55 protein-coding genes, 1 tRNA gene, 2 pseudogenes and 1 riboswitch (1 of these 59 cut by a window edge) are annotated in these 55,905 nt (G+C 69.8%); of the genes and pseudogenes, 21 read left to right on the top strand and 37 right to left on the bottom strand.

Going from position 1 to position 55,905, the window contains the following annotated elements:
* Positions 1-49: 49 nt before the first annotated feature.
* The 4 genes from KDK95_RS01350 to KDK95_RS01365 all read right to left on the bottom strand — a co-directional run bounded on the left by KDK95_RS01350 (position 50) and on the right by KDK95_RS01365 (position 3,460).
* The gene (locus KDK95_RS01350) at positions 50-583 is read right to left on the bottom strand and encodes a hypothetical protein (RefSeq protein ID WP_212516087.1); all 534 of its coding nucleotides are present in this window, start codon (positions 581-583) and stop codon (positions 50-52) included.
* Between the two features lie 91 nt (positions 584-674).
* On the bottom strand, positions 675-2,048 hold the full coding sequence (locus KDK95_RS37325; RefSeq protein ID WP_212516088.1) for an AraC family ligand binding domain-containing protein: 1,374 nt from the start codon (positions 2,046-2,048) through the stop codon (positions 675-677).
* Between the two features lie 168 nt (positions 2,049-2,216).
* Positions 2,217-2,948: an ATP-binding protein gene (locus KDK95_RS01360; protein ID WP_212516089.1), complete on the bottom strand. Its 732-nt coding sequence runs from the start codon at positions 2,946-2,948 to the stop codon at positions 2,217-2,219.
* Positions 2,945-3,460, bottom strand: a complete 516-nt coding sequence (locus KDK95_RS01365; RefSeq protein WP_212516090.1) for a hypothetical protein — start codon at positions 3,458-3,460, stop codon at positions 2,945-2,947. The genes KDK95_RS01360 and KDK95_RS01365 overlap by 4 nt, the downstream gene beginning before the upstream one ends.
* A gap of 212 nt (positions 3,461-3,672) precedes the next feature.
* On the opposite strand from KDK95_RS01365, the gene KDK95_RS01370 reads away from it, so the two are divergent.
* The 3 genes from KDK95_RS01370 to KDK95_RS01380 all read left to right on the top strand — a co-directional run bounded on the left by KDK95_RS01370 (position 3,673) and on the right by KDK95_RS01380 (position 5,762).
* The gene (locus KDK95_RS01370; protein WP_212516091.1) at positions 3,673-4,509 is read left to right on the top strand and encodes a helix-turn-helix domain-containing protein; all 837 of its coding nucleotides are present in this window, start codon (positions 3,673-3,675) and stop codon (positions 4,507-4,509) included.
* Positions 4,506-4,706, top strand: a complete 201-nt coding sequence (locus tag KDK95_RS01375) for a DUF397 domain-containing protein (protein ID WP_212516092.1) — start codon at positions 4,506-4,508, stop codon at positions 4,704-4,706. Before KDK95_RS01370 ends, KDK95_RS01375 begins: the two co-directional genes overlap by 4 nt.
* 414 nt (positions 4,707-5,120) lie before the next feature.
* The gene (locus KDK95_RS01380) at positions 5,121-5,762 is read left to right on the top strand and encodes a hypothetical protein (RefSeq protein ID WP_212516093.1); all 642 of its coding nucleotides are present in this window, start codon (positions 5,121-5,123) and stop codon (positions 5,760-5,762) included.
* Positions 5,763-6,305: 543 nt separating this feature from the next.
* Here KDK95_RS01380 and KDK95_RS01385 read toward each other — a convergent pair.
* Positions 6,306-7,034: a GntR family transcriptional regulator gene (locus tag KDK95_RS01385; RefSeq protein WP_212516094.1), complete on the bottom strand. Its 729-nt coding sequence runs from the start codon at positions 7,032-7,034 to the stop codon at positions 6,306-6,308.
* A 402-nt stretch (positions 7,035-7,436) separates the two neighbouring features.
* On the opposite strand from KDK95_RS01385, the gene KDK95_RS01390 reads away from it, so the two are divergent.
* The 8 genes from KDK95_RS01390 (at position 7,437) to KDK95_RS01425 (ending at position 13,153) form a co-directional block, all read left to right on the top strand.
* Positions 7,437-8,291 (top strand): sensor domain-containing protein, encoded by an 855-nt coding sequence (locus tag KDK95_RS01390; protein WP_212516095.1) that lies wholly within the window; start codon positions 7,437-7,439, stop codon positions 8,289-8,291.
* Positions 8,288-8,695 (top strand): SCO3933 family regulatory protein, encoded by a 408-nt coding sequence (locus tag KDK95_RS01395; protein WP_212516096.1) that lies wholly within the window; start codon positions 8,288-8,290, stop codon positions 8,693-8,695. The genes KDK95_RS01390 and KDK95_RS01395 overlap by 4 nt, the downstream gene beginning before the upstream one ends.
* Positions 8,692-9,003, top strand: coding sequence for a hypothetical protein (locus KDK95_RS01400; RefSeq protein ID WP_212516097.1), 312 nt, complete (start codon positions 8,692-8,694; stop codon positions 9,001-9,003). Before KDK95_RS01395 ends, KDK95_RS01400 begins: the two co-directional genes overlap by 4 nt.
* On the top strand, positions 9,000-9,293 hold the full coding sequence (locus tag KDK95_RS01405) for a hypothetical protein (RefSeq protein ID WP_212516098.1): 294 nt from the start codon (positions 9,000-9,002) through the stop codon (positions 9,291-9,293). Before KDK95_RS01400 ends, KDK95_RS01405 begins: the two co-directional genes overlap by 4 nt.
* Positions 9,293-9,499, top strand: coding sequence for a hypothetical protein (locus KDK95_RS01410; protein WP_212516099.1), 207 nt, complete (start codon positions 9,293-9,295; stop codon positions 9,497-9,499). The genes KDK95_RS01405 and KDK95_RS01410 overlap by 1 nt, the downstream gene beginning before the upstream one ends.
* A 5-nt stretch (positions 9,500-9,504) precedes the next feature.
* A complete protein-coding gene (locus KDK95_RS01415; protein WP_212516100.1) occupies positions 9,505-10,860 on the top strand; it encodes an FtsK/SpoIIIE domain-containing protein in 1,356 nt (451 codons plus the stop codon).
* Positions 10,860-11,057 carry a hypothetical protein gene (locus KDK95_RS01420; protein ID WP_212516101.1) on the top strand — a complete coding sequence of 66 codons (198 nt, stop codon included), beginning with the start codon at positions 10,860-10,862 and terminating at the stop codon, positions 11,055-11,057. The genes KDK95_RS01415 and KDK95_RS01420 overlap by 1 nt, the downstream gene beginning before the upstream one ends.
* Positions 11,058-11,734: 677 nt before the next feature.
* Positions 11,735-13,153, top strand: coding sequence for a replication initiator (locus KDK95_RS01425; protein ID WP_306466371.1), 1,419 nt, complete (start codon positions 11,735-11,737; stop codon positions 13,151-13,153).
* Between the two features lie 287 nt (positions 13,154-13,440).
* Here KDK95_RS01425 and KDK95_RS01430 read toward each other — a convergent pair whose 3' ends face one another.
* Positions 13,441-15,249: a recombinase family protein gene (locus tag KDK95_RS01430; RefSeq protein ID WP_212516103.1), complete on the bottom strand. Its 1,809-nt coding sequence runs from the start codon at positions 15,247-15,249 to the stop codon at positions 13,441-13,443.
* A 39-nt stretch (positions 15,250-15,288) separates the two neighbouring features.
* On the opposite strand from KDK95_RS01430, the pseudogene KDK95_RS38055 reads away from it, so the two are divergent.
* Both KDK95_RS38055 and KDK95_RS01435 read left to right on the top strand, forming a co-directional pair.
* Positions 15,289-15,411 (top strand): annotated as a pseudogene (locus tag KDK95_RS38055) (DNA-binding response regulator); the annotation flags it as partial.
* Positions 15,398-16,999 carry a sensor histidine kinase gene (locus KDK95_RS01435; protein ID WP_212516104.1) on the top strand — a complete coding sequence of 534 codons (1,602 nt, stop codon included), beginning with the start codon at positions 15,398-15,400 and terminating at the stop codon, positions 16,997-16,999. The pseudogene KDK95_RS38055 and the gene KDK95_RS01435, both read left to right, overlap by 14 nt.
* Here KDK95_RS01435 and KDK95_RS01440 read toward each other — a convergent pair.
* Positions 16,962-17,585 carry a mycothiol-dependent nitroreductase Rv2466c family protein gene (locus tag KDK95_RS01440; RefSeq protein WP_212516105.1) on the bottom strand — a complete coding sequence of 208 codons (624 nt, stop codon included), beginning with the start codon at positions 17,583-17,585 and terminating at the stop codon, positions 16,962-16,964. The two genes, KDK95_RS01435 and KDK95_RS01440, sit on opposite strands and share 38 nt — an antisense overlap.
* Positions 17,586-17,709: 124 nt before the next feature.
* Here KDK95_RS01440 and pepN point away from each other — a divergent pair, with 124 nt between their 5' ends.
* Positions 17,710-20,268, top strand: a complete 2,559-nt coding sequence (pepN, locus tag KDK95_RS01445; protein WP_212516106.1) for an aminopeptidase N — start codon at positions 17,710-17,712, stop codon at positions 20,266-20,268.
* A gap of 153 nt (positions 20,269-20,421) precedes the next feature.
* On the opposite strand, the gene KDK95_RS01450 is transcribed toward pepN, so the two are convergent.
* Complete coding sequence (locus tag KDK95_RS01450) at positions 20,422-21,273, bottom strand: 3-hydroxyacyl-CoA dehydrogenase family protein (RefSeq protein ID WP_212516107.1); 852 nt, start codon at positions 21,271-21,273, stop codon at positions 20,422-20,424.
* A gap of 55 nt (positions 21,274-21,328) precedes the next feature.
* On the opposite strand from KDK95_RS01450, the gene KDK95_RS01455 reads away from it, so the two are divergent.
* Positions 21,329-21,916: a cob(I)yrinic acid a,c-diamide adenosyltransferase gene (locus tag KDK95_RS01455; protein WP_212516108.1), complete on the top strand. Its 588-nt coding sequence runs from the start codon at positions 21,329-21,331 to the stop codon at positions 21,914-21,916.
* A gap of 149 nt (positions 21,917-22,065) precedes the next feature.
* Here KDK95_RS01455 and KDK95_RS01460 read toward each other — a convergent pair whose 3' ends face one another.
* The 13 genes from KDK95_RS01460 to glyA all read right to left on the bottom strand — a co-directional run bounded on the left by KDK95_RS01460 (position 22,066) and on the right by glyA (position 33,793).
* Positions 22,066-22,611, bottom strand: a complete 546-nt coding sequence (locus tag KDK95_RS01460) for a DUF2550 domain-containing protein (protein ID WP_212516109.1) — start codon at positions 22,609-22,611, stop codon at positions 22,066-22,068.
* Between the two features lie 45 nt (positions 22,612-22,656).
* Entirely contained in the window at positions 22,657-23,055 is a 399-nt protein-coding gene (locus tag KDK95_RS01465) for a F0F1 ATP synthase subunit epsilon (protein ID WP_212516110.1), read from the bottom strand.
* A 112-nt stretch (positions 23,056-23,167) separates the two neighbouring features.
* Positions 23,168-24,595, bottom strand: coding sequence for a F0F1 ATP synthase subunit beta (gene atpD / locus KDK95_RS01470; protein ID WP_212516111.1), 1,428 nt, complete (start codon positions 24,593-24,595; stop codon positions 23,168-23,170).
* A 5-nt stretch (positions 24,596-24,600) separates the two neighbouring features.
* A complete protein-coding gene (locus tag KDK95_RS01475; RefSeq protein ID WP_212516112.1) occupies positions 24,601-25,509 on the bottom strand; it encodes a F0F1 ATP synthase subunit gamma in 909 nt (302 codons plus the stop codon).
* A gap of 48 nt (positions 25,510-25,557) precedes the next feature.
* A complete protein-coding gene (atpA, locus tag KDK95_RS01480) occupies positions 25,558-27,195 on the bottom strand; it encodes a F0F1 ATP synthase subunit alpha (RefSeq protein ID WP_212516113.1) in 1,638 nt (545 codons plus the stop codon).
* 103 nt (positions 27,196-27,298) lie between these two features.
* On the bottom strand, positions 27,299-28,111 hold the full coding sequence (locus tag KDK95_RS01485; protein ID WP_212516114.1) for a F0F1 ATP synthase subunit delta: 813 nt from the start codon (positions 28,109-28,111) through the stop codon (positions 27,299-27,301).
* A gap of 3 nt (positions 28,112-28,114) precedes the next feature.
* Positions 28,115-28,675, bottom strand: a complete 561-nt coding sequence (locus KDK95_RS01490) for a F0F1 ATP synthase subunit B (RefSeq protein ID WP_212516115.1) — start codon at positions 28,673-28,675, stop codon at positions 28,115-28,117.
* Between the two features lie 49 nt (positions 28,676-28,724).
* Positions 28,725-28,973 (bottom strand): ATP synthase F0 subunit C, encoded by a 249-nt coding sequence (gene atpE / locus KDK95_RS01495; RefSeq protein ID WP_212516116.1) that lies wholly within the window; start codon positions 28,971-28,973, stop codon positions 28,725-28,727.
* Between the two features lie 81 nt (positions 28,974-29,054).
* Positions 29,055-29,882 carry a F0F1 ATP synthase subunit A gene (atpB, locus tag KDK95_RS01500; RefSeq protein ID WP_212516117.1) on the bottom strand — a complete coding sequence of 276 codons (828 nt, stop codon included), beginning with the start codon at positions 29,880-29,882 and terminating at the stop codon, positions 29,055-29,057.
* 131 nt (positions 29,883-30,013) lie between these two features.
* A complete protein-coding gene (locus KDK95_RS01505; RefSeq protein WP_212516118.1) occupies positions 30,014-30,373 on the bottom strand; it encodes an AtpZ/AtpI family protein in 360 nt (119 codons plus the stop codon).
* 90 nt (positions 30,374-30,463) lie between these two features.
* On the bottom strand, positions 30,464-30,883 hold the full coding sequence (locus KDK95_RS01510; protein ID WP_212516119.1) for a Cg1360 family ATP-synthase-associated protein: 420 nt from the start codon (positions 30,881-30,883) through the stop codon (positions 30,464-30,466).
* Positions 30,884-31,073: 190 nt separating this feature from the next.
* A complete protein-coding gene (locus KDK95_RS01515; RefSeq protein WP_212516120.1) occupies positions 31,074-32,330 on the bottom strand; it encodes an MraY family glycosyltransferase in 1,257 nt (418 codons plus the stop codon).
* A 158-nt stretch (positions 32,331-32,488) separates the two neighbouring features.
* Positions 32,489-33,793: a serine hydroxymethyltransferase gene (gene glyA / locus KDK95_RS01520; RefSeq protein WP_212516121.1), complete on the bottom strand. Its 1,305-nt coding sequence runs from the start codon at positions 33,791-33,793 to the stop codon at positions 32,489-32,491.
* 375 nt (positions 33,794-34,168) lie between these two features.
* A riboswitch (cyclic di-AMP (ydaO/yuaA leader) is annotated at positions 34,169-34,376 on the top strand.
* Between the two features lie 7 nt (positions 34,377-34,383).
* Here glyA and KDK95_RS36630 point away from each other — a divergent pair.
* Positions 34,384-35,100, top strand: a complete 717-nt coding sequence (locus tag KDK95_RS36630; protein ID WP_282971177.1) for a LysM peptidoglycan-binding domain-containing protein — start codon at positions 34,384-34,386, stop codon at positions 35,098-35,100.
* A gap of 87 nt (positions 35,101-35,187) precedes the next feature.
* Here the strand turns inward: KDK95_RS36630 and KDK95_RS01535 are convergent, their stop codons facing one another.
* From KDK95_RS01535 to KDK95_RS01590, 12 genes are all read right to left on the bottom strand, one after another.
* On the bottom strand, positions 35,188-35,829 hold the full coding sequence (locus tag KDK95_RS01535; protein WP_212516122.1) for an L-threonylcarbamoyladenylate synthase: 642 nt from the start codon (positions 35,827-35,829) through the stop codon (positions 35,188-35,190).
* A gap of 39 nt (positions 35,830-35,868) precedes the next feature.
* The gene (gene prmC, locus KDK95_RS01540) at positions 35,869-36,720 is read right to left on the bottom strand and encodes a peptide chain release factor N(5)-glutamine methyltransferase (protein WP_372463244.1); all 852 of its coding nucleotides are present in this window, start codon (positions 36,718-36,720) and stop codon (positions 35,869-35,871) included.
* A 49-nt stretch (positions 36,721-36,769) separates the two neighbouring features.
* Positions 36,770-37,843, bottom strand: a complete 1,074-nt coding sequence (gene prfA / locus KDK95_RS01545) for a peptide chain release factor 1 (RefSeq protein WP_212516124.1) — start codon at positions 37,841-37,843, stop codon at positions 36,770-36,772.
* A gap of 136 nt (positions 37,844-37,979) precedes the next feature.
* A complete protein-coding gene (gene rpmE / locus KDK95_RS01550) occupies positions 37,980-38,189 on the bottom strand; it encodes a 50S ribosomal protein L31 (protein WP_212516125.1) in 210 nt (69 codons plus the stop codon).
* 126 nt (positions 38,190-38,315) lie between these two features.
* Positions 38,316-40,286: a transcription termination factor Rho gene (rho, locus tag KDK95_RS01555; protein ID WP_307844069.1), complete on the bottom strand. Its 1,971-nt coding sequence runs from the start codon at positions 40,284-40,286 to the stop codon at positions 38,316-38,318.
* Positions 40,287-40,693: 407 nt separating this feature from the next.
* A complete protein-coding gene (gene thrB / locus KDK95_RS01560; protein ID WP_307844071.1) occupies positions 40,694-41,665 on the bottom strand; it encodes a homoserine kinase in 972 nt (323 codons plus the stop codon).
* Entirely contained in the window at positions 41,662-42,732 is a 1,071-nt protein-coding gene (gene thrC, locus KDK95_RS01565) for a threonine synthase (RefSeq protein ID WP_212516127.1), read from the bottom strand. Before thrC ends, thrB begins: the two co-directional genes overlap by 4 nt.
* A 34-nt stretch (positions 42,733-42,766) precedes the next feature.
* On the bottom strand, positions 42,767-44,062 hold the full coding sequence (locus tag KDK95_RS01570; protein ID WP_372463245.1) for a homoserine dehydrogenase: 1,296 nt from the start codon (positions 44,060-44,062) through the stop codon (positions 42,767-42,769).
* A gap of 123 nt (positions 44,063-44,185) precedes the next feature.
* Positions 44,186-45,595 (bottom strand): diaminopimelate decarboxylase, encoded by a 1,410-nt coding sequence (gene lysA / locus KDK95_RS01575; protein WP_212516129.1) that lies wholly within the window; start codon positions 45,593-45,595, stop codon positions 44,186-44,188.
* A 34-nt stretch (positions 45,596-45,629) separates the two neighbouring features.
* Entirely contained in the window at positions 45,630-47,306 is a 1,677-nt protein-coding gene (gene argS, locus KDK95_RS01580) for an arginine--tRNA ligase (protein WP_212516130.1), read from the bottom strand.
* 268 nt (positions 47,307-47,574) lie between these two features.
* Positions 47,575-48,117 carry a MarR family winged helix-turn-helix transcriptional regulator gene (locus KDK95_RS01585; RefSeq protein WP_212516131.1) on the bottom strand — a complete coding sequence of 181 codons (543 nt, stop codon included), beginning with the start codon at positions 48,115-48,117 and terminating at the stop codon, positions 47,575-47,577.
* 11 nt (positions 48,118-48,128) lie between these two features.
* The gene (locus KDK95_RS01590; protein WP_372463246.1) at positions 48,129-48,536 is read right to left on the bottom strand and encodes a response regulator transcription factor; all 408 of its coding nucleotides are present in this window, start codon (positions 48,534-48,536) and stop codon (positions 48,129-48,131) included.
* A gap of 151 nt (positions 48,537-48,687) precedes the next feature.
* Between KDK95_RS01590 and KDK95_RS01595 the strand changes: the two genes are divergently transcribed.
* Positions 48,688-48,759: transfer RNA gene (locus KDK95_RS01595), tRNA-Arg, on the top strand.
* Between the two features lie 227 nt (positions 48,760-48,986).
* On the opposite strand, the gene KDK95_RS01600 is transcribed toward KDK95_RS01595, so the two are convergent.
* Complete coding sequence (locus KDK95_RS01600) at positions 48,987-49,505, bottom strand: Lrp/AsnC family transcriptional regulator (protein ID WP_212516133.1); 519 nt, start codon at positions 49,503-49,505, stop codon at positions 48,987-48,989.
* Positions 49,506-49,610: 105 nt separating this feature from the next.
* On the opposite strand from KDK95_RS01600, the pseudogene KDK95_RS37575 reads away from it, so the two are divergent.
* Positions 49,611-50,528: pseudogene (locus tag KDK95_RS37575) on the top strand (APC family permease); the annotation flags it as partial.
* Between the two features lie 363 nt (positions 50,529-50,891).
* Here the strand turns inward: KDK95_RS37575 and KDK95_RS37580 are convergent.
* Positions 50,892-51,881 (bottom strand): ATP-dependent DNA ligase, encoded by a 990-nt coding sequence (locus KDK95_RS37580; protein WP_307844074.1) that lies wholly within the window; start codon positions 51,879-51,881, stop codon positions 50,892-50,894.
* Positions 51,882-51,885: 4 nt separating this feature from the next.
* Complete coding sequence (gene ku / locus KDK95_RS01610; RefSeq protein ID WP_212516135.1) at positions 51,886-52,875, bottom strand: non-homologous end joining protein Ku; 990 nt, start codon at positions 52,873-52,875, stop codon at positions 51,886-51,888.
* A 31-nt stretch (positions 52,876-52,906) separates the two neighbouring features.
* Between ku and KDK95_RS01615 the strand changes: the two genes are divergently transcribed.
* The 3 genes from KDK95_RS01615 (at position 52,907) to KDK95_RS01625 (ending at position 55,622) form a co-directional block, all read left to right on the top strand.
* Positions 52,907-53,776: a DNA polymerase domain-containing protein gene (locus KDK95_RS01615; RefSeq protein ID WP_212516136.1), complete on the top strand. Its 870-nt coding sequence runs from the start codon at positions 52,907-52,909 to the stop codon at positions 53,774-53,776.
* 88 nt (positions 53,777-53,864) lie between these two features.
* Complete coding sequence (locus KDK95_RS01620; protein ID WP_212516137.1) at positions 53,865-54,305, top strand: RrF2 family transcriptional regulator; 441 nt, start codon at positions 53,865-53,867, stop codon at positions 54,303-54,305.
* 111 nt (positions 54,306-54,416) lie between these two features.
* On the top strand, positions 54,417-55,622 hold the full coding sequence (locus KDK95_RS01625) for a globin domain-containing protein (protein ID WP_212516138.1): 1,206 nt from the start codon (positions 54,417-54,419) through the stop codon (positions 55,620-55,622).
* 6 nt (positions 55,623-55,628) lie between these two features.
* On the opposite strand, the gene KDK95_RS01630 is transcribed toward KDK95_RS01625, so the two are convergent.
* Positions 55,629-55,905, bottom strand: partial view of an MDR family MFS transporter gene (locus KDK95_RS01630; RefSeq protein ID WP_212516139.1) — the 3' portion only. It continues 1,046 nt past the right edge of the window; 277 of the gene's 1,323 nt are visible here — the last part of the coding sequence; its start codon lies off the right edge, out of view; it ends in the stop codon at positions 55,629-55,631.

Here is a 55,905-nt window from a genome sequence, read left to right on the forward strand (position 1 = left end):
CTTGACTCCCTGGTGTTGGGTGGCCGCGACACCGGGCGGTGGCGCGGGGCTAGAGGGGCATCGACAGGGCTTTAAGCGCGTTCCGGCCGCGTTCGGTGCGGGGCTGGTAGACGGCTAAGAGCGCTGCGGCATCCGAAAGGGCTTTGATCCGCTCGTCGGGGCTGACGCGGCTGAGAACGTGTTGCGCTGCGGGAACGCCGTTGCCTGCGCATGTGGCGGGGCACGCGTCGAACGCGGCGGTAGCCGCTGCCACGAATGCCGGGCCGGGAATCGGGGCGCCGGGCTTGGTGGGCTCGGTCCCGAGTCCTTCGGGTAGGAACGGCTCACGTCCGCTCGTTGGAACGGGCGTGGTCATCGCGTGAGTGACTGCGAGGATTTCGGCCGTGTAGGCGACCAGGGCTGAGCACACGAACACGTCATCGCTCGCGTCATCGATCGCCGCATCGAGGCAGGCGGCGCAGCCGTCTGCGATCGAGTAACAGATCTCTGCGGCGGCGGGCAGGGCGGGATAGCCCGGGAACCCGGGAAACCCCAGGTTGAACGCGGGCTGTGTCCGGTGTACGTGGTCGGCTGTCCTGGTCATCGGCTGATTGCTCCTTTGGCGAGTCTCGGGCGCGCTGGACCGCACTTGGTGTCAGTATCGCGCGCCCGAGTCCCGCCCCGGTGGCGAACCCTCAGGCGGCCGTCGCGATGGCTACCGGCTCGGAGGGCGCGGCGGTGGTGTAGATCGTGTGCCTGCACAGGGTGAATTGGATGTGCCTGCTGTGTCCGGGCTCGCCCGGTGTGGCGGTGGCGTGCACGACGCCTTCGGGGATCAGCAGCACGTCACCGGCCTGGGTGGTGTACTGCTGCTGATCGGCGCCGGGGTTGATGGTCCACGTCTTGGCTCCGTCCATCTGGACGATGACCGAATACCACTCGTCGGTGTGCGCGCCGGGGGTCTCGTCCTGGGGACGGGAGTCGAAGACGGCGGCGAGCACTTCGAGCTTGCTTCCGGATAGGCGGGCGAGGTAGGCGGCGGCGTGGTTGAGCCACGCCATGGTGTGGTGTGCGCGTTCGAAGACCCACGTGCGCGGTTGGGCGTTGTAGGCCTCGATCAGTTCGGCGCGGTCGGTGTACCGGGCGGCGGTGCTGAAGCTGAGCGTGACCATCTGGCCGTCCGGAATCTCACTCCGCGTGGGCAAGGGGAGGTCGGCGAGGTATTCCGGCTTGAAGACGCGCCGGTAGATCGCGGCCCGCTGATGGTCGGGGCGCGGACCGCCCGCCCGCCTGATGTACTCCCACAGGCTCGCGGTGAACGTGGCCGCGCGCGACTGTTCCTCGTCGGTGGCTTCAAGCGTCACCGGCTGCACGAAAGCGGCCGTGGGGTCGGGAACGGTCGGCACGAAGTCGTCTTCGCCGTCTCCGACGTAGATCGGCAAGTCGCTGCCGGGCAGCGTGACGCACTTGTGCCTCTGCGCCGGGGCGAGCGCGGGCTCTGCCGTCGCGTCGGCGTCGAGGTTTTCGCGGTAGAGGTCGCGGCCCTGGTAGGTGCCGACCTTGCGGATTCGGGCCGTGTCGGCGGCGAGCGGCGGGACGTTGAAGGTCGCGCGGTCACCGGTGTACCAGCTGCCGCCGCTGTCGTCGGGCAGGCAGTGATGGCTCGTGACGGCCGCGACGCTGGAGTGCACGATGTAGCTGGTTATGTCGTTGACGGTCTCGGTCCAGTGGGCCACGGCGTTTGGCGCGTCCTTGGGGTCGGCCGACGTGTGCAGCGGTTCGGGGCCGGGAACGCGAACGTAGGAGTCCGTACCGTCGTCCCCGGTGACGACCTGGTGAACGTCGGCGTCTGCGGCAGGCGGGCTGCCCGCGCTCGCGCTCATGGCGGCGACTCCCTGAATCGCCTGGTAGACGTACCCTCCCGCGGCCGTGGTGTCTACGGGCTGGGCGTTGATCCAGCGGTAGTCGCCGTTTTCGAGGTTGATGTGACCCCGGATCGCGGTCGGCTCGTGGGGCGGCTCGTCTACGGGCGATGGCGGGGTGAACGGCTCGGTTTCGGCTATGGTCACAGTAATCCGTTTCTCTGGCGGATGTGGGTTGGTGGCCCCCGGTCCGCTGTGGGTGCGCGCCTACGGCGGACCGGGGGTGTCTAAGGGGCCTGGCATTCGGCATACCGTGGCGGTGTCCCGCGCTGCGGGATGCCTTCAACTACGCCGCGCCGGGCCGGGTGGCGGCGGTCAGGAGACCTCGACCTTGATGCGCCGGATCGAGTCTTCGAGCTGTTCGCGGGCGGCGAGGCTGGCGACGCACGCGGATGGCGCGGGTAGCCTGCTCGGGATGGCCGGTCGTGCCTGCGGGCGCGCTCCCGGCTTGCACTGGGCGCGGCGCGGCAGAGGTACGTACATCTCAGGCTCCTGAGTAGCAAGGTCGGGGCGCGGGCTCGGGCGGACGGCGGTGACAGGGGTAGCGGGGGTCACCTCGTCCGGGTCCAGCGGCTCATGCGCGGGCTCCGCGCTTCTGGGGCGTGGAGGCTGGCGGAGCTTGAGCGCGAACCACACCGCTTTGCCGTCGTGGGCGAGGTATCGCGCAGGCTCGGGACGGCATCCCCACTCGTCGGCAAGCTCGCTGACCAGGATCAGGCCGCGTCCGCTCTCGCTGTCCGCGTCGGACTGCTGGACCACAGGCATATCCGGGCTGTGGTCCAGCACTTCGACGCGAAGTTCCGAAGCGGTGACGCTGGCGCGTACGACGATGAACCGGCCCCAGTGCCGTCCGAGCAGACGCGACGTGGCTAGGACGGCGTTGGTCACCAGCTCCGAGCCGAGCAGTAGCGCGCGCTCTGCCGCGTCGTCCTCGACTCCCCACAGGTCGCAAAGCTGGGTGATGAACCGGCGACCGAGGCCGGGGGCGTCGGTGTAGGCGCCGAGATTGACGCCGTAGGTGGTGCCGTCGATCGCGAGAACGCTCATTGCTCCCGCTCCTCAGGATTCGAGATATTCGAGACGTTGGTGTCGGCGTAGAGCCGGGTGGTGCGGTTGCCGTCATCGTCGGCGTCGCAGCGCCACTCGATGACGTAGTGGCCGAGCATCCTGAAGCACATCGCGAGATCGTTGCGGGACCGGTGGAGGTCGGGGGTTGCCGTGCCGTGGTCGGTCAGTTCAACCAGCACGCGCGGGCTCTCCCAACCAACGGTGACCGTCGCAGGGCCTTTACTGTCGTGGACCGCGAGCCACAGGGCGAAGTCATCGGCTGCCTGGCTGATGAACATGGTTGCAACGTCGTCGTTGAGGCGCGGACGCAGCCAATTGCCGACGATGCTCTCGGTGCGGTCGCCTTCGTCCTCCAGCGACAGCAACGGCTCTGAGTACACGTCAGCAGCGGGAGACAGGTACGCGGTGGACTGCACCTGTTCGGCGCCCGAGGTCGCATCGATTTCACGCGTCGAATCCACGGTGTCGCTCGGAGTGGTCGAGCTGTTCACAGAGCTCCCCAACGTAGTCAGATGTTCGGATGCATTTGCAGGCGCAACGGCGCTACGATGAAACCGCCCCTGACTGACGGAGCGTCACGCCGACACTCTCAGAGTGCTACCGCTCCACGGAGCACTTCAAGAAGCGCTCCGCGATTTTGCCGATTCTTTACGCTGCCGCTTGCACGCGGCATGCCAGACTGGCCGCGAAGGGAGTGATCGGAATGGCCTTCACGGCTAGCTCGGCGCAGAGGGCACTCGGGGAGCGGCTGACCCAGTTACGCAAAGACAGCGGTTGGACACATCGGGACGTCAGGCGCGAGACGGGGATTCCAAGCGCGAACCTCAGCCGCATGGAGAATGCCAAGGGGCCGGTGAATACAGGTGAGCTTCGGCGGCTTCTTGAGGCATACGGACAGGACGAGAGCGAGATTACGCGGCTCCTGGAACTGGCGCGTGATGGCGTCACCGATGCGTGGTGGGAGCGCTGGAGTCGGTTCCTGCATCAGAGCTTCGTGGAATTTCTCGCGTACGAGAACGACGCGCGCGAAGCATGGGCCGTACAAACGATGTTCGTGCCCGGCCTGCTGCAAACGGAAGACTACATCAGGGCACTGCACGCGGTCGGCCATGTGCGTGATCGGCGCCGCAACGATGTTGACCTTCAAGTGCGGCTACGGCGTCAGCGCAGGCTGACGGAGCCAGATCCGCTTGTGCTGCACGCTCTTATGGCCGAATCGGTGTTGCACTGGCAAATCGGGGGCAACAGCGTATTGGCTGGGCAGTTCCGTCACCTCATCGAACTGAACCAGCGGGACCATATCCACATTCGAATCATCCCGTTCAGCAAGCCCATCGACATCTACCCGATCGACTACATGATTCCCGCGATCGGTGATCCGGTGGCCTTCCCTGAGACTCAATGGGGCACGCCAATGAACGATGACCCCATTGATACCGAAGACACGCGCTACCACATCGAGCGTTACGAAGACGTAGCGCTGTCTGAGGAGGAAACATCGCAACTGCTTGAGCAGCGGATCAGAGAGCTGGAGAAATGATCAAGAACCAGTGGCACAAGGCCGAGGCGTCTAACGGCGCTTCGAACTGCGTCGAAGTCATGGAGACCGACCACGGTGGTTTCCTCGTCCGGGACACTAAGGACAAGGGCACTGGCCCGGTCCTGAGCTTCACGCGCGGCGAGTGGGCCGCGTTCCTGAAGGGCGTCAAGCTGGACGAGTTCGAGCCGTCGAAGTGAGGTAGATCGACACGACTGAATCTGAGAGTGCTGCTGAATCCCTGCGCATCGACCCCGGGCCGTGAGGTGCCGGGGTCGTTTGCTGTCCGGGGTTGGTGGCGGCTGTGCGTGATCGCAAAGGACTGTTCAAGTTCTGTGCACGGTCGCTGACGTGGGACGCACGGTAGTAAGGCGGTGGGGGCTTGTCGTTACGCTCGGGTAGAGTGGTCAGCTCTCCCTGTGACTGGAGGGTGAGGACGGCGCGTCCCCTGTCGCTACCGTCCGCTTTCGCCCGATAGTTGCGCTGCACAACGGCTTTAACCCGTGTCGCCCGGTGCTTTGGGGGCTTTGGGCGACACGGGGGGAGTAATCCTGCCGATGATCATAATGGCCGTGTATGAGGAAGCGGCTGATGAGAGGGGAGGCGGTATAGGCGTGTCGGACGACGATTCCGAGGGTCCGGATGGTGATTCTGCGGATGGGCGGTACGTGTCGGGCCATTGGGGCTCGGCGCCTGAGCTGATGTACCTTGCGGCGGTCACGGGCGGGCTGTCGGTCAGCGTGGCCAGGGTGACGGGTTCTCCGGCGCTGGGCGTGCGGCGGATTCCGCATCGCGGGTTGGGTTTCGTGCGCTTCGAACTGCTGGCGCCGGTCGCGCTGGGCGTGGCGGAAGCGCTGAAGTCGGCGGACATGGCGGAAATCGCGAGGCTCGGGCCGTGGGTCTCTGAGTGGCCGTCGTACTGCTCGTCGTTGGAGGAGGACGGTGTGGAGGTCGATCTCGGGGAGGCCAATCCGGTGTGGCGCGGCGTAGAGGTGGGCGGGGGCGCGGACTACGTGACGGGCAAGGCTGAGGCAGATGCGGCGGTGGAGGTGTTCTCGGACGTGCTCGGTTCGTGCCTGGAGGGCGGGCCGATGGAGGTTTCGGCGCTGGTGCGCTCGGATGGGCGCGGGGCGGTGCGGGTGGATCTGGCGCCGTGGGACGGCGAGTGGATGTGGCTGGTGCTGGCCTATCTCGGTTCGTGCGAGCGGTCGGGCAGTTCGCCGGGTTGTGAGCGTGCGCACGAGCAGGAGTTCTAGAGGGCGGTTGGAGTCGTCGGCGCGGTGAAAGTGGCCGTGCGGCCGGCGCCACCGCGGCGCCCCGAGCCGGGAATTGGTGAGGTCAGAGCGCCGCGGTGGGGCCGGCGGGGCGGCCTGGCGAGTGCGCGGGGTTTTTCGTGGCGTCGGTCTGCGGCATCTCAGCCGAGCCGACTGCGCAGAGTGCGCCCACTGGATCGTGTCCCCGGGATGGATCGATGCGGTGGGCGCTCCTCTGCGCAAGGAGCGGCCCCGGCCACGCGGGGTATTCTCGCGCCGTGTGCCGCAGGGTGGCCACGCGCGGCCGAGCATGCGAACGCTCCGAGCTAAGGGGGTTGATGCCGAACCGGGACGGCGCCGCGCGTTGGGAAGAGCAGAGGGCCGGGCGGGTGCCCGCGCGCTTGCGCGCGAACGGCGCGCCAGCGCCGCAGCGCAAGCGCGAGGGCGCGCGGGTGCGCGCCCGGCCGCGCGGCGCGCGAAGCGCGCCGCGCCTTGATGAGGTAAAGCAACGTTAGGCCGCAGGCTCAGAAGCGGCGCGGCGGCGGGTTAGCTCACGGGCACAGGAGCGGTGATGTGCCGGATGCCGGGGCCGGTGGTGATTTCGGTCTCGGTCATGAGCAACCGGCCTTCGGCGCTGCGGGTGTAGCGGGTGATCTCGATGAGCGGCGCGCCTTTGGGAACGCCGAGTTCTAGCGCCTGGTTCGGGTCGGCGCCGATGGCTTGGAAGCCGTATTCCTCGGTGAGCGGGCCGAAGTGCTTGTTGAACAGGGTCACCAGCTCGGCGCGGGTCATCTCGAACGGCATGGGGCTGGGCTCGATGCCGAAGAACACTGACGCGGGCATGACGCGGGCGGTCAAGACCTTCTGCCCGGTGTCCTCGCGGGTGGCGGGACGTTCGGTGATGAACATCATCATGCGCTTGGGGACGTCGAAGAGTTCTGCGGTCTCGGCGTCGGCATAGTCGCGGCGCGCAAACGGGTCCTTGGTCGGGATCAGGGTGTCCCATGGGTCGCCGGGGATGCGCGGGATGTTGCGCACGGTCTCGCTCGGGAAGGACCCGATTCCTCGGACGGTGTAGATCAGGCCTTGGCCGCGCAGGGCGCTGATAGCAGCGCGCACGACGTTGCGTGAGACGCCGTAACGCTCCATCAGCTCGTGTTCGCTGGGGAGCGGCTGGCCGAGTGGGAATGATCCGTCGCTTAGGGAAGTGCGCAGACGGGAGACGATCTGCTCGGTGAGGGTGCTTCGCACGATGGGGCCGTCGTCGTCGGCCATGGTGCACGCTCCTCGCTTCTATGTAGGGCTCGGGCTCGTGTGTGTTCTGGGTCACATTCGCGGGCGGGGCTCTGGCTTGCGATTTTTCGTGTGGCGGGATTCTGATTTTCGCCCTGAGAAAAATTGGGCTTCCTGCAACCTATACCAAAGCTTGTCCCGCGACGGAATAGGGCTTGCGTCAGTGCGCCGCTTGTACCTAAGCTTGTTCCTCGTTAGGACAACCGAGCGGCGGTTGTCCGACACTTCACGCAAAGTGACTGGCTGTAGCTGATCATCACCAAGACAATCAAGATCACGGCGGGCGCGGCTTCGGCCGTCCTGCTCGCCTCCACCCTCGCGGCCTGCGGCAACTCGGGCGGCGGCAACAGCAACAACGGCGGGTCGGGTTCGTCCTCGGGCGTCGTGACCCAAGCCGGGGCCGGTGCCCGGCTGTCCGGGACGCACACGGCGGACCAGTTCTATTCGTGGGTGCCGGCCGCGATGTACCCGTCCGATGTCAGCCCGATTCCGGAGGGCTTCTACGACACGGGCAACAAGATCGCGGTCAACAGCAAGTACGCCGATGTGGCGTCGGCGTCGTGCTCGATGATCCTGGACTACGCCTCGGGGCCGGGCTTCGGGGAAGAGGCGTATTTCATCGACCAGGGCGAGGATTCGGCGGCTAAGAATTCGTACGCGTACGGGATGTACGAGTTCAGCACTCCCGCGCAGGCTTCGGCGCTCGTCAACGAGTTGGCGGCGAAGTTCGCTTCCTGCGGCTCGTTCACCTACAGCAACAGCTCGGGGGCCTCGGCCCCGGTGACGCTGACGGTCGGCCCGCGCTCTGAGGCGGCGGAGGTCACTTCGGCGAACACGGCCGTGGACCTGCGGCTCACGCTCACGTACAAGGGCAAGACGGACGTGGGTGACCTGGTGTTTGCCGCTGACGGCAATGTCGTGGTCTTCGCGACCTCGGCATCGACCACCGGGACGCTGTCCACAGCTGTGGATAACGCGAAGGTGGTTCAGGAGACGCTGAGCGCGTTCACCTCCGCTGAAGCGGGCGGGGCCTCGCCTTCGGCTGGCGCGTCGAGTGCTGCGGCGTCGTGGACTCCGTGTGTGGTCGGCGGCCAGACCGTTCCCCCGTCGATCGAGTACAGCTCTCCGGAGTGGGAGAAGAAGTGCGGGGTGACCGCTCCGGCTGATGCCGTGCGGGTCTACTCCACGGACGCGGCCCCGGCGCGGGTGCTGGCTGCGGTCGGGGGTGGTACGCGATGACGATGCGCGTGATCCCCGTGGACTGGGGCCGGTTGACCAACGTGCTGTGCACGGCGGTTCCTGAGGTCCGGTCCGACTTCAATACCGGTGAGGTGCGCACGGATCGGGATACGGGCAAGCCGCTGTACCTGGTCGGCGTGCTGGTCAAGGTCGTGGGCGACCGGCGTGCGGCGGTGCTGGACGTGGAGGTTCCTGGCGAGCCGTCCGGGCTGGTCGAGGGCGAGCCGGTGGTGTTGGCCGGTTTGGAGGCGCGGCCGTGGGAGCGCGAAGGGCGTTCCGGGGTCACCTACCGGGCCGAGTCGATCACCCCGGCCCGGCCGACGACACCCCCCGCGACCACTGCGGACACGTCCGCTAGCTCGCCCAGCTCGGGCCGCACGCCCGCGAAGGGCGGTGCCTCGTGATCGATGTAGACGACATCGAATCGGAACTGTACCGCGTCGGCGGATACATCGCGGGCCTTGCCGGGATGGAGAAGGACCGGGAGAAGCCGGGACTTGATCCGGCCGTCTGGTTCCTGTGCGTGGCGACGCTGGCGGAGATCGTGCGCGGCGCTGCCCTGGAGGCCTACTGGGAGTGGGACGAGTGGTGCGCGGAGTGCGACGCGGACAGGTCCGCGCACCGGATCGTGAATGAGGTCAAGAGCGCGGTCCTCGACGCGATCAGCTCGGCCGACGCGGACCGTGTGTCCGGGACGGGCGGCGGCTCGTGAGCACTGCGCTAGCGGCACTGCTGGAAAACCTGGAACTCGTGCACGGTGACCTCGCGAAGGTCATCGGCTTGATCGAGGCCGAACAGGTCCCGGTCTACAACCTGGAAACCGTGCTGCTGGCCGTGAGTTCGCTCGCGGCGCAGGTGCGTGACAGGGCTCTGGAGGCCTGCGCGGAAGCCGTGCGGGTGTGCGATGGCGCACGCCCGGAGGGCGCCACCTCGCAGGAAGCCGCGCGCCGGTACATCAACACCCTGATCACAAGCCAGCTTCTCGCGGGAGGGGCGGGCTGATGGAACTGAGCGAGGAGACCCGCGAGGTTCTGCGGGAGATCAGGGCGAAGGGCGAGGTCCTGACGGCGCTGGTCGCCGAGATGGCCGAGATGACGGACCAGGACGCGGCGCTTCGCCAGTACTGGGCGGTTGTCAATCCGCTGTTCGAGATGCGGGACCAGCTCACGGCGCTCTACATGACGCTCGTGTACGGAGAGGAGGGGTAGCAGATATGCACACGTTGACTAGTCCGGGGCTGTACTTCCTGGGCGTGGTCGCGGTGTGGCTGCTGGCGGGCGCGGTGCTTCGGCACCGCTCCCCCGTCTGGCACTGGTACATCGTCGGCTATCCCCTGACGTGGTTCCGGATCACGCGCACGTGGCGCCCGCTGTGCATTGAGCGGGGCCTGTCGGTCTCGCGCCGGGCGTCTCAGGCGGTGATCGGTGACCTGATCGTGCGCGGTCAGGAGGTGCGGCCGGTTGTCCCTCGGCTGTGGATCGGGCGCCCGACGCGTACCGGTCTGGTGGTGCGGGTCCGGCTGATGCCGGGTCAGACCCCTGAGGAGTACGCGCAGTCCGCTGAGGCGCTGATGCACGCGTGGCGTGTATACGCGGTGCGGATCACCTCGCCGGAGCGGGGCCTAATCCACATTGAGGCGCTGTTGTCGGACCCTCTGGCGGGGGTGGTGGTACGCAACCCTGACGCGCGGCGCGCGGGTACCACTGCCCCGGCTGGGCCTCCGGTGATGGTGCTGGTGGTCGGGGTCACCGAGCGGGCGAAGTCGTGGCTGATGAATTTCCGGCTCGTGCCGCACTGGCTGATTGTGGGTGCGACGCGGTCCGGTAAAAGCACGCTGATTCATGCGATCGTCACGCGGTTCGCGCCGCAAGGGGTCGCCATCGTCGGCATCGATCTGAAAGGCGGGCTCGAACTCAGCGTGTACCGGCCGCGCCTGTCGGGCCTTGCCACGACACGGCAAGAGGCCGTGGAGATCCTGGAAGCGTTGGTCGAGTTGAAGGACGAGCGCACGCACGCCTGCAACATGGCGGGTGTTCGTCAGGCGTGGGAGTTGCCGGAACCGCCCCCGCCCGTGGTGCTGGTGATCGACGAGGTAGCGGAACTGTTCCTCGTGACCAGCAACCGGGACCGGGAAGAGGTGGCGCTGCGCGACAAGACGGTGGCGCTGCTGGTCAAGCTCGCGCAACTGGGCGCGGCGCTGGATATCCATGTGATTGCGGGCGGCCAGCGGTTCGGCAGTGACCTCGGGTCCGGGGCGACGCTGCTGCGCTCTCAGCTCTCGGGCCGGGTGTGCATGCACGTCTCCGACGGCGAGACGGCGGTGATGACGCTCGGCGATATCTGGCCTGAGGCGGTGGTCACTGCCCAGATGATCCGAGCGGATGAGCAGGGCACGGCTGTTACCGGCGACGGTGAGGGCTCGTGGGTCCGCGCTCGGGCCATGTTCACGGGCGTGGACGAGGCGGCGGATGCCGCACGCATCTACTCCCGGATCACGCCGGTTCTGCCCGGGATCAAGCGGCCGTACTTCGTGGATCTCCCCCCGGACTCGGAAGGGGGTGAGGGCTGATGGGTGCTCACCTTCTCGGGATTCCGCTGGCGTTCTTCTTCTGCGCCCTGGCATGGATGCTGGAGCGCTCGCGGCGGGTGTCGCCGCTGGACGCGTGGATTCTGTTCCTGGCCGGGTTCTACCTGAACGGCACGGGACTGGGGAACTTTCTGTCGGAAACCGTGAATGCGGTCATGACCGCGATCGGGGGCAAGTGATGGTGACGGGTTACGACCCCAACTGGGCGGGCTTCCTGCGCCGGTTGGAAGAGGCCGAGTTGAACGCGCCGCGACTGTGCGGGCGCTGCGGCGGGTTCGGTAAGCGGCGCGGACTGATCCGGAGGGCCTGGCGCGAATGCGGGGCCTGCCACGGGACGGGCGGCGCTGTGGATGACGAGCGGGCGTGGTGGAGGGGGACGCGATGAGTAGGAAGTACCCGAGTCGGGAATGGCAGGGGATTCCGCGTCCGCTGCGGCCGTGTCCGAAGTGCAAGGGCCGTAAGAAGGTGTGGTCGAAGAAGGGCAACGGGATGCACGACACGCGCAAGGCGTGCCGGGTGTGCCGGGGCCGGGGCCAGCGGTAGCCCAGCCCGAGGTATGTAGGAACCGGTAGAACGTGGGTGGCGCGTTGTCCGCAAGCGAGCGGGTAGCGCGCCACTTGCTTAGACGAGAGTGACGGTTGTCGCTGCATAACAGGAATCAGAGCATTGCTCTCGGCGGTCTGGAGCCGGACGGGGTTGGTATTGGGATCGGTCCGCAGCCTTCGAGCGGGCCGCGCGCCGGCCGAACCGCGGCGCCCCGAGCCCAGGTCAAGCCGGGTGGGGCGCGCCGCGGTTCGGCCGGTCCAGCTGGCCCCCGGACCACGCGGGGGTTAACGGCGAGCCGCGCGGTGTGGCGATGGTCGCGGTGATGCCGGATCGAAGTGACCGGCCGGTGCTGCGCATCTCGCACCTGGCGCGGATGGTGGGTCCGGAGTTCCGGGCCTGGTATCAGGCGCTCGAACGTCTCGGCGGGTGCGCTGGCCCGGTGATGCTGGTCGGGCACACGCTCACCCGCGATGCGGCCACGAGTGAGCTGCTGCACGTGTTCCGCTCGGCCGACTTGCCGTTCGGGACGCTGATGGTCGCGTGCCGCAACCGGCGCGAGTCGGTGTGCGTGCCGTGCAGTCTGCTGCACAACGGCGACACCTTCCAGATCATCAGGTCGGGCCTGTCGGGCGGCAAGGGCGTTCCGGCGTCGGTCAGTCGCCATCCGCGCGTGTTCGCGACGGTGACGGCGCCAAGCTTCGGGCCGGTGCATCGGGTCACGGACAACCATCGGGCCTCGGATCGATGCCGGGTCCGGCGCGGTGAGTTGACGTGCCCGCACGGGAATCGGCTGTGGTGCGCCGCGCAGCACAGCGCGTCCGATCCTCGGGTCGGGACGCCGCTCTGCGCCGAGTGCTACGACTACGCGGGCGCGGTGCTGTGGAACGCGTCGTTTGGCGTGCTGTGGAATCAGTTCGTCAAGCAGATCGGCCGTGAGACGGCGGAGAGGGTCGGGGTCAGGCGCGGTGAACTGCCGAACCTGGTCCGTCTATCCTTCGCAAAGGTGGTGGAGTTTCAGCGGCGCGGCAGCATTCACGCTCATGCGGCTTTCCGGTTCGACGGCCCGGACGGTCCGGGCGATGATCCCCCGGTCTGGGCCACGGTCGGACTGCTGCGTGAGGCGATCACGGCGGCGGGACCGGCGACGCGCCGCTACCTTGCGGGTCCGGGCGGAGAGCGGCGGGCGCTGGCGCTCGGGCGGCAACTAGACGTGCGCGAGATCACCGGGGCGGGCACGGATGACCGCGTGTTGTCGGAGACGGCGGTGGGCTCGTACATCGCGAAGTACGTCACGAAGGGCGACCCTGCGGGCATGGTCCTACCGCGACGGCTGCGGCACATCGGGCAGATCGAGGCGGCGCCGTTGAGCGAGCACGCGCGGAGGCTGATGCGTACCGCGTGGGAACTCGGAGACGTGCCGGAGTACGAGGGCTTACATCTCCAGATGTGGGCGAATCAGCTCGGGTTCCGGGGCAACATCGCCACGAAATCTCGGGTGTACTCGACGACGTACGGGGAGCTGCGCGAGGTGCGGGCGGCGTATCGGCGCGAGCTTGCCGGGGTGGTGGAGCCGAAAACCGGGGTCGTGCGCGAGAGCTCGTGGGAATTCGTCGGTAAGGGCCTGGCGCCTGACCTCGCGGAGATCGCGGAAGGGATCGCGGAGGAAACGGTGATCCGAAAAGGTCCACGGCCCGACTGGATCGAGTTCGACCGCAGCGAGGAAACCTGACATGCGCGCAGCGGGCGAGCACCCTGCCGAGCTTGCCGCGCGCTGTGAGCGAGTGGGCTGGAGGCCGGGCGGCATAGAGGGGCAGCCGCGAAGCGACCTTATCCGGGACCCAAGATCAACTAGACGTCAGTTGCCCACGCGGCGTAAAGGGGCAGGCGGCTGACCGGTGTGCTTGACAGCCGCGAAGCGACCTTACCCGGCTTAAACGATCATGGTCGGTGTGGGTGCAAGCCAACAGGGCCGGTCGGGCGTGTGCCCTTCCGGCCCTGCGGCGTGCGGTCATCGGGTTACGCGGTTAGCTCCTGCTCGTCCGGGTCGGGGCGGCCGGTCCAAGTGCCTAGGGCTTGGTCCTGGTCGCTGGGGGCGGGGTTCTGGTCGGCGGCCTGGTCGGCGTCGGCGCGCTCGGCGTGCTGCTCTGCTTCCCGGTCCTCGTCGCCGGGGGCGTTCTCGTCGGCGGCCTGGTCCTCGCGTGCGCGTTCGGCGTGCTGCTCGGCTTCGACCTGGGCGCGCAAGTCGGCTTCCTCGGCGATGCTGAGTTGGTGGGCCTCCCAGCTCGCGCGGCGGGCGTCGTCCTCGGCGGACGGGTCGAGGTTGTGAATCCATACCCGCGTCTCGCTTCCTCGCGGGTGGAGCACGACGCGGAAGTCGTAGGCGGCCAGCAGTTCCCGGCGCGCAACATCGTCGGGCGCGTCGCGCCACTGGTCGGCCACGGTCTTGCCGAGCGGCTGCCAATACATCTTGGCCGGGCGGTCGGGCAAAGCCTTGAGCTGGCGAATCTCGTCCGTCATGGCGCGGTAGCGGCGCCGGTACCAATCGGCTTCGTCAGCGTCGTCGTAGAGGCCTGCGTTACGGTCGTCCTTGAGGCGCTTGCGGTCTGTTTCCAGTTCGGAGATGCGGGCGGCGTGCCCCGTGCCAGGGTCGTAGACGCGCTTGTAGAGCGGGATGTCTCCGATTTCCTTGAGGAAATGGGTCTCGACCAGCGCGTCAAGGTTCGCAACCGACATGGTTGGCGCGGGCTTGCACGTAGCGGCGGCCGGAAGTCCCTGGACGCGCGCTCGGCAGGTGTAGGACGCGGGGCCGTTGCTGTTGCGGCTGACGGCGTTCAAGTACAAGCGGTGCCCGCACGTTCCGCAGAACGCGATGCCGAGCAACAGCGCGGTTCCCTTCGGGGCGCGGCCTGCATCGTTACGCTTCGGCGCGGTCTTCTTGATCAGGGCTGACCGTGTGGCAGCGTCCCATAGAGGCTCGGCAAGCCGCTTCGGATGTCCTTCGTCGTCGAGTTCGGGCCGTCCATCGTGCATGAGGTAGCCGAGCGCTGCCTCACTGGTCAAGATCCCCTTAAGAACCTTGCCCCGCCACGGAAGTCCCTTCATGGGGCGGCCGTAGAGGCGTGCCCGGTGATCGGTCGGGTTCGGGATTCCGGCCTTGGTCAGACGCACAGCTTCCGTGTTCACCGTGATCTTGCCGGTTTCATCGGACAGGATCCGCTCTGCCACGTCGCGAATGATCTCGGCGGCAACCTCGTCCAGGGCGACATGATCCACGGCACCGAGCGGGGTGAGTCGAACGTACTTATAGCCGTAAGAGTTCTTGTTCTTCGGCCGTCCGGATTCGCGCATCTTCTTGGTAGCGTTCCTGTTCCGCCGCACGATCGCCCGGTGCTCCATCTGTGCGCCGAGTGCGTCCATCGAAAATCGGGTCTCGTCAACCTCGTCGTAGAGGTCCCACGGTCCGGTGTGTCCGCTGGTGATGATCGCGCGGCCGGAGTCACGCATCATGTAACCCGTGGTCAAAACGTCCACCTGGTTGCGGCCGATACGGTCAACGGCTGAGCCTACGATGCCGTCGTAGGGTCCCATCTCGCCGCGAAGCCACGGGCCGAACTGCGGCCGGTCGAGCGGGTTGGTTGCGCCGGAAACCTCCCAGTCGTCGGCCCAAGCGATGATGTGCCCGCCGTTGTCGGTCGCTGCCTCAAGAATCATGTCCTTCTGATCCTCGGGCGAGTTGGTCCGCTCGGTCGTCCGCGAGAGTCGCCGGACTCCAACCCAGCACTTACCGCACCCGTCGTAGTCCGTTGTAAGCATGAGATCGATCATCGCAAGTACCTCGTCCCTGGTCTATGTGTTTTAGCGGGGTACCTGCGCAAGAAGGTGGACCGGGACCGCGTGCCGCTGATCCACACCGTGCGCGGGGTCGGCTATTCGCTGCGCCTGCCGCGGGATCCGAACGCGTCCCAGGGGTCCGATGGCGAGCGTTAGGCGGCCCCACCGGTGGTTCTGCGCCCGGCACCGCGGCCGCGGCTCGCTGCGGGCGCGGCTGCTGCGCACGCTGCTGATCCGGCTCGTCTTCGCGCTGATCCTGATCGACGCGGCGACGTCGTGGGCCGTCTACAACGTGCTGTCGCGGAACCTCGACGCCCAGCTGTCGGCGACCTCGGTGCTGATGAACCAGTACGTCTCCACGCAGTACGCCGCGCACAACGCCCCCGACCTCAGCGATTCCTCGGGGTCGCAGTGGGCCGACGCCGCGAAATCCGGGATGCTGCCCGCGCTCGTGCGGATGCGGCTGACGAACGGGACGATCGTGCAGATCGGATCCGTGCCGACCATCACCTCCGCGATGGTGCCGGGCGCGAAGGGCAGCGGACCGAACAAGGACGGCGCCGCGTTCTACACGACGAAGCAGGATTCGATCACGTACCGGGTGAGGGCGAGCTACCTGCCCGACGACCAGGGCGAGCTGGTCCTGGCGACCTCCGAGAAGAGCGTGACCGACACGATGTGGCACCTCGGCGTGTTCGAGGCGATCACCGCGGCCCTGGCGTTCTGCTTCGTCGGCTGGATGGCGAGCTGGAAGATCAAGCGGCAGCTGCGGCCCTTCGAGCAGATGGGCGACCAGATCGTGCTGATCGGCAGCGGCGACCTGAATCAGCGCGTCTCCCCCGCGGATCCGGACACCGAGCTGGGCCGCGTGGGGCACTCGGTAAACCTGATGCTCACTCGTCTGGAGCACGCCTTCAACGAGCAGCGGGCTTCGGAGAACCGGCTGCGCCGCTTCATCGCGGACGCCTCGCACGAACTGCGCACCCCGCTGGCCTCGATCCGCGGCTACTCCGAGCTCTTCCGCCGCGGCGCCTCGTCCCGGCCCGAGGACCTGGCCCTGGCGATGCGCCGGATCGAGTCCGAGGCCAGCCGGATGGGCGTACTGGTGGACGAATTGCTGCTGCTCGCACGGCTGGATTCCGGGCGTCCGCTGGACCGCGCCATCGTGGACCTCGGCGCGCTGGTGCATGACGCCGCGCGCGACTCGCAGGCGGCGGATCCGCGCTGGCCGATCGAGACGGCCGTCGACGGTGCGGAGAATGCGGACGGGTACCACTCCCCGGTCCGCGTGCTCGGCGACGCCGACCGGCTGCGCCAGGTGCTCGCGAACCTGCTGTCCAACGTGCGGGCGCACACCCCGCCGGGCACGAGCGCGACGATCAGCGCCCGCCGCGAGAACGACGAGGTGGTGCTGGAGGTGGCCGACGAGGGTCCCGGTCTGACCGAGCGTCAGCAGCGGCTCGTGTTCGAGCGCTTCTACCGCGCGGACAGCTCGCGCGGGCGCGGCGACGGCACCGGCGGCAGCGGGCTCGGGCTCTCGATCGTGAGCTCGGTCGCGCAGGCGCACGGCGGCACGGCCTCGGTGCGGTCCCGGCCGGGCGGGGGCGCCGTGTTCACGGTGCGCCTGCCGTTGGCCGGGACCGGCACCGGGGTCGGCGGATCAGCGCAGGACGCCTCCGCCGAACCGGTCGGTCAGGTCGGTCCGATCAGTCAAAGATCGGCTCGCGGGTCCGGGTCCGCTTGAGCTCGAAGAAGCCGTCCGTCCCGGCGACGAGCAGCACCCCGTCCCACAGCTTGGCCGCGGCCTCGCCCTTGGGCGCCGGAGAGACCACCGGGCCGAAGAACGCCACGCCCTCGGTGGAGATCACCGGGGTGCCGACGTCCATGCCGACCTGGTCCATGCCCGCGTGGTGCGACTTCTTGAGCGCCTCGTCGTAGGCGTCGGTGTCCGCGGCGTCGGCCAGCGAGGCGGGCAGCCCGACCTCGGCCAGCGCGGCCTCGATCGTCTCCCGGTTGAACTCCTGCTTTCCGATGTGCCGACGCGTGCCGAGCGCGTCGTACAGCGGCCGGACGACCTGATCGCCCTCCTGCTGCTGAGCGGCGATCAGCACCCGGACCGGGCCCCAGCCGCGGCTGAGCATCTCCTTGTAGTTTTCCGGCAGCTCGTCCCGGCCCGAGTTGAGCACGGAGAGCGACATCACATGGAAGCGCACGTCGATCGGACGCAGCTTCTCCACCTCGAGCAGCCAGCGGCTCGTCATCCAGGCCCACGGGCACAGCGGGTCGACCCAGAGGTCGGCCACCACCCGGTCCTGCGCAGATTCCGTCATGACATCGCCAACACCGGGCACGGCCCTGCCCATTCCCGCCACCCACGGCCGTAGGATCCATGCAAGTATCTTCAGCACGCAAGAGACCAGACCAACCCGTCCGAGTAAGGAGCCGTGCAGCAAAGTGCCCGGTACCAATCTGACCCGTGAAGAGGCGGCGGACCGCGCGCGCCTTATTTCGGTTTCGTCCTACGAGGTCGAGCTCGATCTCACGGTCGGCCCCGAGAGCTTCGGCTCCAGCAGCACCGTCCGCTTCACCGCGGAGCCGGGCTCGGCCACCTTCGCCGACCTGGTCACCGACGGGCCGATCCACGAGATCACGCTCAACGGCCGCTCCCTCGACCCGGCCGCCGTCTTCGCCGACTCGCGCATCGCGCTCGACGGGCTCGAGGCGGAGAACGTGCTGCACGTGCGCGCCGACTGCCAGTACAGCCACACCGGCGAGGGCCTGCACCGGATGGTCGACCCGGTCGACGGCGGCGTGTTCCTGTACACCCAGTTCGAGGTGCCGGACGCGCGCCGGGTGTTCGCCGACTTCGAGCAGCCGGATCTGAAGGCCGCCTTCCGGTTCACCGTCACCGCGCCGGAGACCTGGGAGCTGTTCTCCAACTCCCCCACGCCGAAGCCGGAGGCGCTCGGCGAGGGCCGGGCCGTGTGGCGCTTCGAGCCGACCGAGCGGATCTCCACGTACATCACCGCCCTGGTCGCCGGCGACTACGGCGTCGTGCGCAAGGACTACACCTCGGCGAACGGCACGGTGATCCCGATGGCCGTGGCCGCGCGCAGGTCCCTGATGGAGTACCTGGACGCCGACGAGATCTTCGACGTCACCTTCAAGGGCTTCGACTACTTCGAGGCGAAGTTCGACCAGCCGTACCCGTTCCCCAAGTACGACCAGCTGTTCGTGCCCGAGTACAACGCGGGCGCCATGGAGAACGCGGGCTGCGTGACCTTCCGGGAGAGCTACGTCTTCCGCTCCAAGGTCACCGACGCCTCCTACGAGCGCCGGGCCGAGACGATCCTGCACGAGCTCGCGCACATGTGGTTCGGCGACCTGGTCACCATGGAGTGGTGGAACGACCTCTGGCTCAACGAGTCGTTCGCCACCTACGCCTCGGTGCGCTGCCAGGCCGACGCGACGCGCTGGTCCGGCGCCTGGACCACCTTCGCGAACGCCGAGAAGACCTGGGCCTACGCGCAGGACCAGCTCCCGTCCACGCACCCGATCGTGGCCGAGATCCCCGACCTCGAAGCCGTGTACGTGAACTTCGACGGCATCACCTACGCCAAGGGCGCCTCGGTGCTCAAGCAGCTGGTGGCGTACGTCGGCGACGAGGCGTTCTTCCAGGGCCTGCGCACCTACTTCCGGCGGCACGCCTGGGGCAACACCCGGCTCTCCGACCTGCTCGGCGCCCTCGAGGAGGCGAGTGGACGGGACCTCGCGGCGTGGTCGAAGGCGTGGCTGGAGACGGCCGGCCCGAACACGCTGCGCGCCGAGTTCACCCTCGCCGAGGACGGCACCTACGCCACGTTCGCCGTGCTGCAGGAGGCGCCGAAGGACTACCCGACGCTGCGTCCGCACCGCATCGCCATCGGCCTGTACGAGAGGGGCGAGACCGGCCTCGCCCGCGTACGCCGAGTCGAGCTGGACGTGGACGGCGCGCGCACCGAGGTGCCCGAGCTGGTCGGCGAGCGGCAGCCGGACGTGCTCGTGCTCAACGACGACGACCTGTCCTACGCGAAGATCCGCTTCGACGAGCGCTCGATCGCGACGCTGATCGAGTCGATCGGCGAGTTCACCGAGTCGCTGCCGCGCGCGCTGGCCTGGGTCTCGACCTGGGACATGATGCGCAACGGCGAGCTCGCGGCGAGCGCGTACGTGCCGCTGGTGCTCTCCGGCGCGGCCAAGGAGACCCAGATCGGCGTCCTGCAGTCGCTGCAGGGCCAGGCGAAGAGCGCGATCGAGCTCTACGCGGCGCCGCAGCACCGCGAGGCGCTGGCCGAGCGCTGGGCCGCCTTCGCGCACGAGCAGCTGCTCGCCGCGGCCCCCGGCAGCGACATCCAGCTGTCCTGGGCCAAGGCGCTGGCCTCCTCGGCGCTGACGGAGGCCCAGCTGAGCCTGCTCGGCGGACTGCTGGACGGCAGCGAGCAGATCGACGGCCTGACCGTGGACACCGACCTGCGCTGGGCGCTGCTGGCCCGGCTGGCGGCCATGGGCCGTGCGGACGCGGCCCAGATCGACGCCGAGCTCGCCCAGGACCCGACCGCGGCGGGCAAGCGGCACGCGCTCACCTGCCGGGCGGCGATCCCGACGGCCGAGGCCAAGGAAGAGGCCTGGGCGTCGGCGGTGGAGAGCGACAAGCTCACCAACGAGGAGTTGCTCGCGGTCATCGCCGGCTTCAAGCAGAACGAGCAGCGCGAACTGCTGCAGCCGTACGTGGCGCGGTACTTCGAGGTCGTGACCCGGCTGTGGGCCGAGCGGACGCCGCACATGGCGCAGATGCTCGTCGCGGGCCTCTACCCGCTCCTGACGGTCGACCAGGCCGTCGTGGACGCCGTGGACGTGGTGCTCGCGGAGACGGACGAGAAGGTCGTCCCGCCGGCGCTGCGCCGCATGCTGCTCGAGCAGCGCGACGGCACCCTGCGGCTCCTTCGCGGCCAGGCGGTCGACGCGAACGCGTAGTGCCGCGGCGCACCACGTCTCGAACGTGATGCGCACCGTTGGCTGAACGACGATCAGGCGGTGCCCCTCATCCAGGGGCCCCGCCTGACTGCTTGTCAGCCTTCATCGCGCCGTCAGCTGGTGAGCTCGTCAGCTTGCCAGCCAGTCAGCAGGTCAGCTGTAGTCGTAGAACCCGTGGCCGCTCTTGCGGCCCAGGTCCCCCGCCGCGACCATCCGGTTCAGCAATTCCGGCACCGCGAACTGGTCCGCGTGGGTCTCGTTGTAGATGTTGCGGGTGGCGTTGCGCATGATGTCCACGCCGGTCAGGTCGAGCGTGGCCAGCGGGCCCATCGCATGCCCGAAGCCGAGCCGGCACGCGGTGTCGATGTCCTCGGCGGTCGCCACGCCCGACTCGAGCAGCCGCACCGCCTCGTTGCCCAGCGCGGCGATCAGCCGAGTGGTGACGAAGCCCGCCACGTCGCGGTTGACCACGATGCAGGTCTTACCGACCTTCTCGGCGAACTCGCGCGCCCGGGCCAGCGTCTCGTCGGACGTCTTGTAGCCGCGCACCAGCTCGCACAGCGCCATCAGCGGCACCGGCGAGAAGAAGTGGGTGCCGACGACCGACTCGGGCCGCTCGGTCACCGCCGCGATCTGGGTGATCGGCAGCGCGGACGTGTTGGTGGCCAGCACGGCGCCGGGCTTGGCGATCTTGTCGAGCTCGCGGAAGAGCCCCTGCTTCACGTCGAGGTCCTCGAAGACGGCCTCCACGATCACGTCCGCCTCGCCGAGGCCCGCCAGATCGGTGGTGGGCGTGATCCGCGCCAGGGCGGCCTCGGCGTCCGCCGCGTCCATCCTGCCCTTGCTCACGAACTTCTCGTAGGAGGCGGTGATACCGGCCAGACCGCGCGCGGTGGCGGCGTCCGACACGTCCCTCAGGACCACCTCGTATCCGGCGGCCGCCGAAACCTGGGCGATGCCAGAGCCCATAAGTCCGGCACCGATCACGGCGATTGTGTTAGTCATGCCCCGCAGCCTACTAGCCGGTAGCAAAGCCCGGCTCAATGGCTAAGCTCGGGACATGGCAGTCAACCTCACCAGGATCTACACGCGCACCGGGGACGACGGGACCACCCGGCTCGGCGACATGAGCAAGACCTCCAAGACCGACCCGCGGCTCGTCGCGTACGCGGACACGGACGAGGCGAACTCGAACATCGGGGTCGCGATCGCGCTCGGCGCGCTGGACGCCGAGGTCGTCGCCACGCTGACCCGGATCCAGAACGAGCTGTTCGACGTGGGCGCGGACCTGAGCAACCCGATCGTGGCCGAGCCGGAGTTCCCGCCGCTGCGGATCGAGCAGGCCGACGTCGACCGCCTCGAGCGGGACTGCGACCGCTACAACGAGGCGCTGGAGAACCTGCGCTCGTTCATCCTCCCCGGCGGCACGCCCGGGAGCGCCCTGCTGCACGTGGCACGGACGGTGGTCCGGCGGGCCGAGCGCTCGGCGTGGACGGCGATCGACGCCAACCCCGAAACCGTGAACGTGCTGACGGCGAAATACCTCAACCGGCTCTCCGACCTGCTGTTCATCCTGGCCAGGTACGCCAACAAGGACGCGGGCGGCGACGTGCTGTGGGTGCCGGGAGGAACCCGCGAGCAGGCGTAGCAGCCGGGGCCGTAGGTACGGGGCCGTAGGTAGCGGTCGGCGGTCGGCGGTCGGCGGTCGGCGGTCGGCCCGAGCTTAGGCGCGATGCGAAGCGCCGAAGGCAGGGCCGAACGTCAACCGGGACTTGACCCCGACCCCGGAAACCCGGCTCAGGAGACCCGGGAGACATCCTGCCCGGGCGGCGCCGCCTCGAGCCAGGAGAGAAATCCGGTGAGCGCGTCCTCGGACAGGGCCAGCTCGGCGTAGCCGGCGCCGAAGCGGCAGTCGAGGATCGTCCAGCCCGGGAAGAGCGCGAGCTCCTCGGTGCCCTCGGGGGCGCGGCGGCCGATGACCTCGAGGTCGCGGCGGGTCAGCACGGCAGCGGGGCGGAAGGCGTAGGAGAAGATGCGGTACCAGTCGACGCGGTCGGCGCCGTACTGGGCGATCCCGTAGGACCAGCCGCGGCCGTCGCGTACGGCGGCGGCGGTGAAGGGGGTGCCGGTGCCGCGCACCGGCTCGGGCTCGCCGGGCTGGACGGAGCCCGCTATGTGCGCCGCAGCCCGCGTCGCCCCCGGCAGACCGGGGGTCAGACGCAGGCTGCAGTCGAAAGTGCCGCCCCTGCGCCGGATCATCACCCGGCGCAGGAACAGTGCGCCTATCGCGCACAGGACGATCAGGCACAGCACGGCCAGAATCTCGAGGAGGTCGGTCAGCATCGCCAACCCGCCACGCCCGCTCCGGCCAACGCCCGCCTCCGCCGACTATTCGCCGCGGCCGACGGCGCGCAGCCGCAGCTCGGCTCGGGCGGCGGCGGCCTCGGAGTCCGCGCCGAACTCGCCGGCCCGGGCCCGGGTCAGCGCCTCCTGGGCGCGGCTCGCGTCGATCTCCGTGGTCAGCTCGGCCTGCTCGCCGAGCAGCGAGACCCGGTTGTCGGCCACCGAGATGAACCCGCCGTGCAGCGCGGCCTTCAGGGTCTCCCCCGCGGCCCCGTCCACGACGGTCTTGATGGTGATCACCGAGGGCTTGAGCAGCGAGAGGATCGGCTGGTGCCCGGGCATGACGCCGACGTCGCCGTCCGCGGTCTTCGCGATCACCAGCGACGCCCGGCCCGACCAGACCTCGCGGTCGGCCGCGACCAGCGCCACGTCGAGTTCAGCCATGGTGCGGCTCCCTTGGGTACTAGTATTGCGAGTCTATCCGAACCGCCGGGCGCCCCCGGCCACGGTCTCGAGGACCGTGGCGGAAGCGCCCGGACGGACGCGGAACCGAGGACTACTTGGTCAGTTCCTTGTACTTGCGCTCGAGGTCCTCGAGGCCGCCGCACATGAAGAACGCCTGCTCCGGCACGTGGTCGTACTTGCCGTCGGCGATCGCGGTGAAGGCCGCGATGGTCTCGTCCAGCGGCACGAACGAACCGTCGAGGCCGGTGAAGACCTTCGCCACGAAGGTGTTCTGCGACAGGAAGCGCTCGATGCGGCGGGCGCGCTGCACCGTGAGCTTGTCCTCTTCGGAGAGCTCGTCGATACCCAGGATCGCGATGATGTCCTGCAGGTCCTTGTACTTCTGCAGGATCGCCTTGACCCGGGTCGCGCACTCGTAGTGGTCCTTCGCGATGTAGCGCGGGTCCAGGATGCGCGAGGTCGAGTCCAGGGGGTCCACCGCGGGGTAGATGCCCTTCTGGGTGATCGGCCGGGAGAGCACCGTGGTCGCGTCGAGGTGCGCGAAGGTGGTGTGCGGCGCCGGGTCGGTGATGTCGTCCGCGGGGACGTAGATCGCCTGGACCGAGGTGATCGAGTGACCACGGGTCGAGGTGATCCGCTCCTGCAGCTCGCCCATCTCGTCCGCCAGGGTCGGCTGGTAGCCCACCGCGGAGGGCATGCGGCCCAGCAGCGTGGAGACCTCGGAGCCGGCCTGGGTGAAGCGGAAGATGTTGTCGATGAACAGCAGCACGTCCTGGTTCTGCACATCGCGGAAGTACTCCGCCATGGTCAGCGCGGACAACGCGACCCGCAGACGGGTGCCCGGGGGCTCGTCCATCTGGCCGTAGACCAGCGCGGTCTTCTCGATGACGCCGGTCTCGGTCATCTCCGCGATCAGGTCGTTGCCCTCACGGGTGCGCTCGCCGACGCCGGCGAACACCGAGACACCGCCGAAGTTCTCGGCGACGCGGTAGATGAGCTCCTGGATCAGCACGGTCTTGCCGACGCCGGCGCCGCCGAACAGGCCGATCTTCCCGCCGGAGACGTACGGCGTCAGCAGGTCGATGACCTTGATGCCCGTGGTGAACATCTCGGTCTTCGAGTCGAGCTTGTCGAAGCTCGGCGCCTTGCGGTGGATCGGCCAGCGCTCGGTCACCTCGAAGCGCTCGCCCTCCTTGAGGTTGAGCACGTTGCCGGTCACGTCGAAGACGTGGCCCTTGGTGATGTCGCCGACGGGCACCGAGATCGGCGCGCCGCTGTCGGTCACCTCGGAGCCGCGCACGAGGCCGTCGGTCGGCTTCATCGCGATCGCGCGGATCATGTTGTCGCCGATGTGCTGGGCGACCTCGAGGGTGAGGGTACGGGCCTCGCCCATGAAGTCGTAGTCGATCGTCAGAGCGTTGAAGATCTCCGGCATCGCGTCGACGGGGAACTCCACGTCGACAACGGGACCGATGATCCGCGAAACGCGGCCGACGCCGGTCGTGGTCGTGGTCGTCATGGGTTCTATTCACTCCCTGCGTTCGCGTCGGCGAGGGCGTTCGCGCCACCGACGATCTCGCTGATTTCCTGGGTGATCTCGGCCTGGCGGGCCGAGTTCGCCAAACGGGTGAGCTGCTTGATCAGGTCGGAGGCGTTGTCCGTCGCCGACTTCATCGCGCGCCTGCGCGCCGCGTGCTCCGAGGCCGCCGACTGCAACAGGGCGTTGTACAGCCGCGCCTTGATGTAGGTCGGCAGCAGCGCGTCGAGCACCGCGGCCGGGGACGGCTCGAACTCGTAGAGCGGGAAGACGCCGCCCGCCGGGGGCTCGGTCGACTCCTCGATCTCCAGCGGCAGGAACCGCGCCGCCTGCGCGTTCTGCGTCAGCATCGAGACGAACTCGGTGGACACGACGTGCAGTTCGTCGACGCCGCCGTCCTCGCCGCCCTTCTCGAAGTCGGCGATGACGGCGTCCGCGATCTCCGCGGCGTCACCGTACTGCGGGTTGTCCGAGAAGCCGGACCACGTCCCTGCGAGTTCGATACCCCGGAAGTTGTAGTACGACGCGCCCTTGCGGCCGACGACGTACCGGACGACTTCCTTGCCCTCGTCCCGCAGCAGGGCGGCGAGCTGCTCGCCCTGCTTGATCGCGGCGCTGTTGTAGGCGCCGGCGAAGCCGCGGTCCGCGGTGATCAGCACGATCGCCGCGCGCAGCAGCCGGGGCCGCTCACCGACCAGCGGGTGCTTGGCGTTGGAGTGCGAGGCGACCGCCGACACGGCCCGGGTGATCTCCCGGGCGTACGGGGTCGAGGCGGCGACGCGCTGCTGCGCCTTGACGATGCGCGCGGTCGCGATCAGCTCCTGCGCACGGGTGATCTTCTTCGTGGCGGAGACGGACGCGATGCGCCGCCGGTAGACACGGAGTTGGGCTCCCACTGCCTCAGCCCTCCTTTCGCATACTCAGGATCTCTCGAGACATGAAGGTCAGCCCTTCGCGTGCCGGGTGATCGTCTCCTGGCCGACCTGGTCCCGGTTCAGCGGGGCCACCGCGACGTCGCCGCGCAGCAGCTGGCCGTCGGCCTTCTCGAAGCTGTTCTTGAACTCGTCGATCGCGCCCTTGAGCAGCTCGACCGTGTCGTCGCCGACCTTCTGGCTGGTGGCGATCGAGGTCAGGATCTCCGACTTGGAGCTCTTGAGCCAGGCCAGGAACTCGGCCTCGAAGCGGCGCACGTCCTCGACCGGGACCTCGTCGAGCTCGCCGGAGGTGCCGGCCCAGATCGAGACGACCTGGTCCTCGACCGGGTACGGCGAGTACTGGCCCTGCTTGAGCAGCTCGACCATGCGCTGACCGCGGGCCAGCTGCGCCTTCGAGGCGTCGTCCAGGTCCGAGGCGAACGCGGCGAAGGCCTCGAGGTCGCGGAACTGGGCCAGGTCGACGCGGAGCGAGCCGGAGACCGTCTTCATCGCCTTGATCTGCGCCGAACCGCCGACCCGGGAGACGGAGGTACCGACGTTGACCGCGGGGCGCACGCCGGAGAGGAACAGGTCCGTCTCCAGGAAGCACTGGCCGTCGGTGATCGAGATGACGTTGGTCGGGATGAACGCGGAGATGTCGTTCGCCTTCGTCTCCACGATCGGCAGGCCGGTCATCGAGCCCGCGCCCATGTCGTCCGAGAGCTTCGCGCAGCGCTCGAGCAGACGGGAGTGCAGGTAGAAGACGTCGCCCGGGTAGGCCTCGCGGCCCGGCGGGCGGCGCAGCAGCAGGGACATGGCGCGGTAGGCCTCGGCCTGCTTGGACAGGTCGTCGAAGATGATCAGCACGTGCTTGCCGGCGTACATCCAGTGCTGGCCGATGGCCGAGCCGGTGTACGGGGCGAGGTACTTGAAGCCGGCCGGGTCGGAGGCCGGGGCGGCGACGATGGTGGTGTACTCCAGCGCGCCGTTGTCCTCGAGCGCCTGGCGGACCGCGGCGATCGTCGAGCCCTTCTGGCCGACGGCGACGTAGATGCAGCGGACCTGCTTCTTCGGGTCGCCCGACTCCCAGTTGGCCTTCTGGTTCAGGATGGTGTCGATGCAGACCGCGGTCTTGCCGGTCTGCCGGTCGCCGATGATCAGCTGGCGCTGGCCGCGGCCGATCGGGGTCATCGAGTCGATGGCCTTGATGCCGGTCTGCAGCGGCTCGTGCACCGACTGCCGCTGCATGACGCCGGGCGCCTGCAGCTCGAGGATGCGGCGGCCCTCGGCCTCGATCGGGCCGAGGCCGTCGATCGGGGCGCCGAGCGGGTCGACCACGCGGCCGAGGAAGTTGTCGCCGATCGGGGTCGAGAGGATCTCGCCGGTGCGGCGGACCGTCTGGCCCTCCTCGATCTTGCTGTAGTCGCCCATGACCACGACGCCGATCTCGCGCACGTCGAGGTTGAGCGCGATGCCGAGGGTGCCGTCCTCGAACTTCAGCAGCTCGTTGGTCATCGCCGAGGGAAGGCCCTCGACCTTCGCGATGCCGTCACCGATCTCGATGACCGTGCCGACCTCGTCTACGTTGGCGGCCGAAGGCTCGTACGAGGCGACGAAGCGCTCCAGCGCGTCCCGGATCTCCTCCGGACGGATCGTAAGCTCCGCCATCAGTGTTCCTGTCTCCTAAGTCTTCTCGGACGCCTGCGGTACTTCGCCGTCGCCCGCGAACTTGTCGTGGGGTACTGCTCGATGTCTAAAACGTGAAACCGCGTCAGGCCGCGAAGCCGCGGGCCGCCTCGGCCAGCTTGGTCGCGAGCGAGCCGTCGATGATGTCGTCGCCGATGCGGATGGTCATGCCGCCGATCAGCGCCGGGTCGAGCTCGACGTTCAGCCGGATCTGCTTGCCGTAGCCGCGCGCGAGGATGGCCGTGAGCCGCTCGCGCTGCGCCTCGGTCAGCGGGACGACCGCCGTCACCAGCGCGGTGATCCGCTCCCGGTGCGAAGCGGCGATCGCGCTGAGGCGCTCGACGCCGTCCAGCACCGAGCCGGTGCGCGGGTTGGCCACGACGCGCTGGATCAGCCGCACCGCGGACGGGTTGGCCTTGCCGGCGAGCAGCGAGTCGACCAGCCCGGAACGCTGGCGCAGCGGGATCCGCTGGCTCAGGCCCTGGGCGAGCTCGGGCTCGGCGGCCAGGATCCGGCCGAAGCGGAACAGGTCGTCCTCGACCGCGTCGAGGGCTCCCGCCCGCTCGGCGAGGGCCAGCTCGGCCTCCACCGAAAGCTCGTCCAGCGCGTCGGCCAGGTCGCGGGGCTGCGACCAGCGGCTGCGGACCACGCCCGCGACCAGCTCGACCGCGTTCTCGCCGACCTTGCCGCGCAGCAGCCCGGCCGCGAGCTGCGAGCGCTGCTCGCCGGACCGCGCCGGGTCGGTGAGCAGCCGGCGCAGCGACACCTCGCCGTCCAGCAGCGCCGCGATCGCGGCCAGGTCGTCCGAGAGCGCGGTGACGTCGGTCGTCGGGACCGCAGTCAGGGCAGCCAGCGACTCGCGCGCCGCTTTGAGGGACTCGCGGGATGCGCCACGCATCTCTCAGCCCACCTTCTGCGAAGCGCCCAGCTTGGCGTCGAGCTCGTCCAGGAAGCGGTCGACGATCCGCTCCTGCAGCGCGGCGTCCTGCGCGCGCTCTCCGACGATCTTGTCGGCGAGTTCGGTCGCCAGCTTGCCGAGATCGGCCTTGAGCACGTTGACCGCGCTGTTCCGGTCGGCCTCGAGCTGGGTGTGGGCGGAGGCGATGATGGCCTCCTTCTGCGCGTTGGCCTCGGTGCGCGCCGCCTCCACGAGCGCCGCGCCGTCGGCCTGCGCCTTGGCCCGGATGTCCGCGGTGGAGTGCCGCAGCTCGGCGAGCTGCGCCTGGGCGTCGGCCTTGACCTGCGCGGCCTCGGCCTGCGCGGCCTCCGCCTGCTGCAGGCCGCCTTCGATCGCCTCGGTGCGCTCGTCCAGCGTCTTGCGGATGTTCGGCAGCAGCTTCGTGTACAGGAAGTAGAACACGATGGCGAACGCGATGACGCCGATGATGAGCTCGGGCCATTCGGGCAGGATCGGGTTGCCGAGGTTCACCGAGCTGTCGGCCAGGATCGTGACGTGTGCCACGGTGGTGCCTCCTTACTTCGACTCGTCGTCGACTCGTCGGTTGCGAGGACTACTTGCCGAACACGAACGGCATGACGATGCCGAGCAGCGCCAGCGCCTCGGTCAGCGCGAAGCCGATGTACATGTTGGTGCGGATCATGCCGGCGGCCTCGGGCTGGCGGGCCATGGCCTCGACGCCGTGACCGAAGATCAGGCCGATGCCGACGCCCGGGCCGATGGCGGCGAGGCCGTAGGCGACCGCACCCAGCGAGCCGGAGACGCCGGCGGCCTCGACGACCTGGTTGGCAATAGCAGACATTTTTCGTGGATTCCTTCTGGTCGAACCGGCAGACGGACCTACCGGTTGGGCTAGGGGTTCGGGTGGTTCGGTCGGCCGCTCTTAGTGGGCGGCCTGGACGCCCTCGCCCACGTACTGGGCGGTGAGCATCGTGAAGATGTAGGCCTGCAGCGCCTGGATCAGCATCTCGAACGCGGTCAGCACGACCACCATGACGGCGGAGCCGGCGGCGAAGATGAGGCTGAAGGTGGCGCTGGCGAGGTACCAGGTGGCGATGGTGAAGGTGGCGAGCAGCAGGTGGCCGGCGAACATGTTCGCGAACAGCCGGACCATCAGGGTGAAGGGCTGGATCACCAGCACCCGCAGCCACTCCACCGGCACCAGGATGATCAGCACCGGCCACGGCACGCCCGTGGGCACCACGTTCTTCAGGAAGCCGAAGAAGCCCTGGTTCTTGATGGCCTGGTACCAGTAGGTGATGTAGACCATCAGCATCAGCGAGGCCGGGAACGCGATGAACGCGGTCACCGGGACCTGCGCGACCGGGATGATCTCCATCAGGTTCATCACCCAGATGAAGAAGAACAGGCCCAGCAGGAACGGCACGAACCTGTCGCCGGTCTTGCCGATCATCGGCCGGGCGATCTGGTCGCGGATGAACAGGTAGCCCATCTCGCCCAGGTTCTGGATGCCGCGCGGCACCAGCTTCGGCTTGCTGAACGCGGCCCAGAAGAACCAGACCACCAGGCCGGCGCTGATCAGGGCGAGCAGTTCCGGCTTGTAGAAGCCGATGCTCCCGATGTGGAAGATGGCCTTGAGGTTGAAGTCCGTCACGGACGGGGCCTCGAAGCCGCAGTTCGTTCCCGCGTGAGAGTTGGTCGCGGAACAATCGCTGCTTGCGAGCAGCACGGTGCTCGCGATCGTACTCACCGGTTCACTCCTTCGGCCTTGCGCATGGGGGTCACCATCCGTGGTGGCTGACGCTTGGGTTCTGCTGGGTATTCTTCATCCGCCGCGGGGGCGGGTACGCATGGGGGTCTCGGGCACGGCGAGGCCTGGGCTCAGCGCTGCTTGCCGCCGCCGGCCCGGTTGGCCACCCAGATCGTGTACGCCAGCGATACGACCATGCCGAAGAGCACGCCGAACAGCAGCAGGATCGGGTGGCCGAGCCAACGGCCTAGCAGGTAGCCGACGCCTCCGTAGACCAGCAGCGAGGCGGCCATGTGCCCGACGACGGTCCACATCATGGATTCCATCGCCCGGGCCTCGCGGCGCTCGCGCTCGTCCTTCGACTCGTCCGTCTCGTGCGGGTCCACAGGACTCAGCCCGATGCGGGTCTCGTCGTCACGGTCGGCCGACCCTTCGGGGGTTCGGGTCGTCGGGCTCATCACCCGCACCGATTCGTGCTCCGGCGTGCTCACGGCACAGCTGCGCGCCACGGCGGCGGCGCAGCTGGTGTCCCGGACGGGCGCGGTGGCTCGTGCGGGCTACGGCATGGCGGGAGCGGGCACTCATGGCCGCGGCTCCACGTAGAGGACCTTGCTCTTGACCATCGTGCGCACCTGGGTGGCGCTCCAGGTCAGGATCAGGGCGACGGCGGAGAAGCCGAACACCTGCCCGTTGAACAGGGTGGTCCCCTGGAAGGCGTTGAGGATGGCGGCCAGCGCGATGATCTTGACCATGTAGCTGCCCAGCGCGGCGATCATCATCGCCTGCGGGCTCACCTTGGCGGCGCGGCCGACGACGTACACCGAGATCATGAAGAAGACGGTCACCACGGCGAGCGCGAGCACGGCTCCGAGCGCTCCCTTGCCGCCGGCGACCAGGGCCCCCACGCCGACGCAGACAAGGCCGACGGCTGCCGTGGGCACGGCGGACTGCCGTAGCGCGCGGACGTCTTCGGCCTGCATGTCGGTCTCCGGGGCGGTCATCGTGTGGCTGCCGGGGATTCGGCTTGACTCACTTGTGGATCTTCGAACTCTCAAGGTCCGCAACCGGGGCGCACGGGTCGTACGACTGCTCCGATCGGGTTTCCTCTTCTGCTCGTGAAACCTATCACAAGTGCCGCTACCCGTCTCGCACGGGGGCACGTGGTATGGATCACTCCACCGTACGACCTGGTCAGGAGCGGGGCTGCCGAGTGTTTTCGAGTCCTGATCCGGTGTGCGCCAACTGGCGTTCCGCCGCCGTTTCCCCGGCCGCGGCGTGCCGGCCGCGCGCCTTCTCCGGGCGCACCCGGCCGGCCCGGTCGTCGAGGTGCCTGCGCACCCGCGGCAGCAGCAGGCCGATCAGGCCGAGGGCGGCGAAGCCCATCGCGCCGAGCACGATCGGCCGGGACTGCGAGGAGACCGAGAACATCACGACCGTGAACGAGATCAGCGCCGACCAGAAGTACATGATCAGCACCGCGCGGCGCTTGGAGTGGCCGATCTGCAGCAGCCGGTGGTGCATGTGCTCGGCGTCCGCGGAGAACGGCGAGCGCCCGGCCCTGGTCCGCCGGACCACGGCCATCACCGTGTCGGCGACCGGCAGGGCCACCGCGCAGAACGGCAGCACCAGCGGCAGGAAGGCGGGGACCGCCTTATAGGTGGCGGTGCTCTGGGATCCGGCGACGAACTTGAGCTGGTCCGGGTCGATCAGGCCGAAGGCGAAGATCGTGATGACCGCCAGCAGCATCCCGATCATCATCGAGCCGGAGTCGCCCATGAAGATGCGCGCCGGAGACCAGTTGTGGCACAGGAAGCCCACGCACATCCCGATCAGGATCACCGAGACCGTGGCGGCCGGGACGATCGAGCTGATGTCGTAGCCGTGCTGCAGCCGGTAGGCGTAGACGAAGTAGCAGCTGGCCGCGATCGCCACCATGCCGGCGGCGAGGCCGTCGAGGCCGTCGACGAAGTTCACCGCGTTGATCATGCCGACGATCAGGAACACCGAGAGGGTGACCGCGAGGTTGGGCTCGAGGCTGATGATGCCCACGCCCGGGATGGAGATCCAGGTCAGCTGAACGCCCATCAGCACCATGATCGAGGCCGCGAGCGTCTGCCCGGCGAGCTTGATCAGCGCGTCCACGCCCCAGCGGTCGTCCACGATGCCGATCACGATCAGCATCGTGCAGCCGATCAGCAGCGCCGGGACCGCCTGGGAGGACTGGAAGAAGCGGATCTGCATCATCGGCAGCTTCGAGGCCGCGAGCATGGCGGCCAGGAAGCCGAGGTACATGCCCACCCCGCCGAGCCGGGGCGTCGGGGTGGTGTGCACGTCCCGGTCCCGCGGCGGGGTCCACGCGCCGAACCGGAATGCGGCGTCGCGCACCGGCCCGGTCGCGAGGTAGGTCACGACCCACGCGATCATCAGGACGGCCAGGTACTCGCGCATCGCGGCTTGATCGCCACCTTCCGACGGCCCTCGACTGTCTACTGGAGTGGAGCTTCAGGGTAGCCGTATCGGCGCACCCTCGCAGACAGACGCTCACCCGCCCGGCCCGGTTTCCGGCGTTGGGCCAGGCGGGTCAGCCGGCGTTGCGCGAGTGCTCGTCAGCCGTACAGAGGGAAGCGTGAGACCAGCTCGGCGACCTCGTCGGCGATCGCGGGCTCGGGGTTGCGCACCGCCCGGGCGACGAGGTTCCCGACGACCTTCATCTCCGGCTCGCGCATGCCCTGCGTCGTGACGGCGGCGGTGCCGACCCGGATGCCCGAGGAGAGCATCGGCTTGGCGGTGTCGTACGGGATGGCGTTGCGGTTGAGGATGATGCCCGCCCGCTCGCAGCGCTGCTCGGCCTCGCGGCCGCTGACGCCGCGTCCGGCGGCAATGTGGATGCCGCGGATGTCGAGCAGGGCCAGGTGGGTGTCGGTGCCCCCGCTGACCGGGCGCATGCCCTCCTCGGCGAGCGCCGCCGTCAGCGCCCGGCAGTTGGCCACGACCTGCTGGCTGTACGCGGCGAACTCGGGCGTGGCCGCCTCGCCGAAGGCCACCGCCTTGGCCGCGACCGCGTGCATCAGCGGGCCGCCCTGGGCGAACGGGAACACCGCGCGGTCGATCGCGTCGGCCAGCGCGGCCCTGCACAGGATCGCGCCGCCGCGCGGGCCGCGCAGCGTCTTGTGCGTCGCGATGGTCACCACGTCGGCGTACGGCACCGGGGAGGGCACCGCTCCGCCGGCCACGAGGCCGGCGATGTGCGCCGCGTCCACCAGGAGGTAGGCGCCCACCTCGTCGGCGATCTGCCGGAAGGCGGCGAAGTCGATCAGCCGCGGGTACGCGGTGGCCCCGCAGATGATCAGCCGCGGCCGGTGCGCCCGAGCGAGCTCGCGCATGCGGTCGTAGTCGATCAGCTCGTTGTCCTCGCGCACCGGGTAGCCGATGGCCTGGAACCAGGTGCCGGAGAAGTTGCCGGGCGAGCCGTGCGTCAGGTGGCCGCCGTGCGGCAGCGCCATCGCCAGCACGCGATCGCCGGGGTGCAGCAGCGCCGCGTAGACCGCGAGGTTGGCCGAGGCGCCGGAGTGCGGCTGGACGTTGGCGTGCTCGGCGCCGAACAGCTCCTTGGCGCGGTCCACGGCGAGCCGCTCGGCCCGGTCCACCTCGGCGCAGCCCCCGTAGTAGCGGCGGCCTGGGTAGCCCTCGGCGTACTTGTTGGACAGGACGGAGCCGAGCGCGGCGAGCACCGCCGGGGAGGTCGGGTTCTCGCTGGCGATCAGCTGCAGGCTTGCGCGCTGGCGTTCCAGCTCGTCCAGGACGATTCCGGCCACCTGAGGATCCGTGCGGACCAGGGCGGCGAAATCCGGGCCGTAGAAGGGGGCTGCGGCATGCGGCGTCGGGTGGGCCGGAGCGGCGACGGCGGCCATCGTGACCACGCTCCTCGAGAGAGGGAAATCCGGGGATCCGTGCGGTTACCAGTCCACAGTAGGTGCGGATCCGGGTTCTGGCACCAGGACTCGTCCGGGGGTCTCGTGCGGCCTCGTGCGGTCCCGTTCACGCGGGGCTCACGCTCGCCGGCGCCGACCCCGTGAGCGCGCGACCACGCTCCGGACACAGGGAAAGAGTCACACTACTTTTCGGCCATTACGGTTACACTCTCGGTGATAAATGATGATGAAATGTATACCGAGCGTCATATCCTTATCACTGGCAGTTGATGTGATCCTGCCCACGTACGCTTTAATTTGAAATCGAGCTGAAGGTCTGTTTACCGTCGAAGACGCCTGGCAATCCGGGCACCGTGATCGCGAACGCCTAATCCAGCCCTTCGATCACGGCAACCAAACCCAGTGGGGCTGGAGCGGAGGAACCAACTTCCGCCCGGTGACGGGATTATCCCCCGTCCCGCGGCTAGGGGTGAATCCTTCTGGGGACCGTGGTCTTCCGGGGTAGGGCTACTTTCCGGCCCGAATCCGACAGCTCACTTCGCAGGCGTGGGAGAGGAAAAGACTTCAGCATGCCCAAGCACGCCCTGACCTCCAAGTTCACCCGCCGCGCCATCGCCACCGCCGCCATCGCCGGTGCCGCCATCGCCGTTCCGGTCGCCATGGCCGGGACCGCCTCCGCCTCGTCGGTGAACTGGAGCGCCATCGCGAACTGCGAGTCGAGCGGCAACTGGTCGATCGACACCGGCAACGGCTTCTACGGCGGTCTGCAGATCACCAAGTCCACCTGGGACGCCTACGGCGGCGACCAGTACGCCGCGTACCCGAACCAGGCCTCCGAGGCCGACCAGATCGCCGTCGCCGAGAACATTCTCGCCGGCCAGGGCATCGGCGCCTGGCCCGTCTGCGGCGCCAACGCCGGCAGCTCGACCAGCTACAGCGGCACCAACACCTCCGGCTCGGGCTCGTCCTCCTCGGACACCTCCTCGAGCAGCTCCTCGTCCTCGTCCTCCGACACCAGCTCGAGCTCGTCCTCCTCGGACAACAGCTCCAGCTCCTCGTCGAGCTCGAACAACAGCTCGTCCTCCACGAGCTCGGACAACTCCTCGTCCTCCACGAGCACCAGCTCGTCGAGCGGCAGCTACACCGTCCAGTCCGGCGACACGCTCTCGAGCATCGCCGCCAAGGAGGGCGTCTCCGACTGGCACACGCTGTACACCAACAACGAGTCGACCATCGGCTCGAACCCGAACCTGATCTACCCGGGCCAGGTTCTCAACCTCGGCTGAGGTTAGCCGTTTCAAAAAGAATTCCCGGACGCGCTCTTGAGTGCGTCCGGGAATTCTGCATTCCCGGAAAAGACGGGAATACGAAGGTCAGCGGGTCAGATTCGTCGCGACCTTGGCGATCTCCTCGAAAGTCAGACCGCCCTCGCGCAGCAGTTTCGGCGTCTCTCCGGTGAGGTCCACAATGGAGGACGGCGTGTTGTCCACGGTCTGTCCGCCGTCCAGGTAGACGTCGACGGCGGTGCCGAACTGGTCCTGCGCCTCGGAGGCGGTGACCGCCGCCGCGCGGCCGGCCTTGTTCGCCGAGGAGACGCCGAGCGGGCCGGTCTGGGTCAGCAGCTCGATCGCCACCGGGTGCAGCGGCATCCGCAGCGCGACGGTGCCGCGCGCGTCGCCGAGGTCCCACTGCAGCGAAGGCTGGTGCCTGGCCACGATGGTCAGCGCGCCCGGCCAGAAGGCGTCGACCAGGTCCCAGCCGTTCTCCGGGAACTTCGAGACCAGCCCGTGCAGCGTGCTCGGCGAGCCGACCAGCACCGGGACCGGCATGTCCCGGCCGCGGCCCTTGGCCGCGAGCAGTGCGGCGATCCCGCTGCTGGAGAAGGCGTCGGCGCCGATGCCGTAGACGGTGTCGGTCGGCAGCACGATCAGATCGCCCCGGCGGACGGTCGCGGCGGCCTCGCGCAGGCCGATCGCCCGCTGGTCCGGCTCGGCGCAGTCGTAGCGACGGCTCACGGTACTCTCAGCCTCCTGATGAATCGACCTGACCCGCGGTCAGGGGCGTTGCCCGTCCTTCCGGGCGGTGAAGAATCGCGGTCGGCCGGTGAGGTCGCGATGGTCGCCGGCCTCCACCCAGCCATACTCTTCCAGGAAGATCCGCTGCACGGAACCGCCCTGCTGGTCCGAGTGCTCCACGGCCAGCCAGCGGCCCGGCCGCAGCAGCCGGTGCGCGGTGCGCTCGAGCGCGCGGATCATGTCCAGGCCGTCCTCGCCGGAGAAGAGCGCGAGCTCGGGATCGTACTCGCGGGCCTCGGGCGCGACGTGCTCCCACTCGGTCAGCGGGATGTACGGCGGGTTGGAGATGACCAGGTCCACCTGGCCGTCGAGCTCGGGCAGCGCGGTGCGCGCGTCCGCCTGGTGCAGGATCACCCGGCTGCCCTCGACGTTGCGCCTGGTCCACACCAGGGCCTCGTCGGACAGCTCCACGGCGTGCACCTGCGCGCGCGGCACCTCCTGCGCTATGGCCAGCGCGATCGCGCCGGAACCTGAGCACAGGTCCACGATCAGCGGCTCGGCGATGTCCAGCTCGCGCAGCCGGTCGATCGCCCAGCCGACCATGACCTCGGTCTCCGGCCGGGGCACGAACACCCCGGGGCCGACCTCGAGCTCCAGGTAGCGGAAGTAGGCGCGGCCGGTGATGTGCTGCAGCGGCTCGCGGTTCTCCCGCCGGGCCACCGCCTCCCAGTAGCGCGCGTCGAAGTCGCCGTCGCGCACGGTGTGCAGCCGGCCGCGGGTCACCCCGTGCGTCCAGGCGGCGAGCTCCTCGGCGTCCGCGCGCGGCGAGTCCACCCCGGCCTCGGCCAGCCGCGCGGCGGCGAGCGCCACCTCCGACAGCAGCAGGTTCAGGCTCGGCGTCGTCGCGCGGGTCGTCTCGGAGGGGGTGGTCATCGCCCGCTCAGTCCCCGTTCCCGGCGAGCTTGGCCGCGAGGTCGGCGTCCACGCAGGACTGGATCACCGCGTCCAGGTCGCCGTCCAGCACCTGGTCGAGGTTGTACGACTTGTAGCCGGTGCGGTGGTCGGAGAGCCGGTTCTCCGGGAAGTTGTAGGTGCGGATGCGCTCCGAGCGGTCCACCGTGCGGATCTGGCTCTTGCGCTGGTCCGAGGCCTCCTTCTCGGCCTCCTCCTGGGCGAAGGCGAGCAGCCGGGCGCGCAGGATCCGCATCGCGGACTCCTTGTTCTGCAGCTGCGACTTCTCGTTCTGGCAGGAGACCACGACGCCGGTCGGCAGGTGGGTGATGCGCACCGCGGAGTCGGTGGTGTTGACCGACTGGCCGCCGGGGCCGGAGGAGCGGAACACGTCGATGCGCAGGTCGTTCGCGTTGATCTCGACGTCGACCTCCTCGGCCTCGGGCAGCACCAGCACGCCCGCCGCGGAGGTGTGGATCCGGCCCTGCGACTCGGTCACCGGCACGCGCTGCACCCGGTGCACGCCGCCCTCGTACTTGAGCCTGGCCCAGATCCCCTCGCCCGGCTGCGGCGTGCCGCGCCACTTGACGGCGAGTGAGACGTCCTTGTAGCCGCCGAGATCCGAGTCGGTGGACTCGATCAGCTCGGTCTTCCAGCCCTGGCGCTCGGCGTAGCGCAGGTACATCCGCAGCAGGTCGCCGGCGAACAGCATCGACTCCTGGCCGCCCTCGCCCGCCTTGATCTCGAGGATGACGTCCTTCTCGTCGCTCGGGTCGCGCGGGATCAGCAGCTCCTGCAGCCGGTGCTCGAGCTCGCCGCGGCGCTCCTGCAGTTCGGTGACCTCGTCGGCGAAGGACGGGTCCTCCGCCGCGAGCTCGCGGGCGGCCTCGACGTCCTCGCCGTTGGCCTGGTACGCCCGGTACGTCTCGGCGATCGGCCCGAGCTCCGCGTAGCGCTTGCCCAGCTTGCGGGCCAGGGCCTGGTCGGCGTGCACGTTCGGATCGGCCAGCCTCGCCTCGAGCTCCGCGTACTCGACGAGAAGCTCCTCGATCGCTTCGAACACCCGGGTCCACTGCCTTTCGGAAACTGCGCTTGTGTCGCTGTCGGATGAGCGGGTCACCGGCACGGGGCCGGATACGCGAGACGGCGCCAGCGGAGCGGGGTCGAACACACCCGCAACGCCGGCGCCGTCGTGGGCGCTACTTCTTCTTGCCGAAGCGCGCCTCGAACTTCGCGACCCGGCCGCCGGTGTCGAGGATGCGCTGCTTGCCCGTGTAGAACGGGTGGCACTGCGAGCAGGTGTCCGAGCTGATCTTGCCGCTGGTGACGGTCGACCGCGTCTCGAAGGTGTTGCCGCAGGCACAGGTCACCGTGGTGACCACGTACTCGGGGTGGATACCGGGCTTCATGGATGCTCCTAGGGGTTCTCAGGCCGCCGGGTCGCCTCCGCGAGGATCGCGGGGCGTGAACCGGACCGACGTACCATCCTACAACGACGGGAGGCCGGGTATTCCCGGCCTCCCGAACGTGCAAACTTACTCGCCGCCGCCGGGCGTCGACTTCTGGATCGTCATCAGGAACTCGGCGTTGGACTTGGTCTTCTTCATCCGGTCGAGCAGCAGCTCCATCGCCTGCTGCTGGTCGAGCGCGTGCAGCACCCGGCGCAGCTTCCAGATGATGGCCAGCTCCTCGGCGCCCAGCAGGATCTCCTCCTTGCGGGTGCCGGACTGGTCGACGTCCACGGCCGGGAAGATGCGCTTGTCCGCGAGCCGCCGGTCGAGCTTGAGCTCGAGGTTGCCGGTGCCCTTGAACTCCTCGAAGATGACCTCGTCGGCCTTCGAGCCGGTCTCCACCAGCGCGGTGGCCAGGATGGTCAGCGAGCCGCCGTGCTCGATGTTGCGCGCCGCGCCGAAGAAGCGCTTCGGCGGGTAGAGCGCGGTCGAGTCCACACCGCCGGACATGATGCGGCCGGAGGCGGGGGCGGAGAGGTTGTAGGCGCGGCCGAGCCGGGTCATCGAGTCCAGCAGGACGACGACGTCCTGGCCCAGCTCGACCAGGCGCTTGGCCCGCTCGATGGCGAGCTCCGCGACGATCGTGTGGTCCTCGGCGGGGCGGTCGAAGGTGGAGGCGATGACCTCGCCCTTGACCGAGCGCTGCATGTCGGTGACCTCTTCGGGGCGCTCGTCCACGAGCACGACCATGAGGTGCACTTCCGGGTTGTTCGTGGTGATCGCGTTGGCGATCGCCTGCAGCACCATCGTCTTGCCGGCCTTCGGCGGCGAGACGATCAGGCCGCGCTGGCCCTTGCCGATCGGGGCCACCAGGTCGATGATCCGGGTGGTCAGCTTGCCGGGCTCGGACTCCAGGCGCAGCCGCTCCTGCGGGTAGAGCGGGGTCAGCTTGTTGAAGTCCGGGCGCTGCGCCACCTGGTCGGGGGCCAGGCCGTTGATCGAGTCCAGGCGCACCAGCGCGTTGAACTTCTCGCGGCGCTCGCCCTCGCGCGGCTGGCGCACGGCGCCGACGATCGCGTCGCCCTTGCGCAGGCCGTAGCGGCGCACCTGGGCGAGCGAGACGTAGACGTCGTTGGAGCCGGGCATGTAGCCGGTGGTGCGCACGAAGGCGTAGCTGTCGAGCACGTCCAGGATGCCCGCGATCGGGATCAGGACGTCGTCCTCGGCGAACTGCGGCTCGGCGCTCTGGTTCTCGAAGTCGCGCCCGCGGGTGCGGCCGCGGCCCCGCTCGCGGAAGCGGCGGTTGCCGTCCTCGCCGCCGCCCTGCTGCTCGTTGCGCCCGCCCTGGCCCTGCTGCCGGCTGTCCCGGCCGCCGCCCTGGCTCTCGCGGCCGCCGCCCTGGCCGTCCCGGCCGCGGCGGCGCTCGCGCTCGCGCTCCCGGCGCGAGGGACGCTGCTGCTGGTCGGGCTGCTGGTCGGACTGCGCGGTGCCCTGGGCCTGCTGCGGCTGCGCGGTGGCGGCCGGGGCGTCGACCACCGCGGTGGCGGTCTGGGCGGCGACGGTCTCGCCCGACGCGGCGGCCTGAGCCTGCTGCCGGCCGCGGCGGCTCGGCCGCTCGGCCGGCGCGTCGCCCTGGGTCTGCACCGGGGTCTCGGCGCGCTGCTGCTCGGGGATCCGCTGCTGCGGGCTCGCCTGCGGCGCGGAGGCGGCGCGGCGGCCGCGGGTGCGCTCGCGCGCCGGCGCGGCGGTCTCGGCGGCCGGCTCGGCCGCGGCCGGAGCCTCCGACGGCGCGTCCTTCGACGCGCGCGCCGCGGCGCCCTTGCCGCGCGAGGAGGCCTCCCGCGGCGAGGCTGCGACCGCGTCGCCCGACTGCACACCGCCGCCCTGGCGCTGCTCGATCGCCTCGATCAGCGCGCTCTTGGGCATGCGCGTCACGCCCTTGACGCCGAGCTCCGCGGCCTTGAGCCGGAGCTCGGGCAGCAGCAGGGCCGCGAGACCCGAGCCGCCGCCGGTGGATCGGCGACGTGCGGTGGTCAGTTCGGTGGTATCGCTCACGAAGGGTCCTTCCCTGGAGCGGGCGCCGCGCGGCGTGATGCCGGAGCGGCGACCGGTCGTGCCCCCGGGGACCGTGCGAGAAGCAGGTCCGACCGGTAGGGCCATGGGTTCAAAGGCCTGGCCGTCGAGGGGCCGTCCGGGTGGCGGCGCGCATACGGCCGCGCGCACGGGACGTCCGTGGCGGGACAACCAGGAGGAGGGGGCAACAGTGCTCGAACGCCCGGCGGGAACGGTGGCCTGCGAAGGTTCCATCGAGGGAACCTACCCAGCCCACATACCGCCGCGAACACCGGTTGCGGTTACCAGACTAACACTTTCTCGCCGAAGTGGCATTCCCCACCTTCTGTGTACACGGCGTTTCGCCGCCCTTGCCGCGCGGCGCCGGGCGCGAGGGCCGCGCGCGCCGCTCAGCGCGCCTTCTCGTCGTCGACGACCACCCCGACGGCCGCGACGGGCAGTTCCGCGGCGCCCCAGTTCGAGTCGCCCACCCGCGGATCCACGCCGCGAGCATACTCCGCCGCGCGCAGCGCGGGTGCGCCGGAAACGCCGAAGGCGAGCACCGAGGGGCCGGCGCCGGAGACCACCGCGGGGTGCCCGTCGGCCCGCAGCCGGGCGATGAGCTGGGCGCTCTGCTCCATCGCCGGGGCGCGGTAATCCTGGTGGAGACGGTCCTCGGTGCCCGCGAAAAGCAGTTCCCTGCGTCGTTCCGCGGCGAGCCCGGGCGTGGTCAGCGCGAGCGCGAGCAGCCCGGAGCGGCCCGCGTTGAACGACGCGTCGGCGTGCGGCACGTCCTTGGGCAGCAGACCGCGCGCGACGTGCGTGGAAAGGGGCTGCGACGGCACGAAGAGGAAGGCTGAGATCTCCTCGGCCGGGTCGAGCCTGAGCACGTCCACGCCGTCCGGCTGCCGCCACGCGGTGGTGAATCCGCCGACGAGGCAGGGCGCGACGTTGTCCGGGTGCCCTTCCAGCTCCGTGGCGAGGTCCAGGGCGCCGTACGCGTCGAGTTCCAGCTCCCCGTCCGCGACCAGGGCCCGCGCGGCCATGACGCCCGCGCAGATGGCCGCCGAGGATGAGCCGAGGCCGCGCCCGTGCGGGATCCGGTTGACGCAGCGCACCCGCAGCCCGGGCGGCGCCACGCCGAGCCGGCCGAACGCCGCCCTCAGGGACCTGACGATCAGATGATTTTCATCAACGGGCAGGGATTCGGCGCCTTCTCCGCTGATCTCGATCTCGAGACCGGAGTCGGCCACCTCGACGGTCACCTCGTCGCGCAGCTCCAGCGCGAGCCCGAAGGCGTCGAAGCCGGGGCCCAGGTTGGCGCTCGTCGCCGGGGGGCGGACGGTCACCGGACCCCGGCGCAGTCGTGCGTCGAGCGTCACGCGAGCCCCAGGACCCCGGCGGCGCTGACGGTGTCGCAGGCGACCTTCGGCGGGCGCGGCGCGCCGTTGATGGCCCAGTCCGCGTCCTTGAGCCCGTTGCCGGTCACGGTGACCGTGATGCGCTGCCCCTTGTCGAGGCGGCCCTCCTCGGCCAGCTTGAGCAGCCCCGCCACGCCCGCGGCGCTGGCCGGCTCGACGAACACGCCCTCCTGCGAGGACAGCAGCCGGTAGGCCGAGAGGATCTGACGGTCGGTCACCGACTCGATCAGGCCCTCGGACTCCTCGCGAGCGGCGATGGCCAGGTCCCAGGACGCCGGGTTGCCGATCCGGATCGCCGTGGCGATGGTCTGCGGGTTGGCGACCGGGGCGCCGGAGACGAACGGGGCTGCGCCGGCCGCCTGGAAGCCGAACATCCGCGGCCGGCGGGTGGCCACGCCGTCCTTCGCGTACTCGGTGTAGCCCTTCCAGTAGGCGGAGATGTTGCCCGCGTTGCCCACCGGCAGCACGTGCACGTCCGGCGCGTCGCCGAGCGCGTCCACGATCTCGAAGGCGGCGGTCTTCTGCCCCTCGAGCCGGTCCGGGTTGACGGAGTTGACCACGGCCACCGGGTACTTCTCGCCGAGCTCGCGGACCATGGTGAGGCAGTCGTCGAAGTTGCCCGCGACCTGCAGGATCTTCGCGCCGTGCGCGAGGGCCTGGCTGAGCTTGCCCATGGCGATCTTGCCGTCCGGGATCAGCACCGCGCACAGCATGCCGGCGCGCACCGCGTAGGCCGCGGCGGACGCGCTGGTGTTGCCGGTGGACCCGCAGATCACCGCCTTGGCGCCGTCCTCGGCGGCCTTGGAGATGGCCATCGTCATCCCGCGGTCCTTGAAGGAGCCGGTCGGGTTCATCCCCTCGACCTTGAGGTAGACCTCGCAGCCGGTGAGCTCGGAGACGGCCTGGGCGGGCACGAGCGGCGTGCCGCCCTCGCCGAGCGTCACCACCGGGGTATCGGCCGTCACCGGCAGCCGGTCCCGGTACTCCTCGATCAGCCCGCGCCACTGGCGCCCGACCTGGATGCTCATGATGGTCTCTCCTCCTGCTGCCCAGCCATCATCGTCAATCGCCTTCCACGCGCATCACCGAGGCGACGGCGCGCACCGTGGGCATCGCCCGCAGCTTCTCCACGGTGCCGCTCAGGGCGGCGTCGCTGGCCGCGTGGGTGGAGACCACGAGCCGCGCGTCGTCCCCGCGGCCCTCCTGGCGCACCGTCTGGATCGACACGTCCTGCTGCGCGAAGATCTGCGCGACCTGCGCGAGCACGCCGGCCTTGTCGTCCACGTCGAGCGAGATGTGGTAGCGGGTGCGCGCCTCGCCCATCGGGCTCACCCGCAGGTCGGCGTAGGCGGACACGCCGGGGGCCCGGCCGCCGTTCACCCGGTTGCGGCACACGGCCACCAGGTCGCCGAGCACGGCGCTCGCGGTCGGCGTGCCGCCGGCGCCGGGGCCGTAGAACATCAGCTGGCCGGCGGCCTCGGACTCGACGAAGACCGCGTTGTAGGCCTCGCGCACCCCGGCCAGCGGGTGCGAGCGCGGGATCATCGCCGGGTGGACCCGCGCGGTGACCGATTCGCGCTCCTTGTCCACCTCGCAGATGGCCAGCAGCTTCACGACCGAGCCCATCTCCCGGGCCGAGGCCACGTCGGAGGCGGTGACCCGGGTGATGCCCTCGCGGTAGACGTCCGCGGCGGTCACCTTGGTGTGGAAGGCGAGCGAGGCGAGGATCGCGGCCTTGGCGGCGGCGTCGAATCCCTCGACGTCGGCGGTCGGGTCGGCCTCCGCGTAACCCAGCTCGGTGGCCTCCTCGAGCGCCTCGTCGAAGCCGGCGCCGGTGGAGTCCATCCGGTCCAGGATGAAGTTGGTGGTGCCGTTGACGATGCCGAGCACCCGCTCGACCTTGTCGCCGACGATCGACTCGCGCAGCGGCCGCAGCAGCGGGATGGCCCCGGCAACGGCGGCCTCGTAGTAGAGGTCCACGCCGAACTTGTCGGCCGCGGCGTGCAGTTCGGCCCCGCGCTCGGCCAGCAGCGCCTTGTTCGCGGTGACCACGCTCGCGCCTGCCTCCATGGCGCTCAGGATCAGGCTGCGGGCCGGCTCGATGCCGCCGATGACCTCGATGACCACGTCGTTGTCCGGCCGGGCCGCGAGCTCGCGGGCGTCGGTGGTGAACAGCTCAGGGTCGACCGGCAGGTTGCGCGCGCGGGCCGGACGGCGGACCGCGATGCCGGACAGCTCGACCGGCGAACCGATCCGGGCCGCGAGGTCCGCGCCCGTCGTCGTCATGAGCCGGGCCACCTCGGAGCCGACGACCCCGCAGCCCAACAACGCCACCTTGAGTGGGCGCTCGCTCATGATCTCGAACCTCTCGTATCCGGCGTGTGTCCGACCAGTCTCACCTTTCGGTCGCGGGAAGTCCCACGACGTCCACTGGGTGAGACCGGAAGTCTTGCGGTTCGCGGCCCGCGCGACAAGCGCGTTTCAGCCGAGATCGAGTGCCAGCAGGTCCTCTTCCGTCTCCCGGCGCACCAGCACCCGCTCGGCGCCGTCGAGCACGGCGAGCACCGGCGGACGCAGGGCGTGGTTGTAGTTCGAGGCCATCGAGCGGCAGTAGGCGCCGGTCGCGGCGACCGCGAGCAGGTCGCCGGGGCCCACGTCGGCGGGCAGCCAGGTGTCCTTCACCACGATGTCACCGGACTCGCAGTGCTTGCCGACCACGCGGGCGAGCATCGGCTCGGCCTCGGAGGTGCGGGACGCGAGCGCGCACGTGTACTCGGCGTCGTAGAGGGCGGTGCGGATGTTGTCGCTCATCCCGCCGTCCACCGACACGTACGTGCGCAGGCCCTCGAGCGGCTTGACCGTGCCGACCTCGTAAAGGGTGATCCCGGGCGGGCCGGAGATGGCGCGGCCCGGCTCGACCGTGATCCGCGGCGTCGGCAGGCTGTAGCCGAAGCACTCGCGCGCCACGATCGCCTTGAGCGAGGCCACGATCGTGAACGCGTCCTCCGGGTCGTCCTCGCTGGTGTACGCGATGCCCAGGCCGCCGCCGAGGTCGAGCTCGGGCAGCGCGACGCCGTGCTCCTCGCGGATGGCGGCGAGCAGCCCGACGGCGCGGTGCGCGGCGGTCTCGAAGCCGGCGGTGTCGAAGATCTGCGAGCCGATGTGCGAGTGCAGGCCGACCAGTTCGAGCGAGCCGCGGTGCTTGAACACCCGGCGCACGGCCTCTGCGGCCTCGCCGCCGGCCAGCGAGAAGCCGAACTTCTGGTCCTCGTGCGCCGTGGCGATGAACTCGTGAGTGTGCGCCTCGACGCCGACGGTCACCCGGACCATCACCCGCGCCACGGCGCCGCGGTCGGCGGCCAGCTGCGCGAGCCGCTCGATCTCCTGTTGCGAGTCCACGACGAAGCGGCCGACCCCGGCGTCCAGCGCCCGGGTCAGCTCCTCGACGGTCTTGTTGTTGCCGTGGAAGGTGATCCGGTGCGCCGGGAACCCGGCCGCCAGCGCTATCGCCAGCTCGCCGCCCGAGCACACGTCCAGGCCGAGGCCCTCCTCGGCGGCCCAGCGGGCGACCGCCTTGGACAGGAAGGACTTGCCCGCGTAGTGCACCGGCGGCTCGTCCCGGCTGTAGTCGCCGAAGGCGGCGAGCCAGGTCTGCGCGCGGCGCCGCCAGTCGGCCTCGTCCAGCACGTAGGCCGGGGTGCCCTGACGCCGCGCCAGCTCGCGCACGCCGAGGCCGCCGAGCGTGAGCTGCCCGGTCTCCTCGTCCCGCGCGGCGGTGATCGGCCAGACCTTCGGGTCGAGCGCGTTCAGATCGGCCGGCGGCGCGCCGACCCCGCCCGCGGGCAGCACGTCGGCGTACCGCGGTCCCGCCGGGTGTGCGGCTCGGCTCATCGCCCGCTCCCTTCCGAGTTCGCCGGCACCGTGCTCACATCCGCTCCGGCGCCGAGACGCCGAGCAGCCCGAGCCCGTTCGCCATCACCGTCTGAGTCGCCTCGGCCAGCCACAGCCGCGCCCGGGTCAGCTCGACCGGAAGTTCCAGATCCCCCTTCGGCAGGATCCGGCACTCCTCATAGAAGCGGTGGTAAACGCCCGCCAGCTTCTCCAGGTACATCGCCACCCGGTTCGCCTCCCGGAACTGGCCAGCCTCCGCGACGACCCGCGGGAACTCGCCGAGCGTGCCGAGCAGGTCGTTCTCCTTCTCGTGGGTGAGCAGCGCCGGGTCGAAGTCCGCGGCGGCGCCCTTGTCGATCCCCATCTCGGCGGCGTTGCGCTTGAGCGAGCACATCCGCGCGTGCGCGTACTGGATGTAGTAGACCGGGTTGTCGGTGGACTGCCGGGTCAGCAGGTCGATGTCGAGCGTGATGTTGGAGTTCGTGGACTGCCGCACCAGCGCGTACCGGGCCGCGTCCACGCCGATCCACTCGACGACGTCGTCGATCGTGATGATGTTGCCCGCCCGCTTGGACATGCGGACCTCTTCGCCGTCCTTGAGCATCTTCACGAACTGGCCGATCAGGACCTCGAGGTCCTTCTCCGGGTCCGCGCCCGCGCAGGCGACGACGGCCTTGAGCCGGCCGACGTACCCGTGGTGGTCCGCGCCGAGCAGGTAGATCGCGGGCGAGAAGCCGCGGTCCCGCTTGTTCAGGAAGTAGGCGGCGTCCGAGGCGAAGTAGGTCTTCTCCCCGTTCGACCGGACCAGCACCCGGTCCCGGTCGTCGCCGAAGTCGGTGGTGCGCAGCCAGACCGCGCCGTCCTTGTCGAAGACGTGCCCCTGCTCGCGCAGCCGGTCCAGCGCCTTCTCGACGGCGCCCGAGTCGTGCAGCGACTTCTCGGAGAACCAGACGTCGAAGTGCGTGCCGAAGTCCTCGGTGGACTTCTGGATCTGAGCGGTCATCAGCCGCAGGCCCTCTTCGCGGAAGACCCGCAGCTGCTCCTGCTCAGGCAGCTCCTTCACGCCCGGGTTCGCGGCGACGATCTCGGCCGCGATGTCCAGGATGTACTCGCCGACGTAGCCGTCCTCCGGCACCGGCCGGCCGTGCGCCGCGGCGTGCAGCGAGGCGGCGAACTTGTCGATCTGGGTGCCGGCGTCGTTGATGTAGTACTCGGAGACGACCTCCGCGCCTCCGGCGCGCAGGATCCGCGCCAGCGAGTCGCCCACGGCCGCCCAGCGCACGCCGCCGATGTGGATCGGCCCGGTCGGGTTCGCCGAGATGAACTCGAGGTTGATCTTCTGCCCGGCGAAGGTGCCGGTGCGCCCGTAGGAGTCGCCGGCCGTCACGATCGTGCGCGCGAGCTCGCCCTGCACGGCGGCGTCCAGCGTCACGTTGATGAACCCGGGCCCGGCCACCTCGGCCGACTTGATCCCAGCGACCTCCGCCAGCCGCGGCGCCAGCAGCTCGGCCACCTCCCGCGGCGGCCGCCCGGCGCGCTTCGCCAGCTGCAGCGCCACGTTCGTGGCGTAGTCGCCGTGGTCGCGGTTCTTCGGTCGCTCGACGGTGACCTCCAGCGAAGCCAGGACGTCGGCGGGCAGGGCAAGCTCCCCGGCGTCCGCGGTGGAGCGGATCGCGGCGAGCACGGTGGCGGAGAGTTCGGCTGGGGTCACGGGTCAAGGCTACGGGACCGGGGCGGCCGCGCCCCAATCCTGACCGGCACTCGGACGCTCCCACCCCCGGCCTTGGGGCTAGCTCCGGCTATCCCGGCCTTGGGGCTCGCTCCGGCCGTGGGGCTCGCTCCGGCTAGCTCCGGCCTTGGGGCTCGCTCCGGCTACTCCCGGCCTTGAAGCTACCTCCGGCCTTAAGGGCTACCTCCAGCCTTGCCTCCGGCCTTGGGACCACCCCCGGCCGTGGGGCTCCGGCCTTGCCTCCTTGGCGCTACCTCCGGCCTTGGGGCCTTCCCGAGCCCGCGCGGCGGGGCGGCAGCGGCTCCTCCCCCGCGTCCAGGATCTCCAGGATCCGGCGCAGTTCGCTCTGCTCCGCGTTGCCCAGCTTGCCGAACAGCTGCTCCGCGGCCTCCGCGCGCATCCGCCCGACCCGGCTGAGCACGTCGTGCCCCGCGTCGGTCAGCACCACGATCGTCGCGCGCCGGTCCGTCGGGTCGTTCTGCCGGGCGACGAAGCCGGCCGCCTCCAGCGTGTCGACCATGGACGTGATGGAGCGCGGCACCACCTCGAGCGCCTGCGCCAGGTCGGCCATCCGCGGCCGCTCGTAGCGCGAGATCACCCGCAGCGCCCGGGCCTGCGCCTCGGTCAGCCCGAACTGGTCGTACGAGGGCGCCGATCGCCGGCGGATGCGGTGCGCCGTCCGCAGGTAGAGCTCGGCCAGGCTCGGCTCGCCAGTGGCCGCGGCCGAAGGGGCCGACGCGACGCCGCCTTCGGGCGGCGGGCCTGCGGATTCGTGGTCGGACACTAGGGTCATGGTCACACAGTCTATTTGTAAGAGTCGTCTGGGCGAGAGGTCGAAGCAGAAAAAGCTGAAGCTCGACTTAAGACGGCCGACCTTACCGTACGGACCAACTCTGCGGGGTCGAAGGGCTTCGTCAGATACGCCTGCACCCCGAGCTCCCGCCCCCGCGCCAGATCGCTCTCCTGCGCGCACGCCGTGACCATGACCACCGGCAGCCCCTTCGTGGCCGCCGCCCCCCGCAGCCGCGCCAGGGTCGCGAACCCGTCGAGCTGCGGCATCACCACGTCCAGCGTGATCACGTCCGGCAGCACCGTCTCGAGCCGGGCGAGGCAGTCCATCCCGTCCTCCGCGAGGTGCACCTCGAAGCCCTCGAGCTCCAGGTTGACGGCGATCAGCTGCCGGATGACGTCGTTGTCGTCCACGACCAACACCCGCGGCCGCCGCCCGGGCTCGGCGGAACTGCGCAGGTCAACGGTGTCGTCGGACGGGGATGAGGGTGTGGTGGTCACAGGCCCCAAGGTACCCCCGGCCAAACCCGCGCGCGGTCCGTTCCCCGGAACTGGTACAGTTCTCTCCGTTGCCGCCCCCGTAGCTCAGGGGATAGAGCACCGCCCTCCGGAGGCGGGTGCGTAGGTTCGAATCCTACCGGGGGCACTCAGCTTGACCAGGACCGCAGCTCATGGAGCTGCGGTTTTCGTTTCTCTGGGAGTCCTCGGTCAGATGCGTGTTCGACGCCGCTCCCACTCGGAGACGAGCTTCTCGTACGAAGCCCCTTGATACGCCTCCGACATCGCCTGGAGCTGACTCGTCGCGTCCGACGCACCTCACCGCGATGAGCGGTATCGGGCGAGTCCAGGGCAGAGTACGACTTCAGCCGTCCTTTACGAGCCCGGATGCGCTTTCCGCGCGCCGCCGGGTCGGGTCGGCGGCTGGAGGTGTTCGAGTGGGAGGGGGCCGCGGGTGAGGGCGCTGCGCAGGACGAAGATGCTGCGGGCGGCGCTGACGGGTTCGATCGCGAGGACGCGGTCGAGGAGGACTTCCTCGTAGACGGCGAGGCTGGGGACCACCGCCTCGACGAGGAAGTCGGCGTCGCCGGAGACGAGGTGGACTGCTACCACGTAGGGGATCGCGGTCAGGCCCTCTTCGAGTTCGCGGGCGCTCTGGCGGGAGTGGCCGGAGACGGTCAGCTCGATGAATACCGTCAGTTCCAGGCCCAGCTGCTCGCGGTCCAGCTCGGCGCGGTAGCCGCTGATCAGGCCCTGCGCCTCCATCGCTTTCGTGCGGCGGAGGGTGGCGGACGGCGAGAGCGAGACCTCCTCCGCCAGGTCGACGTTCGCGATGCGGCCGTCGCGCTGCAGGCGGGCGAGGATGGCGAGGTCGCTGGCGTCCAGCTCTGGCATCGGATTCTCCGATCAAGGGATTTGGCGACGGAATATTGTGCGATACGCGCTCAGGCAGGTCTAGTTTGCCAGCGGGTGCCGCGGTTTGTGCGCGAAAATTGCAGCATGAGGGGCAATCGGATAGGGGTTCGCACGGCCGCCGGCGCCGCGGGGTCTTCGGATTCATGGGCGCTGTCCGTCCCGCGGGGGTTGTCGCTCTACGTCGGCGCGCTGCTCGGGCCGGGGCTGCTGCTGCTTCCGGGGATCGCGTACGGCCTGGCCGGGCCGGCTTCGATCGTGGCTTGGGGCGGGCTGCTGGCGGTGTCGGGGCTGTTCGCGTTGGTGTTCACGGCGCTCGGGATCGCGCTGCCGGGTGGCGGCGGGGTCGTCGCGTATACGACTGCGGGGCTCGGGCGGCGGGCCGGGCGCGCGGTGGGCTGGTGCTTCGTGACGGCCGTGGTACTCGGGGCGCCGGTGGTGTGCCTGATCGGCGCGGGGTACATCACGGCGCTCACCGGTGGCGGCCGGTTGAGCACGGCGGTGGTGGCCGCGGGGTTGTTGGCGCTCGTCACGACACTGACGCTGGCGGGAGCGCGCATCGGGACGAGCGTGCAGATGGGCATGATTGCGTTGCTGCTGGCGGTGATCGCGGCCGCGGTCGTCGGCTCGCTGCATGCGGCGCGGGCCACGCATTGGACGCCGTTCGCGCCGCATGGGTGGGGTGCGACGGGATCGGCGGCGTCGGTGCTGATGATGTCGTTCGTCGGTTGGGAGGCGATCGCACCGCTGACGCGTCGGCTGGCGGATCCGGGGCGGACTCTGCCGCGGATCACGGCGATGTCGTTCGGGGTCACGGCAGCCATCTACCTCGCGCTGGCCGCGACCGTTATCTCCGTGCTGGGGCCACGCGCGGTGACCAGTGCGCCGATTGCCGAGTTGCTGCGCGTCGCGCTGGGATCGACGGGACCGTACCTTGCCGCGGGCGCTGCCGCGCTGCTCACGCTCGCGACGGTCAACGCCTACCTGACGGGCGCTGCCGCGCTCGCCGCGCACCTGCGCCACGAAGGCGAAGGTGTGGAAGCGGCCGGGAAAGAGCGGCCGAAGGGATTCTTCGTCTTCGTGGGGGTTACGGGGTTCGGCGGGCTGGGTGCGGAGGCGCTAGGGGTGCTCGATCCGGCCCGGATGGTCACGTTGCCCACGGCGTTGTTCCTGGTGGTCTACATCGGATCCACTGCGTCGGCCGCTCGGATTCTGCGCGGACGGATGCGGTGGGCCGCGATCGGCGCGTGCGCGGCGTCGGCGGTGATCCTCGGGTTCTGCGGGCTGCTCGCGGGGTTCGCCGTGCTGGTCGCGGCCGTCGCGTTCACGGCGCAGGCGCGGCGGGCCGGCCGGCTGCGGTTGCCCCGGCTACAGCTTCGCCGTGGCCGGGAGCAGCTCCGCCGCGGTGAGGTCGGGGCGCGGGCGCAGGAGGTGGGCCGGCTGGCGCCAGCGGCCGCGGGTGTCGGTGGAGACGCCGACGGTGACCTCGACGACGAGGGTGGGCTCGACGAGGATCGCCGGGTGGGCCGCGGACCGCTCGAACGCGGCGGTCGGCCGCTCGTCCTGCCAGGGATGGCCAGGGGCCGCGGGGGCGAGTCGGGCGGCCAGCTCGCGTGCGGCGCTCGGGCCGATCGGGACGGTGTGGCCTAGGTACCGCAGGCCGTGCTCCTGGCCGGGGATGCCGAGGTGCAGGACCTCGGGCCGGCGCAGGGAGCCGGTGACGGCGCCGAGGACGACCTCGAGCGAGTCGTGCACGCGGTACTTGGCCCAGCCGCGTTTTCCGGGCAGGTACGGCTGATCGCGGCGCTTGAGGCAGAGGCCTTCGATGCCGAACTCGGTCCACGCCGTGAGCCACAGTCCGATCTCGTCGGGGTCGCTGCTGACCGGGCAGAGGGCGAAGTTCGCCGCCAGCTCGTAGTCCGCGAAGACCCGCTCCAGGCCGCGGCGGCGGACGTCGTACGGCTCGGCGGTCAGGTCGCGGTCGACGAGGTGCAGCAGGTCGAAGGCGATGTAGCTGGCGGGGTGCCCGGCGGCGAGTTCGGCGATGGGACGGCGGCGCTGGCCGTGCCGCTGGAGCAGCAGCTTGAAGTCGAGCTGGCCGGCGTTCCAGATGACCAGCTCGCCGTCGAGCAGCAGGTCGCCGAGTTCGTCCGGCAGGCTCTCGGCGGCGCGGACGATCTCCGGGAACGAGGACGTGAGCTCGACGCCGCGCCGCGAGACCAGGCGCGGGAGCCGGCCGGACTCGCGGGCGAGGAGCGCCCGGAAGCCGTCCCACTTCGGCTCGGCGACCCAGCCCTCGGGCAGCCGCGCCGAGGTCGTGGGGGCCGCGAGCATCGGCTCGCTCGGCAGGCGGAGCACGGGGCTAGCCCGCCTTGCGCGAGGTGGTGCTCTTCTTCGTGGTCTTCTTCGCGGCCGTCTTCTTGGCAGCGGTCTTCTTCGCCGGCGCCGCCTTCTTCGCGGCGGTCTGCTTCGAAGCCGCGGTCTTGCGCGGGCTCGCCGTCTTGGCCGCGGCCTTCTTGGCGGCCGGCGCGGACTCGGCGGCTTCGCCGGAGTCGCCCGACCCGCCGGAGGTCCCGGTCTTGCGGGCCCGCTCGGACTCGATGGCCCGGTTGAGGATCTCCGTGATGTCGATGACGTTCGAGTCCTCGGTCGGCTTGGCGGGCGCGGTCGGCTTGGTGCCGTGCTGCTTGGCGTCGATGAGCTCCTGCATCGCCTCGCGGTACTCGTCGTGCAGGTCCTCGATGGAGAAGCCCTTCGTCACCTCGTCCAGCAGGGACTGGGCCATGCGCAGCTCGTTGGCGTGCACGGTCGCGCTCGGGGTGCGCAGGTCGGCCTGGCGTACCTCGTCCGGCCAGAGCATCGTGTGCAGCATCAGCAGGTCGTCGACCACCCGGACCACCGCGAGGCTCTCCTTGGTGGACAGGGTGACCTTCGCGACCGCGACCTTCCCGGACTCCCGCATCGCCTCGCGCAGCAGCACGTACGGCTTGTCGGGGGCGCGCTTGCCGAGGCCGACGAAGTAGGCCTGGTCGAACTGCATCGGGTCGAACGTGCCGGCGTCGACGAAGCCCTGCACGTCGATCACGTGCAGGCTGGGCACCGGCAGGTTCTCCAGGTCGGCCTTGGTGAGGATGACCTGCTCGTCCTCGTCGACCTCGACGCCCTTGGTGATCTCGTCGTAGGGGACCTCGGACTCCTCGAGCTCGCAGAACCGCTTGTAGCGGATGCGTCCGCCGTCCTTCTCGTGCACCTGGTAGGTCTTGGGGCCTTCGTGCGGCTCGGTGGCCTTGTACAGCTGCACCGGCACGCTGAACAGGTTGATCGCGATCGATCCAGACCACGAGGCTCGCATACATGCCTCCATGTACGGGGATTTCCAGAGTATGCCCGAGCGGATCCGCGTGCAGGTCGGCGAGCGGCAGGTCACGCTCTCCCACCTGGGAAAGCCGCTCTGGCCGGGGTTCAGCAAGGCCGAGGTGCTCGACTACTACCTGAAGGTCGCCGACGTGCTCGTTCCGCACGTGCGACGGCGGCCCGCCTCCTTCCTGCGCTGCCCGACGGGTGCCGACGGGCCGCTGTTCTTCACGCACGAGGCGCCCGACGGCCTGCCGAACTGGATCGCCACCGCCGCGAAGGGCAAGCACACGCAGGTCTCCCTCGACGACACGCCCACCCTGATCAGCGTCGTCAATGCCTACTGCGTGGAGCTGCACGTGCCGCAGTGGACCGCCGACACCGGCCCCGACCTGCACGACCGGCTCATCTTCGACCTGGACCCGGGCGACGGCGCCGACATGACCACCTGCGCGCGCGTGGGGCTGCTCGTCCACGAGCAGCTGCGCGCGGACGGGCTGACCGGCGTGCCGGTGACCAGCGGCGGGCTCGGCCTGCACGTCTACGTCGCACTCGACCCGCCGTGGCGCGTCACGGATGCGACCGGCTACGCGAAGAGCCTCGCCCAGCGCCTGACCTCCGCGCACCGCGACCTGATCACCTTCACGCGCGGGGCCAGGGCGCGGTCGGGCGGCCGCGTCCTGGTCGACTGGCAGCAGAACATAAGCCGCGCCACGACCTCCGCGCCGTACACGCTCAGGATCCGCGACGCGGCGCCCGGGGTGTCGGCCCCGGTGACCTGGCGCGAGGTGGAGCAGGCCACGAAGCGGCCGTTCGCGTTCACCCCGGCCGACGTTGTGGCACGGATCACCGAGCACGGCGATCACGCCCTCGGCCTGCTCGAACCCGCGCCCTACTGACCGTCAGGTCGCCGGGCCCGGGCGATGTCGCCGGGATCACGCACCCCTGAATGCGCATCGCAGATTCGTATTTGGTAGCGTGATCGCCATGAAGCTGACGAAGTTCACTGATCTGTCACTGCGGGCCGTGATGCGGCTCGCGGTGGCCGAGGGGGACTCGTCGCTGACGACGCGCGAGGTGGCCGAGGCCATGGACGTGCCCTACACCCACATGGCGAAGGCGGTCAGCCGCCTGCAGCACCTCGGCGTCGTCGAGGCGCGGCGCGGCCGGGGCGGCGGGCTCGGACTGACGGCCCTGGGCCGGCGGGCCACCGTCGGCTGGCTGGTCCGCGAACTCGAAGGCGAGGACGAGGTGGTCGCCTGCGAGGGCGAGCAGCCGTGTCCGCTGCGCGCCGCCTGCCGACTGCGCTCCGCACTGCGGCGGGCGCAGGAGTCCTTCTACGCCGAACTCGACACGCTGTCCGTGGCCGAGCTCTCCGCCTCCCCCGCCGGCCCGGTGCTGCTGAGCCTGTCCGGCCGCGCCAACTGACCCGAAGGTCCCGCAGCGACGGTGCGACGGAGCGCCGCTGAATGCTGCCTCAAGCATGCCGTGCCGCCTTAAATACGCATCTTAGATACCAATTAAGCTCGAAGGATCGCCATGCTCTCCGAACAGTCCGCTCCGGTCATCCGCGCCACCCTGCCCATGGTCGGCGCCTCCATCGACGAGATCACCGAGCTCTTCTACGCGAAGCTCTTCGAGGCCCACCCCGAGCTGCTGCGCGACCTGTTCAACCGCGGCAACCAGGCCAACGGCGAGCAGCGCCGGACGCTGGCCGGCTCCATCGCGGCGTTCGCCGGCGCGCTGATCGCGAACCCCGAGGCGCGGCCGGACGCCATGCTGGCGCGGATCGCGCACAAGCACACCTCGCTCGGCGTCACGTCCGAGCAGTACAAGGTCGTGCACAAGCACCTGTTCGCGGCGATCGTCGACGTGCTCGGCGACGCCGTCACCCCGGAGGTCGCCGCGGCCTGGGACGAGGTCTACTGGCTGATGGCCAACGCGCTCATCGCCATCGAGGCGCGGGCCTACGAGCAGGCGGCCGTCGCTGAGGGCGAGGTCTGGCGCCGCATGGTGATCGCCGAGCGGCAGGAGGAGACGGCGGACGCGGTCTCCCTCGTGCTGCGGCTGCCCGACGGCGCGCCCGCCGGCGATTTCCTGCCGGGGCAGTACGTGAGCGTCCAGGTGGAGCTGCCTGACGGCGCTAAGCAGATCCGCCAGTACAGCCTCTCCTGCGCTCCCGGCCGGCCGAACTGGCGCATCACGGTCAAGCGGGTGCGTGGCGGGAACGCTCCGGAGGGCGAGGTCTCCACGTGGCTGCACGAGCACGCCCGGCCCGGCGACCTGCTGACCGTCTCCCTCCCGGCCGGCGACCTGGTGCTGCCCGAGGGGGACGGCCCGCTGCTGCTGGCCTCCGCCGGCATCGGCTGCACTCCGATGCTCGCGCTGCTCGACCACCTCGCCGCGAGCGGCACGGACCGGCGCATCTCCGTGCTGCACGCCGACCGCACGCCGGAGGACCACGCGCACCGCGACGAGCAGCGCCGCCTGGTCGACGGCCTGCCTGGCGCGGCCCTGCACCTCTGGTACGAGGACGCGCCCGAGAGCCTGCCCGCCGGGGCGAACCTCGGCTTCACCGACCTCGGCTCCCCCGGCGCGCCGGAGCTGCCGGAGAACCTGACCGTTCTGCTGTGCGGCCCGCTCCCCTTCATGCGCGCCGTGCGCGGCCAGCTGATCGAGCGCGGCGTGCCGGCGTCAGCCATCCATTACGAGGTCTTCGGTCCGGACCTCTGGCTGGCTGCCTGATCGGCCTCAGGCCGAGGACGCGGCGGGCTCGGGTACCGGGACCTGGGCCGCGCGGGCCGCGTCGTGGCCGCGCTCCGGGGCGAGGCGGCCGGCGACCTCCGGAGCGAGGCGGAGCAGCGCGGCGGCGGCCACGATCGACAGGGCCAGGCAGCCGATCCAGACCGGCGTTCCGCCGAGGGCCGCGAACGCGATGCCGCCGGTCAGCGGTGCGAGGACCGCACTGCCCGACCAAGCGATCTGGTAGACGCCCTGGTAACGGCCGCGCAGGTGGGACGGCGCGAGC

Source organism: Actinospica acidithermotolerans, from assembly GCF_018139625.1.
Lineage (GTDB): Bacteria > Actinomycetota > Actinomycetes > Streptomycetales > Catenulisporaceae > Actinospica > Actinospica acidithermotolerans.

Bases quoted from the DNA above. Each gene is read 5' to 3' on its own strand.
- KDK95_RS01450 (WP_212516107.1), bottom strand. From the start codon at position 21,273: ATGACTAACACAATCGCCGTGATCGGTGCCGGACTTATGGGCTCTGGC.
- KDK95_RS01440 (WP_212516105.1), bottom strand. From the start codon at position 17,585: ATGACGGAATCTGCGCAGGACCGGGTGGTGGCCGACCTCTGGGTCGAC.
- KDK95_RS01625 (WP_212516138.1), top strand. From the start codon at position 54,417: ATGCTCTCCGAACAGTCCGCTCCGGTCATCCGCGCCACCCTGCCCATG.
- KDK95_RS01415 (WP_212516100.1), top strand. From the start codon at position 9,505: ATGCACACGTTGACTAGTCCGGGGCTGTACTTCCTGGGCGTGGTCGCG.
- KDK95_RS01420 (WP_212516101.1), top strand. From the start codon at position 10,860: ATGGGTGCTCACCTTCTCGGGATTCCGCTGGCGTTCTTCTTCTGCGCC.
- KDK95_RS01465 (WP_212516110.1), bottom strand. From the start codon at position 23,055: ATGGCTGAACTCGACGTGGCGCTGGTCGCGGCCGACCGCGAGGTCTGG.
- KDK95_RS36630 (WP_282971177.1), top strand. From the start codon at position 34,384: ATGCCCAAGCACGCCCTGACCTCCAAGTTCACCCGCCGCGCCATCGCC.
- KDK95_RS01585 (WP_212516131.1), bottom strand. From the start codon at position 48,117: ATGACCCTAGTGTCCGACCACGAATCCGCAGGCCCGCCGCCCGAAGGC.
- KDK95_RS01430 (WP_212516103.1), bottom strand. From the start codon at position 15,249: ATGATCGATCTCATGCTTACAACGGACTACGACGGGTGCGGTAAGTGC.
- KDK95_RS01460 (WP_212516109.1), bottom strand. From the start codon at position 22,611: ATGCTGACCGACCTCCTCGAGATTCTGGCCGTGCTGTGCCTGATCGTC.
- KDK95_RS01385 (WP_212516094.1), bottom strand. From the start codon at position 7,034: ATGGCCGACGACGACGGCCCCATCGTGCGAAGCACCCTCACCGAGCAG.
- KDK95_RS01515 (WP_212516120.1), bottom strand. From the start codon at position 32,330: ATGCGCGAGTACCTGGCCGTCCTGATGATCGCGTGGGTCGTGACCTAC.
- KDK95_RS01620 (WP_212516137.1), top strand. From the start codon at position 53,865: ATGAAGCTGACGAAGTTCACTGATCTGTCACTGCGGGCCGTGATGCGG.
- KDK95_RS01600 (WP_212516133.1), bottom strand. From the start codon at position 49,505: ATGCCAGAGCTGGACGCCAGCGACCTCGCCATCCTCGCCCGCCTGCAG.
- KDK95_RS01410 (WP_212516099.1), top strand. From the start codon at position 9,293: ATGGAACTGAGCGAGGAGACCCGCGAGGTTCTGCGGGAGATCAGGGCG.
- KDK95_RS01455 (WP_212516108.1), top strand. From the start codon at position 21,329: ATGGCAGTCAACCTCACCAGGATCTACACGCGCACCGGGGACGACGGG.
- thrC (WP_212516127.1), bottom strand. From the start codon at position 42,732: ATGAGCATCCAGGTCGGGCGCCAGTGGCGCGGGCTGATCGAGGAGTAC.
- KDK95_RS01360 (WP_212516089.1), bottom strand. From the start codon at position 2,948: ATGAGCGTTCTCGCGATCGACGGCACCACCTACGGCGTCAATCTCGGC.
- ku (WP_212516135.1), bottom strand. From the start codon at position 52,875: ATGCGAGCCTCGTGGTCTGGATCGATCGCGATCAACCTGTTCAGCGTG.
- KDK95_RS01485 (WP_212516114.1), bottom strand. From the start codon at position 28,111: ATGCGTGGCGCATCCCGCGAGTCCCTCAAAGCGGCGCGCGAGTCGCTG.
- glyA (WP_212516121.1), bottom strand. From the start codon at position 33,793: ATGGCCGCCGTCGCCGCTCCGGCCCACCCGACGCCGCATGCCGCAGCC.
- KDK95_RS01375 (WP_212516092.1), top strand. From the start codon at position 4,506: ATGATCAAGAACCAGTGGCACAAGGCCGAGGCGTCTAACGGCGCTTCG.
- KDK95_RS01370 (WP_212516091.1), top strand. From the start codon at position 3,673: ATGGCCTTCACGGCTAGCTCGGCGCAGAGGGCACTCGGGGAGCGGCTG.
- KDK95_RS01350 (WP_212516087.1), bottom strand. From the start codon at position 583: ATGACCAGGACAGCCGACCACGTACACCGGACACAGCCCGCGTTCAAC.
- KDK95_RS01395 (WP_212516096.1), top strand. From the start codon at position 8,288: ATGACGATGCGCGTGATCCCCGTGGACTGGGGCCGGTTGACCAACGTG.
- rpmE (WP_212516125.1), bottom strand. From the start codon at position 38,189: ATGAAGCCCGGTATCCACCCCGAGTACGTGGTCACCACGGTGACCTGT.
- lysA (WP_212516129.1), bottom strand. From the start codon at position 45,595: ATGAGCCGAGCCGCACACCCGGCGGGACCGCGGTACGCCGACGTGCTG.
- atpA (WP_212516113.1), bottom strand. From the start codon at position 27,195: ATGGCGGAGCTTACGATCCGTCCGGAGGAGATCCGGGACGCGCTGGAG.
- KDK95_RS01510 (WP_212516119.1), bottom strand. From the start codon at position 30,883: ATGACCGCCCCGGAGACCGACATGCAGGCCGAAGACGTCCGCGCGCTA.
- KDK95_RS01425 (WP_306466371.1), top strand. From the start codon at position 11,735: ATGGTCGCGGTGATGCCGGATCGAAGTGACCGGCCGGTGCTGCGCATC.
- atpD (WP_212516111.1), bottom strand. From the start codon at position 24,595: ATGACGACCACGACCACGACCGGCGTCGGCCGCGTTTCGCGGATCATC.
- KDK95_RS01615 (WP_212516136.1), top strand. From the start codon at position 52,907: ATGCCCGAGCGGATCCGCGTGCAGGTCGGCGAGCGGCAGGTCACGCTC.
- KDK95_RS01435 (WP_212516104.1), top strand. From the start codon at position 15,398: ATGGCGAGCGTTAGGCGGCCCCACCGGTGGTTCTGCGCCCGGCACCGC.
- atpE (WP_212516116.1), bottom strand. From the start codon at position 28,973: ATGTCTGCTATTGCCAACCAGGTCGTCGAGGCCGCCGGCGTCTCCGGC.